Origin of the sequence: Micromonospora sp. DT44 (assembly GCF_049841635.1) — a bacterium.
GTDB lineage: Bacteria > Actinomycetota > Actinomycetes > Mycobacteriales > Micromonosporaceae > Micromonospora.
Genome location: NZ_JBNCKS010000057.1, coordinates 1 through 40,646, shown reverse-complemented (window position 1 = coordinate 40,646; position 40,646 = coordinate 1). Strand labels below are relative to the sequence as shown.

The following is a 40,646-nucleotide window of genomic DNA, read 5'->3' as shown; positions in this document are numbered from 1 at the left end:
CCTGGTCGCCCACAACTGGAACAGCTAAGAACCACCGATGGCCGGCACCCCGACAACGGGTGCCGGCCATCGCCGTATCCGCGGATCGCGTCAGTGGTGGTGATTGCGGACGATGTCGATCAACGCCGCCACCAGCGCGAGCGCGATGATGCCCGTGGCGAGCAGCAGCGACTTCTCGAAAGCTCCTGTCCAGTCGCCGTGACTGTCGGCCAGCGAGGAGAAGAACATCGAGCCGACCGCGGCGATGCCGGCGGCGGCGCCGATCCGCTGACCGGTCTGGAGCATTCCCGCTCCGCTGCCCGCCTGGGGGACGGGCACCTGGGCGAGGGTGAGCGTCTGGTTGGGGGCGATGACGAGGCCGCTGCCGATGCCGGCGACGAGCAGCGGACCGGCGGTGACCCAGGGCGCCGGGGAGTGCGGCGCGAGGTGCAGGGCGAGCACGGTGGCAGCCAGCCCGATCACCACGGCGAGCAGGCCGATGGCGACCAGGGGTCGGCCGAACCGGTTGACAATGCGTCCTCCGAGAGCGGACGCGGCGGCGGACCCGAGCGCGAACGGCGTGATGGCGAGACCGGCGACGAGCGCGCTGTAGCCGAGCCCGTTCTGCAGGAACAGCGTGAAGATGAAGAAGATCGCGGTGAAGCCGCCGAAGTAGATGAGCGCGATGAGCGACCCGAGTGTGTACGACTGGAAAGTGAACAGGCGCAAATCGAACAGCGGTTCGCGGTGTCGCGCGTACCACCGTTCCCACAGGCCGAAGGCGACCAGCACCGCGAGGCCGGCCGGGATGAGTGCCCACTTCCACGGCGTACGCCACTGCTGCTCCTGCACGAGGGGCAGCAGGACCAGCACCACGCCGACGCCGAGCAGCAGCACACCGACCGGGTCGAGTCGACGGCGGCCGGGTTGCCCGTCGGGCCGACCGGGTAGCAGCCGCCAACCCAGGATCACCGCGACGATGCCGACCGGCACGTTGACGAAGAAGACCCACCGCCATCCGTGCTCCTCACCGCCGAGGGCGATGAGCAGGCCGCCGAGCAGTGGCCCGATGGCGGTGGAGATGCCGATGGTCGCGCCGAGCAGCCCGAACGGGCGGGCCCGCTCCGGCCCCCGGAACAACTGTTGGATCAGCCCGATCACCTGTGGGTTGATGATGCCGGCGGCGGCGCCCTGGAGCAGTCGGGCGGCGACCAGCCAGGTGGGTGAGGTCGCCAGGCCGGCGAGCGCGCTGGTCAGGGTGAACAACGCGATCCCGAAGACGAACGCGTTACGCCGACCTCGGAAGTCTCCGAAGCGGCCGGCCGGTACGAGCACCAGACCGAAGGTGAGCGCGTACCCGGAGAGGACCCACTGCAGGTCGCTCGGGGAGGCGTTCAGCGCGCGGTCGATGGACGGCACCGCGACGTTGACGATGCTCACGTCGAGCAGCGTCATGAACGCGGCGACCAGTCCGACGCCGACGGCCTGCCAGCGTCGGCGGTTCTCGGCCGCGTCGACCGGCTGCGGCTCGCGCGCCGCGTTCATCGTGCCCCCCGTTGACGGTCGATCATGCATTCCTGACCGCTACCCCGACCAGCGGGGGCGAACCGTCCAGGGTCACGCCATCTGACGGGCGCAGAACCGGGGGCCGAAGTCGAGGCCGGCCATCGGCGAGTCCTCGCGGTGCAGCAGACCCTTTTCGGTGAGCTGGTGCAGCGGAGTGTGCACCTGCTCCTCGGTCAGCCCGGATCCTTCGGCGATCAGATCCGGATAGGGCACCTGGCCGCGTGCTTCGAGCGTGGTGACCGCCTCGTACACCCGCTGCTCGACCTCTGACAGCTCCATCCGCTGCATGATTTCCTCCTTCGACCACCCGCCGGACGCGGACGGTTGCGCAGCATCGGTTACCCCCTGCCCGACCGAAGATGCCCACCCGTTCGGGCGGTGCAGGGCGGGCACGCCCTACGCTGCGATGGTGATCGTCTGGGATCTGGTCGTCGTCGGCGCGGGCCCCGCCGGGCTCTCCGCGGCACACGCCGCGGCCCGCGCGGGCGTTCGTACCCTGGTTGTCGAGCGGGCCACGCACCCGCGCTACAAGACCTGCGGGGGCGGCCTCATCGGCACCTCCCTGGCCGCCGTGCGGGAACGGATCGAGGTGCCGGCGCACGACCGGGTCGACCGGGTGACGTTCACCCGCGACGGCCGGCGGGAGTTCACCCGCCGCAACGGCAGCCCGGTGGTGACCATGGTGCGCCGGGAGGAGTTCGACGACCGCCTGCGCGCGGCGGCGGTCGCCGCCGGCGCGCAGCTGCGTGAGCAGGTCGCGGTCCGCGCCATCGAGCAGGATCCCGAGGGGGTACGCCTGCGACTGGCCGACGGTACGACCCTGGCGGCCCGCACGGTGATCGGCGCGGACGGCTCGTCGGGGGTGACCGCCCGGCACGTGGGGGTGCGCTACCGCCAGGTGGATCTGGGGCTGGAGCTGGAGATCCCGGTGCCGCCCGCCGAGCAGGAGCGTTGGCGTGGGCGACTGTTGCTGGACTGGGGGGCGATGCCGGGCTCGTACGCCTGGGTGTTCCCGAAGGGCGACCGGTTGACGGTCGGCGTGATCGCGGGCCGGGGCGCGGGGGAGGGGACACGTGCGTACCTGCGGCAGTTCGTCGACCGGTTGGGTCTGACCGGGCTGCCGGCGGCGCACGATTCGGGTCACCTGACGCGGTGTCGCGAGGAGGACTCGCCGTTGCGCAACGGACGGGTGCTCGTCGTGGGGGACGCGGCCGGGCTGTTGGAGCCGTGGAGCCGTGAGGGGATCAGCTTCGCCCTGCGCTCCGGCGAGCTGGCCGGGGCGGCGGTTGCCGCCGGGGATCTGGCCGGGTACGAGCGGGCGGTCGCCGAGCGCCTGACGCCCGAGATGCGGGCGGGGTTCCGGTTGCTCGACCTGTTCACCCGTCGCCCGGAGGTGTTCCACGGGCTGTTGGCGACCCCGCCGGGCTGGCGGATGTTCGTGCGCTTCTGTCAGGGGCAGGCGAGCTTCGACGACATGCTGCGCCGCCCACCGATCCGGGCGGCCCTCGCCGTACTGGACCGGCTACCAACCCCGCGCCGCCCGCCCGTCCCTTCGTAAGCGCCGCCCCGCGCCGCCCCCGGCCCGCGCCGATCTTGCGGTTTCTGCGGCGACAATCCACGCGAATCTGAACACCTCGCCAACCGTTAGTGGAAGATCGGCGGGAGCTGCCGGGCTCCGTGGCTCATGGACCAGGATCCTAGGATGCTTTACAGGGTGTGTCGGTGTCCATCCAACGTCGACGAGCTGTCAGCCAACGGACCGATGCGCCGAGGACCGGCCGTTGGACAATGACAAAGGAGTAGGGGGTGCCGATGGTCGAGCAACCGTTCACCGACGACGAGTACGCGTTCCTGCGCCACATCCGGTTCGGGGAGTTGCCACCCCCGGTCCGTCCGGAGGACCAGGTCGCGCTGACCGAGACCGATCCCGGGCGGGACCGGCCGGAGAACGCCGAGGACCCGGTCCGCTGGAACGTGCAGGGCTGAACATACGCGGACGGGCCGCGGGTGTCGTCACCCACGGCCCGCCGTCACGCCACGGTCAGAAGACCGGCACCCCCTCGCGGACGAGACGCCAGTTGGGCTGGAAGAAGTCGTCCGGGTTGATGGTCCCCTTGGCCTGGGCCCAGTCGATGAGCAGCTGGCGGATCTCCTGCTGCGCGTTGTAGACCTGGGTCTTCACGATGCCGGGGAAGTTGCCGCCGCCGCTGCGCCGGTAGTTGTTCACCGCCACCACGAACTGCGCGTCGTCCGCGACCGGGGTGTCGGTGCCGGGCAGCACCAGTCGGGTGACGCGCTGGCCGACCGGCTTGGAGATGTCGATGTCGTAGTCCAGGCCGGAGATCACGTCGTAGTTGTAGTCCGGCACGGCCGGGTCGCTGATCTGCTCCGGGTCGACCGGAGCGCCCGGCGCGAGGGTGCGGAAGAACTTCGCCGAGTACTCCAGGTATGCGCGTACCTCGGCGCCGCTGAGCACGACGGCTTCGAGGGTGTTGTCGTACACGTACAGGCCGGCCACGTCGCGGATCTTGACGTCTCCGGCGGGGAAGACGGCGGTACGGCTGAACGGCGCCGCGATCGACAGTACCGGCAGGTCCGCGTACGCGGTGCCGGTCAGCGCCGCGCCGACCACCTCGGTCTGCACGTGGTTGATGAAGTCGAGGATCGGGGTGTCCTTGTACCGGGACTCCGCCGCCGACAGCTCCACGGTGGACGTGGCGACCACCTGGTTGACGTACGCCACGATCTTGGCGTGCTGGGCCCGGACGGCCGCGAGCACCTTCGGGTCCTCGACGACCGTGTTGGTGTTCAGCATGGTGGCGGCCTTCTTGGTGATGGTCCAACGGCCACGCTCGCGGGTGAGAGTGAAGTCCATCCGGGTGAGCCGCTGGCCCCACTTGGACGGCTCGGAGAGCAGCACCTGCGTGCCGGTCCGCTCGTTGGTGACGAACCGCTCGACGACCTCGTTGTGGGCGTGCCCGAAGAGGATCGCGTCGATCCCGGGCACCTGCTGGGCGATCAGCGCCATCGGGTTCTCGTTGGGCAGCTCGGGGCCGTAGCTGGAGGTGCCGCTGTCGCCGCCGTGGGCGGAGATCAGCACGATGTCCGCGCCGCGGGCCCGCATGATCGGCACCCACTTCGCGGCGGTCGCGATCATGTCGTCGAAGCGCAGCTTGCCCTCGACGTTGCCCCGGTCCCAGATGGCGACGCCCGGGTTGGTCAGGCCGAGGATGCCGACCCGCAGGGTCGGCGCGGCGAAGCCGAGGGAGACCTTCTTGATGACGTACGGCAGGAAGGCCGGCTTGCCCGTCTTCGCGTTGACCGCGTTCGCGGCGAGGGCCGGGAAGCCGAGCTGGCGGATCCACAGGTCCAACAGCGGCAGGCCGTAGTTGAACTCGTGGTTGCCCAGGGTCACGGCGTCGTAGTCGATGACGTTCATCGCCCGGGCCATCGGGTGCTTCTCGCCGGTGGCCGTGATGGGCTCCTGCTTGGCGTAGTACGTCGCCAGGGGAGTGCCCTGGATGGTGTCGCCGGCGTCGAGCACGAGCGTGGCCTTGCCGCGCCGCTCGCGGCGGATCTGGTTGATCAGGGTGGCCAGCTTCGCGACGCCGACGTCGTTGTGCTTGCTGTCGTCGTACTCGGCGTCCCGGTAGTAGTCCCAGTTGTAGACGTTGCCGTGGGTGTCCGACGTGCCCAGCAGCGTGAGGTCCCAGGTGCGCGGCCCGGAGGGGCGGGCCGCCTGGGCGGGGGTGGCGGCGATCAGCGGGGCGGTCGCCGCCGCGGCGGCGACCGCGAGCACCTGGCGACGCGACGGACCGGAACCAGGGGTCATGACATGCCCTTCGATGGGGGTTGACGCGCCTCGTGAGCGCCTCGCGCACCATAACGAGCCCCTGTCACTCCCGCCACGTGAGCCCCGGTTTCCGCAGGACGACGCCGGGTAGGGCGAGATCCTGGGGTCACCGGCGGCCGACCGACGGAGTGACGCCGAGGACCGGGTCTCAACGGGGCCAGGCGGTGAAGCGTCGGCGTACCCGCGCGACGTCATCCGGGCTCAGGCCGTAGCGGCCGAAACGGGTGTCGGACAGCCGGTCGAGGTAGCGTCCGGCGGCGCGGACGTCGTCCGGGTCGAGCGCGGGGTCGACCTGCCGGGCCAGCACCAGCAGTTGCGTCACGTCGTAGTGCTCGAGCGCCGCCGCGACGTCGATGAAGTCGCGGACCTCCCGCCGGTTGACCAGTGCCGCGATCTTGTTGGCGACCAGGTCGCGGACGTCCATCACCGGGCCGAGATCCATCACCACCGGGCTCTGCTGTCGATCGAGTCGGGCCAGGCTGAGCCGGATCTGCCGTCCGTCGCGGCTCACCACGAAGTCCTTCATGTCCCGGCCGTACCCGTCGAACAGGTCGGCCAGGTCGCTGTCCGGGTCGGCGTCGGTGACGGTGAACCCGGCGCGCTCCAGCGCGGCGCGTACCCCGGCGGAGGCCGCGGCGGCGGCGCCCTCCACGTCGGCGAAGAGGTCCACGTCCTCGGTGGGCCGGGCCACCAGGCCGTGCGCGGCCCAGGCCACCCCGCCGCCGAGCACGAACCGGTACGGCCCGGCGGCGGTCAACGCCACCCGGGCCACCTCCCGGTAGAAGTCGTGCAGGTGTGGTGCGATCACGCCGCGCGCAGGCCGCGGTGCCGGCTCTCCCAGGCCAGGCGGACGCCCCGGGGCAGGTTGAGCAGCCGCCACACCCGCCGCAGCGTGCGCCCGTTGATGAGGGTGCGCAGGTCGTCGGCGCTGGCCGTCTCGCGCAGCACGTTCTCGTACATCCAGAGGAGCTGGTCGGGGTCGCCGAGGTCGAAGGTGCGCTCGGCGTTCCACATCAACCGCACCGGCAGTTCGACGACGCCCCGGGTGGGGCCGGCCAGCTCGGTGAGCGTGCGTGCCACGACGGCCGGGCGACCCGGGCGGGCCAGGAAGGCCACGCCGGTCGCGGAGGGCGAGACGGCCTGCATGGTGTCAGGGTAACTCCCGTCGGTGCGGGTGTCGCCAAGGTACGTCCGGACGCGCGGTCGGTGCGGGGTGATGAGTTCTCGTGCCCGGACCCGTCATAGGTGTGCTGGGACACGACGAGACGGGAGCATGACGTGATGGGTACGGACACGCGGAGCGAGGGCGCGGGCGCTCTGGCCGAGGCCGACGAGACCACCTTCGCGGGGTTGGCGCAGCGGCACCGGCGGGAGTTGCATGTGCACTGCTACCGGATGCTCGGGTCGTTCGAGGACGCCGAGGACACCGTGCAGGAGACGTTCCTGCGGGCCTGGCGGCGGCGGGAGACGTTCGAGGGCCGGTCGACGGTGCGGGCCTGGTTGTACCGGATCGCCACGAACGCCTGCCTGGACCTGTTGGCCAGGTGCCGCCCGGAGCCGGCCCGGGGTGGTGAGGTGCGGTGGTTGCAGCCGTACCCGGACCGGCTGCTCGACGAGTTGCCGGCGGGCGACGCGGACGAGCCGGAGGCGGTCGCTGTCGCGCGGGAGACGATCGAGTTGGCGTACGTGGTGGCGGTCCAGCACCTCTCGCCGCGCCCCCGGGCCGTGTTGATCCTGCGGGACGTGCTCGGCTGGCCCGCGAAGGACGTCGCCGAGCTGCTCGGGGATTCGGTCAACTCGGTGAACAGCGCCCTGCAGCGGGCCCGGGCCGGCATGCGCGAGCACCTGCCCGCCGAGCGGCAGGACTGGACCAGCGGTGAGCAGGACGTCGGAACGCGTGAGCTGGTGCGGCACTTCACCGAGGCGAGCGTCGCCACGGACATCGGCCGGCTCACCGCGATGTTGCGCGCGGACGTGCGCTGTTCGATGCCGCCGACGCCGGGTCTGCGGGTGGGCCGGGACGCGGTGGTGAACGACTGGATCGCGGACGGTTTCGACGGGATGACGGGCCTGCGCGGCGTCGCCACCTCGGTGAACCGGCAGCCCGCCGTCGCGTTCTACCACTGGCGGGAGGCGGAGGGCGCGTACCTGCCGTTGACCGTCGACGTCCTGCGCGTCACCGGCGGGGTGATCACCGAGGTCGTCACCTTCGATGACGACCAGTTCGCGCGGCTGGGGTTACCGGATCGCCTGTCGGCGGGCGGTGCGCGGTGAGCGTCTCGGTCCCGACCCATCCCAACCATGGGCTCCTCGGGCTCGCCGGTGTCGGCCTGGCCGCCACCGTCGCGGCGATGGTCACGACCACTCTCGCGGCCGCGCTCGCCGGGGCCGCCGGTGTCGACTTCGAGATCCCCGAGGGTGGCGAGGCGATCCCGTTGGCCGGGTTCTCGGTCGTGACCGGCGTCTTCTCGGTCGTGGGTGTCGTTCTCGCCGTCGTACTCGGTCGGTTCAGCGCGCGTCCCGCCGACCGGTTCCTGTGGACGGCCGTGGCGCTGACCGCGATCTCGCTGGTCCCGCCCTTTGTCTGCGGGGCCGCGTCCGCCACCGCCGCCGCCCTGGTCGTGCTGCACCTCGTCGCCGCGGCGGTGATGGTCCCGGCGCTGACGTGGCGCCTGGGCCGGTTGGACCATTCCCGCGACGGACGGATGCTCGATTAGCGAAGACTCCTCATCTGACCTATGTTCGGGAGGTCGCTCGCTCGCGAGCTCACGGGCAGGGAGGTGTCGGGGATGGGTCTACGGACGTTCATCGAGGGTTGGCCGGTGTATCGCCAGCTCACCGGCACGGACCCGTTGGGTCGGGGCGCCGCGGCGAAGTCGGCGCGGTCGGCCGCTCTGACCGCCCGCACCGAGACCGCTGAGAGTGTGGCGCGGTCGGTGTGTCCGTACTGCGCGGTGGGGTGTGGTCAGCGGGTGTTCGTCGCGGATGGCCAGGTCACGCAGATCGAGGGTGATCCGGACAGTCCGATCTCGCGGGGCCGGTTGTGTCCCAAGGGTGCGGCCAGCAAGAGCCTCGTGACGAGTCCGCTGCGCCAGACGACGGTCCGTTACCGCCGGCCCTACTCGACGCAGTGGGAAGACCTCGACCTCGACACGGCCGTCGACATGATCGCCGATCGGATCCTCGCGGCCCGTGCGGAGACCTGGGAGGACCGCGACGCCGAGGGCCGGCCGCTCAACCGGACGCTGGGGATCTCCAGTCTGGGTGGGGCGACGCTGGACAACGAGGAGAACTACCTCATCAAGAAGTTGTTCACCGCGATGGGGGCGTTGCAGATCGAGAACCAGGCGCGTATTTGACACTCCGCCACCGTCCCCGGTCTGGGGGCCAGCTTCGGTCGTGGCGGTGCGACGGACTTCCAGCAGGACATCGCCAACGCTGACGTCATCGTCATCCAGGGCTCCAACATGGCCGAAGCACATCCGGTCGGGTTCCAGTGGGTGATGGAGGCCAAGCGTCGCGGCGCGAAGGTGTTCCACGTCGACCCGCGGTTCACCCGGACCAGCGCGGTGGCGGACTCGTACCTGCCGATTCGGGCGGGGACGGACATCGCGCTGCTGGGTGGGGTGATCCGCTACATCCTCGACAACGAGCTGGACTTCCGCGAGTACGTCCTCGCCTACACCAACGCGGCGACGATCGTCAGCGACCGGTTCAGCGACACCGAGGACGGCGACGGGTTCTTCTCCGGCTTCGATCCCGAGACCGGCAGCTACGTGCAGGACAGCTGGCAGTACGAGGGGCACGAGGACTCCTCGGGCAGTGGACACACCGCGAAGGAGCGGGACACCGCGGCCGGGTTGGAGCACGAGTCGCACGGCGCGGGGGTGGGTGGGCAGACCCAGCGGGACGAGACGTTGCAGCACCCCCGCTGCGTCTACCAGATCCTCAAGCGGCACTACGCCCGCTACACGCCGGAGATGGTGGAGCGGGTCTGCGGCATCCCGCAGGACAAGTTCCTGGAACTGGCCCGGGAGTGGACCGCGAACTCCGGCCGGGAACGCACCGGGATGCTCATCTACTCGGTGGGCTGGACGCAGCACAGCGTGGGTGTGCAGTACATCCGCGCCGGGGCGATCATCCAGCTCCTGCTGGGCAACATGGGTCGGCCCGGGGGCGGGGTCATGGCGCTGCGCGGGCACGCCAGCATCCAGGGCTCCACGGACATCCCGACCCTGTTCAACCTGCTGCCCGGCTACCTGCCCATGCCCCACCACGCCGACCACCCCACCTTCGAGGAGTGGGTGGACAGCATCCGGCACCCCGGGCAGAAGGGCTTCTGGGGCAATGCCCGGTCGTTCGCGGCCAGCCTGCTCAAGGCGTACTGGGGGGACGCCGCGACGCCGGAGAACGACTTCGGCTACGGCTACCTGCCCCGGATGACCGGGGACCACGGCACCTACCAGCAGGTCCTCAACATGATCGACGGGAAGACCAAGGGGTACTTCCTGCTCGGCCAGAACCCGGCCGTCGGGTCCGCGCACGGCCGGGCGCAGCGGCTCGGCATGGCGAACCTCGACTGGCTCGTCGTGCGGGACCTGTTCATGATCGAGAGCGCGACCTTCTGGAAGAACGGCCCCGAGGTGGCCACCGGCGAGATCGTGCCCGAGGAGTGCCGCACCGAGGTCTTCTTCCTGCCGGCCGCGTCGCACGTGGAGAAGGAGGGCACCTTCACGCAGACCCAGCGCCTGTTGCAGTGGCGGGAAAAGGCCGTCGAGCCGCCGGGCGACGCCCGCTCCGAGCTGTGGTTCTTCTACCACCTGGGCCGCCGGCTGCGGGAGAAGCTGGCCGGTTCGTCGCTGCCGCGCGACCGGGCGCTGCTCGACCTCACCTGGGACTACCCCACCCACGGTCCGCACGCGGAGCCCAGCGCCGAGTCGGTGCTGCGCGAGATCAACGGGTACGACGTGACCACCGGCCAACCGCTGTCCAGTTTCGCCGAGGCCCGCGATGACGGCTCCACGGCCGTCGGCTGCTGGATCTACACGGGCGTGTACGCCGACGGGGTCAATCAGGCCGCCCGCCGCAAGTCCCGACACGAGCAGGACTGGGTGGCCGCCGAGTGGGGCTGGGCGTGGCCGGCGAACCGGCGCATCCTCTACAACCGCGCCTCGGCCGACCCGGACGGCAACCCGTGGAGCGAGCGCAAGCGCTACATCTGGTGGGACCCGGACAAGGCCGAGTGGACCGGCCACGACGTGCCGGACTTCGAGAAGACCAAACCGCCGTCGTACCGGCCGCCGGCCGGCGCGTCCGGTCCGGAGGGGATCGCCGGTGACGACCCGTTCGTCATGCAGGGCGACGGCAAGGGTTGGCTGTACGCGCCCAGCGGCGTCCTGGACGGGCCGCTGCCCACCCACTACGAGCCGGTCGAGTCGCCGGTGCGCAACCCGCTCTACCGCCAGCAGGCCAACCCGACCCGCAAGTCGTACGCGCACCCGGTCAACTCGGTGAACCCGAGCCCGCCGCAGGAGCACAGCCAGGTCTTCCCGTACATCTTCACGGTCAGCCGGCTCACCGAGCACCACACCGCAGGTGGGATGAGCCGGACGGTACGACCCCTCGCCGAGTTGCAGCCGGAGATGTTCGTCGAGGTGTCGCCGGAGTTGGCCGCCGAGATCGGATTGGCGCACCTCGGGTGGGCGCACCTGGTCAGCGGTCGGGCGGTGATCGAGGCGAAGGTGCTGGTCACCGACCGGCTCACTCCGTTGCGGGTGGACGGTCGGGTCATCCACCAGGTGTGGCTGCCGTACCACTTCGGGTTCGAGGGTCTGGTGACCGGCGACTCGGCCAACGACCTGTTCGGCATCACCCTCGACCCCAACGTCCTCATCCAGGAGAGCAAGGTCGGTACCTGCGACGTACGGCCCGGCCGGCGGCCCACCGGGCCTGCCCTGCTCGACCTGGTCGCCGACTACCAGCGGCGGGCCGGGATCACCCCGGGTGGGCACCCGCCGGCCGTCACCACCGACCAGGACGGGAAGGGCAGCGGTGATTCCTGACCCGAACAGCCTCTACGGGCCGCTCGATCCGGCGCCGGACGCGGGGTACGTGGACCCGCCGGAGCGGATGGGGTTCTTCACCGATACGAGTGTGTGTATCGGGTGTAAGGCGTGTGAGGTGGCGTGCAAGGAGTGGAACGACGTCCCCGGAAGTGGTCTGGATCTGCTGGGGATGTCGTATGACAACACGGGTGCGTTGACGGCGAACTCGTGGCGGCACGTGGCGTTCGTGGAGCAGCCGCGCCCGGCGGGACATGGCAGCGCGGCGTTCGCGGGTACGCCCACCGGTACGACGGTCAGCGCGGCGTCGGCGGCGGTCGCCGCCGGCACGGCCGGGCCGACCGGCACCGAACCGGGTCTGCCGCCCGGATCGCCGTCGGCCGCCGCGCGCATGGCCGACGGCGGCGCGCAGCCGCAGTTCCTGGGTATGCCGGGTGCGCAGCCGCCGGGGCGGGGCACGGGCGCGGAGGGCCGGTCGGATTTTCGGTGGTTGATGATGTCGGATGTGTGTAAGCACTGCACGCATGCGGCTTGTTTGGATGTGTGTCCGACGGGGTCGTTGTTCCGGACGGAGTTCGGGTCGGTGGTGGTGCAGGAGGACATCTGCAACGGGTGTGGGTACTGCATTTCGGCGTGTCCGTACGGGGTGATCGATCAGCGTAAGGGTGATGGTCGGGCGTGGAAGTGCACGCTCTGCTACGACCGGTTGGGTGTGGGGATGACGCCGGCGTGTGCGCAGGCGTGTCCGACGGAGTCGATTCAGTACGGGCCCCTCGACCAGTTGCGGGAGCGGGCGGCGGTGCGGGTGGCGACGCTGCACGAGCGGGGCGTCCCCGAGGCCCGGTTGTACGGGCACGACCCGGACGACGGCGTCGGTGGTGACGGGGCGTTCTTCCTGTTGTTGGACGAGCCCGAGGTGTACGGGCTGCCACCGGACCCGGTGGTGACGACCCGGGACCTACCAGCGATGTGGAAGCGCGCCGGTCTTGCCGCGTTGACGATGGCCGCCGTCACGGTCGGCGCGTTCCTGGGTCGGCGACCGTGACTGAAGCGACGCCACCCGTGGGCGACCGGTTCCGCCGGTTCCGCGACCGACTGGCCGCCGCGAGCCTCGACCTACCGGCCCAGCGGCAGGCGGACGACGGCACCGATGTGGCCGTCCCGGCCCACGCCCACGAGGCTCGGACGCCGCAACCCCACGAGGCTCGGACGCCGCAACCCCGGGAGAACGCGGCGCGGCGCTCCCGGCGCGGTCGTCGCGGTGGAGGGGAGGAGCTGCGGGTCCCCGAGGCCGAGTTCACCTCCTACTACGGCCGGCCCGTCCTCAAGGGCCCAGTGTGGAAGTGGGACATCGCCGCGTACCTGTTCACCGGCGGTCTGGCCGCCGGCTCGTCGCTGCTGGCCGCCGGAGGTCAACTCACCCGGCGCCCGGCGCTGCGCCGGGCCGGCCGGGTCACCGCGCTGGGCGCCGTCAGCGCCAGCGCGGGCTTCCTCATCCGGGACCTGGGCCGGCCGGAGCGGTTCCACCACATGCTGCGGGTGGCGAAGCTGACCTCGCCCATGTCGGTGGGCACCTGGATCCTCAGCGCGTTCGGGCCGGCCGCCGGGTTGGCGGCGATCGCCGAGACCGCCGGCTGGCTGCCCCGGCGCGGCCCGCTCGGGTTGGTCGGTCGGGCTCTGCCCCCGGCCGGGCACGCCGCCGGGCTGGTCGCCGCCGTCACCGCGCCCGCCCTGGCGACGTACACCGGGGTCCTGCTCGCCGACACGGCGGTGCCGTCGTGGCATGAGGCGTACCCCGAGTTGCCGGTCATCTTCGCGGGCAGCGCGCTGGCCAGCGGCGCGGGCGTCGGTCTGCTCGCCGCGCCACCGTCGCAGGCCGGGCCGGCCCGCCGGATGGCGGTGGCCGGAGCGGCCCTGGAGTTGTACGGCGCGCACCGCGTGGAGACCCGCCTCGGGCTGCTCAGCGAGCCCTACCGGTCGGGTCGGCCGGGTCGGCTGTTGCGCGCCGGTCGGCTGCTGACCACCGCCGGGGTGGCTGGGGCGCTGCTGGGCCGGCGCAGCCGCGCCGTCGGGGCGTTGTCCGGGGCCGCGCTGCTGGGCGCCTCGGTCGCCACGCGGTTCGGCATCTTCTACGGCGGCGTCGCGTCCGCCCGCGACCCCCGCTACACCGTCGTGCCGCAACGCGAGCGGGTGAACGCCCGGCGGACCGAGGTGGATCCGGCGACTGACTGAGCGGTCGCACCGGCGTTGTGATCGAATGTGCGACGGAGGCGTTCAGGCGGCTGGTGCCCCTCCCGGTCTTCAAAACCGGTGTGGTCCGGGACCCGGGCCAGGCGGGTTCGATTCCCGTCCGTCTCCGCCAACGGCGGCAGGAGTGACGTGATGCGTGACGGCAGCGAGGACCCGCGACGTCGGGTGCCCCGCACCGACACCCTCCTCGCCGATCCGAAGCTGGCGGCGGCCATCGCGACCCTCGGCCGCGAGCGGGTCAAGGCCGCCGTCGTGCAGGCGCAGACGCGGGCCCGCCGTGGTGAGATCGCCCCCGACGAGGTGCGGGACGCCTCCGTCGCCGGGTTGCCCGCGCCGGGTCCCCGCGCGGTGCTCAACGCCACCGGTGTTGTGCTGCACACCAACCTGGGTCGGGCGGCGCTGTCGCCGGCCGCCGTCGCGGCGGTCGTCGGGGCCTCCGGGCACACCGACGTCGAGCTGGACCTGAGCACCGGGCGGCGGGCCCGCCGTGGCCGCGATGCCCTCGACGCGCTCGCCGCCGCCGTGCCCGACGCCGCCGCCGTGCACGTGGTCAACAACGGCGCTGCCGCGCTGGTGCTGGCGGCCACAGCGTTGGCCGCCAGCCGGGAGATCGTGGTCAGCCGCGGCGAACTCGTCGAGATCGGCGACGGCTTCCGCCTACCGGACCTGCTGGAGAGCACCGGCGCGCGACTGCGCGAGGTGGGCACCACCAACCGCACGATGCTCGACGACTACGCCGCCGCCGTCGGCCCGCAGACCGGGTTCGTGCTGAAGGTGCACCCGTCGAACTTCCAGGTCACCGGCTTCACCTCGGCCGTGCCGGTGCGCCAACTGGCCACCCTCGACGTGCCGGTGGTCGCCGACATCGGCTCCGGGCTGCTCGCACCGGATCCGCTGCTGCCCGACGAGCCGGACGCGGCCAGCACCCTGCGCGCCGGCGCGGCCCTGGTCACGGCGAGCGGCGACAAACTGCTCGGCGGCCCGCAGGCCGGCCTGCTGCTCGGCGACGCCGCGCTCGTCGAACGCCTACGCCGCCACCCGCTGGCCCGCGCGCTGCGCGTCGACAAGCTCACCCTCGCGGCGTTGGCCGCCACGCTGCACCGGCCGGACACCCCGACGCGGACCGCGCTGCACGCCGATCCGGCCGTCCTACGCCGCCGGGTGGAGCTGCTGCGCGACCGGCTCGGCGCGGACGGACGCAAGGCGGAGGTCGTGGAGGCGGTCGCAGTGGTCGGCGGTGGCGGCGCTCCCGGTGTCGAGCTGGAATCGTGGGCGCTGAGCCTGCCCGAGCGGTACGCCGTGCCGCTGCGCACCGGAGACCAGCCGGTGCTGGGTCGGGTGGTGCGGGGCCGACTCCTGCTCGACCTGCGGTGCGTCCCCGTCGACGCCGACGACACGGTCCTGGCCGCCGTGCTGCGGGTACCCGGGGACGACTGAGCATGTTCGTCGTCGCCACCGCCGGGCACGTCGACCACGGCAAGTCGACCTTGGTCCGGGCGTTGACCGGGATGGAACCCGACCGGTGGGCCGAGGAACGCCGTCGGGGCATGACCATCGACCTGGGGTTCGCCTGGACGACGTTGCCGTCCGGCGGCACGATCGCCTTCGTCGACGTACCCGGGCACGAGCGGTTCGTGCCGAACATGCTCGCGGGAGTCGGCCCGGTGCCGGCCGCGCTGATCGTGGTCGCCGCCGACGAGGGGTGGATGCCGCAGTCCGCGGAGCACCTGGCCGCGCTCGACGCGCTTGGCGTCGGGTACGGCCTGCTGGTGGTGACCCGCGCGGACCTCGCCGACCCGCGGCCGGCGACGGAGCGCGCCCGGGCCGAGATCGCGGCGAGCAGCCTCGGCCCGGTGGAGACGGTGGCGGTCAGCGGGTTGACCGGTGCCGGGCTGCCGCAGTTGCGGGCCGCGCTGGACCGGCTCGTCGCGCGGCTGCCCGACCCCGTCGCGGACGCACCCGTGCGCCTCTGGGTGGACCGCAGCTTCACCGTGCGGGGCAGCGGCACCGTCGTCACCGGAACGCTTGGCGCCGGCCGGCTGCGGGTCGGGGACACCCTGGAACTGGCCGGCGTCGACGAACCGGTCCGGGTCCGCGGCCTGCACTGCCTGGGCGAGGCCCGACCGGAGGCGTCGGCCGTGGCCCGGGTGGCGGTCAACCTGCGGGGTACGCCCCGCGACCGGCTCGGCCGCGGCGACGCGCTGCTCACCCCGGGGCGGTTCCACCGCACCGACCTCGTCGACGTCCGGCTCACCGGTGACCCGGCCGCCGACCTGCCGGCCACCCTCACCCTGCACGTCGGGTCGGCGGCCGTGCCGGTGCGGGTCCGGCCGCTCGGCGTGGACACCGTCCGGCTCCGGTTGGCCCGCCCGCTGCCGTTGCTGGTCGGCGACCGGGCGCTGCTGCGTGATCCCGGCCGTCATCACGTCGCCGGTGGCGTACGGGTCCTCGACGTCGCGCCGCCGCCACTGTCCCGCCGTGGCGCGGCGGCCGCCCGCGCGGCGGTCCTCGCCGAGCTGGACGGTCGCCCCGACCTGGCCGGCGAGCTGCGCCGCCGTCGCCTGGTCCGGGTCGGCGCGCTGCGGCGCATGGGTGTGCCGGTGCAGGCCACACCGGTGGCCGGTGACTGGCTGGCCGATCCGGGACACTGGCGGCAGCTCGGCGACCAGGTGACCGAGGAGGTCACCCGCTACGCCCGGGAGCACCCGCTGGAGGCGGGCATGCCGGTGGACGCGCTGCGGCAACGCCTCGCCCTGCCCGACCGGGCGCTGGTCGAGGCGCTGGTGCGTCCGCCGCTACGGGTGCACGGTGGCCGGATCGGCACGGCCGCCGTCGACACCCTGCCCGAGCCGGTGGCGCGGGCCGTGCAGCGCGTTCGCGCCGAGTACGCCGACCGGCCGTTTCGCGCCCCGGAGGCGGACCGTCTCGTCGAACTGGGCCTGGGGCCCCGGGAGATCGGCGCGGCGGTGCGCGCCGGCGCGCTGCTGCGGCTGGCCGACACCGTGGTGCTGCTGCCCGACGCGCTCGACGCGGCGGTCACCGTCCTCGCCGGCCTGCCCCAACCGTTCACCCTGTCGGCGGCCCGGCAGGCGCTGGACACCACCCGACGGGTGGCCGTGCCGCTGCTGGAACTGCTGGACCGGCGTGGTGCGACCCGTCGGCTGCCCGACGACGCGCGGGTCGTCGTCACCTGAGCGCGTCACCTGAGCGCGTCACCGCCAGGATCCAGGGGCGGACGGCATTGCGGTGGGCTGCGAGGGTGGATGGATGACCGAGCTGTCCCTGTCCCCGGCGCGGCCCTCTGCTCGGCGTCGCCGTGGTGCCGGGTTAAGGCCCCGGAGCATCGGCGGTCACCTAGGGTGACGCCATGGACCCTTCGGCGGTCTGGCGGGACCGGCAGCACCAGTGGCGGATCGAGGCGTACCGCGCCCCGGACCTGCGGTTCGCCATCTACGCGACGAACGGGCCCACCGAGTCGGTGCCGCTGTGGCTGTTCGGCATGACGGCGCTGGCCCGGTGGTTGATGACGCACTCCATCTCGCTGGACGACCTGGAGGTCGACTGAGCGCCGACAGCCGGAAACCGGGCCCGCGGCCGGCCGCGCTGCGGTTGAGTGACGGAAGGCGGTCGACGGGGGTGCGTGGTGGGCGGTCAGCTGGGGCAGTTGGCGCTGGTCGCCGTCCTGGTGCTGGTCAACGCCGCGCTGTCCGGTAGTGAGATGGCGTTGGTGACGCTGCGCGAGGGGCAGTTGCGACGGTTGGGTCGGCGCAGCCGGGCCGGCGAGCGGCTGGTACGGCTGTCCCGGGACCCGAACCGTTATCTGGCCACCATCCAGCTCGGCATCACCCTGGCCGGATTCCTCGCCTCGGCGGCGGCCGCCGTGTCCCTCGCCCAGCCGCTGGTCGGCCCGTTGGGTTTCCTCGGCGCGGCGGCCCGTCCGGTCGCGGTGCTGCTGGTGACGGTGGCCCTCACCTTCGTCACGCTGGTGGTGGGCGAGTTGGCGCCGAAGCGGCTGGCCATGCAGCGCGCCGAGCGGTGGGCGCTGCTCAGCGCCGGCCCACTGGACCTGCTCGCCCGGGTGTCCCGCCCGGCGGTGTGGTTGCTCAGCTCGACGACCGACGTGGCGGTCCGGCTGGCCGGCGGGAACCCACGGGCCAGCCGTGAGGAGACCACCGAGGAGGAGCTGCGGGAGATGCTGGCCACGCAGCGGGGACTGTCGGCGCAGCAGCGGGAGATCCTGACCGGCGCGTTCGACATCGCCGGTCGGACGCTGCGGGAGATCCTGGTGGCCCGGCGGGAGGTGACCACGTTGCCGGCCGACCTGCCCGCCCACGAGGGAATTCGTCTGCTCGGCGCCGCCGGCCGGTCCCGTGCTCCGGTCACCGGCCCGGGCGGCCTCGACGAGGTGGTCGGCGTGGTGCACATCCGCGACCTGGTCCGGGCCGAGACCGGCACGGTGGGGGAGCGGGCCCGGCCGCCACTACTGCTGCCGGTCACCCTGCCGGTCGCCGACGCGCTGCGCTGCCTACGTCAGGAACACCAGCAGATAGCCCTCGTCGTGGACGAGCACGGCGGCATCGACGGCATCGTCACGCTGGAGGACCTGCTGGCCGAGGTCGTCGGCGAGCTGTACGACGAGACCGACCGCGACGTGCGCGGTGTGGTCCGGGAGTCGGACGGGTCACTGCTGGTGCCCGGTGACTTCCCCCTGCACGATCTGCCCGACGTGGGGGTGCGGCTGAGCTTCCCGCTGTCCCGGGAGTACACGACGATCGCGGGGCTGGTGCTGTCCCGGTTGCGGCACCTGCCGGGGTCTCCCGGCGAGACGGTGCGGCTGCCCGGGTTGACCATCGAGGTGGTGGAGGTCGCCGACCGGGCGGTGCGGCGGGTACGGCTGCGTGGCTTCGTCACCGAGCGATGAGTGGATACCCAAAAGAGGGACAAACTGCGCGAAACGACACCGGGCGGTCGGGGCACGCCTACGGTGCGGTACGTGAAGGACCGAGGGTTACGTACGTTCGTCACCGTCCTCGCCGGCCTCGCGGTGATCTATTTCGGCAGCACCGGCCGCAGCCCCGAGGAGGGCCGTGGCATCTCCGGTGGCGTCATCGTCCTGGCGCTGCTCGCCGCGCTGCTGGTGTGGCACCTGACCCGACCGGGGGACAAGACCGTCAAGTGAGCGGCTCAGCCGGCGGCGACGCGGGCGACCTCACCGGCGGACTCCTCGCCGAGCGCCACCCGTACCAGCGCCGAGGCGAGCCGACCGAACTCCGGTTCGTCGACCAGGGAGGCCAGCCGGTCCGGTGAGCCCGGCAGGCCCAACCGCTTCGCGCCGGCGAGGGCCCGACGGTCGGCGTACGGGCGCACGTCGGACCAGACCGTCTGCGCCTCGCGCAGGTAGATGTCCGCGCCCGTGGGCCCGATGCCGGGGAACTCGGTGAGCCGGCGACGCAGCCCCGCCGGATCGCCCTGGGCGTCGCGGTGCAGCCGACGCAGGTCGCCGTGCCACCGGTCCAGACACAGCCGGGCACCGGTGCCCAGCATGGTGGCGGTGCGTTCGTCGTAGCGGCGGTAGTGACCACGCCCCAGCGCGTCGACCCGCTGCTGCCAGCTCGCCGCCTCCATCGACTGCGGGGTGCGGTAGCCGGCCGCGAACAGCTCCCGCGCCGCGTCCACCGCGACGCAGGCCCGGATCCGGGTGCTCAGCAGGGTGGCCAGCACCAGTAGCTGGTACAGCGGGCCCGGACGGTCGGCCAGCCGGATGCCGGCCTCCTCGGCGTACGTGTCGCCACGCCGGTCCAGCAGGACCCGCACCACCGCTCGATCGTCACCCACACCACCGGGGTACCCGCCGCACGCCCGGCTAGCCCTCCCGACGCCCGCCAGGACCGGAATGTGGCCGGATCCGACGGGTATGCGGCCGGTGGAGGCGGTCGATGCCGGCTGCCGTACCGGGAGGGAGACGCTCGTGGTGAACCCGCAGCAGGAGGAGTTCCGGCGTAACGCCAAGGGAGCGACCAGCCAGGACAGCAAGGGGCCCGGGCCGTCGGGTCATCCGCTCAACCGTGGCTCGTCGCGCGGGGACGCCGGCCGGCCGGTGCCCAAGGGGCAGGTGTCCCCGTACGGCCCGGCGGGTGAGCCGGTCGCCGAGGACGACAGCGACACCCGCGCCTAACGACCGTTACCTGACGGCCGTCGCAACCTGTTCCAGGTGGCGGCGGCCGTCAGCCCGTACGCCACGTGCGGAATGATGTCGGAGATCCAGTCCGAGCGCCGCCAGGTACGGGGATCGCTGATGCCCAGCACCGTGATGGACCCGTCGGTCATCGCCATGACGCCGGCGCCGAGCACACCGGTGGCCATCGGCAACGGCTGCCGTCGGCCCCCGGCGTAGAGGGCGAACGCCATGCCGGCGGCGATGCCCAGCCCGTAACCGATCAGGGGCCCGAGCCCCGAGCGGCGGGTGGCCGCCCGGGGCTCCGGTCCCAGGTCCACGTGCGCGAGGTGGGCCAGCTTGTCGACGGTCTGCTCCGGCGTACTGCTCGCCGGCCGTGCCCGCAGCGCGATGTCGAGGTAGCCGACCACGTTCAGCGCGGTGCTGCCGACCGCGCCGGCGATCGCGCCGTCGGCCAGGTCGACCCCCCTCACTTCGGGTCGCCCGGTTCGCGTTCGCTCTTGGGACCGTACGTGCGCTCACCGCGGACGACGCCCCGTTGGCCGCGATCCTCCTGCAGGATCCGGTTGGCGACCTGGTTGGCCTTGCCGTCGGGTACCCGGCGTCCGGAGTCGTCGATCGCGTTGCGCAGGCGCGCCCGCTGCTTGTCGTACGCGTTGCTGCCCGGCCGTGGTCCTGGCATCTGCTGCCTCCTTCGTCGCCGTTGGCGTACCGCGGCCGTCTACCCGTTGGGCGGCCGACCAACCCCGGGGCGTCAGCGGGGGTCGCGCACCACCTCGACCGGGCAACGGGCGTGGTGCAGCGCCGACTGGCTCACCGACCCCAGCAGCAACCCGGTCACCTCGCCGCGCCCCTGCCCCCCGACGACCAGCAGTTGGGCGTCACCGGACGCCTCGTCGAGCACGGCGCTGGCGCGTCCGCGGGTCGCCCGGTACGTCAGGCGCAACCCCGGATGACGGTCGGTCAGCCCGTGCAGCCAGCCGCCGAGCAGTCGCTCCTGCTCGCCGTGCAACCGCGCCTCGTCGTACGCCAGGGGTTGCATGTCGCCGGGACCGCCGCTGCCGGGGTGCCGGTAGGCGTGCACCGCGCGCAGCGGCACGCCGCGCGCCACCGCGGCCTCGGCGGCGACGTCGGCGGCGAGCAGCGACGCCGGTGAGCCGTCCAGCCCCACCACCACCGGGCCGTCGGGGCGTTGCTCGCCGCGGACGACCAGCACCGGGCAGTCGGCGTACGCGCTGACCTGCACCGCCACCGAGCCGACGACGAGCGCGGAGAAGCCGCCCAGTCCCCGGTCGCCGAGCACGATGAGCGCGGCGGTCGGGGACTCGCCCACCAGCACCGCGGCGGCCTCGCCGTCGATGATCTCCCCGGTGACCGTCAGCCCGGGTGTGGTCGCCTCGGCCTCGGCCACGGCGGCGGCGACCAGCTCCTGTGCCCGCTCGCGTAGCCCGGCGCCCGGCGGCGCGCCGGGCGGAGGCGCCACGGGCACTCGTAGCAGCGGCCAGATGAAACCGTGCACCGCGCGCAGCGGCCGGTGCCGGCGGACCGCCTCGGCGGCGGCCAGGCGCACGGCCCGCAGGGACGGCTGCGAGCCGTCCACGCCGACCACCACCGCCGCGCTGTCCGCCGCGTTCACCGCCCCACCCCCCGCCGGGCCAGTATCGCGGGCGTGGCGGCGCGGCGGAGCAATACCGCCGCTCGGTCACCGGTCAGTACGCTGGCGACGACCCGAGGGGAGGAGCGTCGTCGATGGGTGAACCGGACGAGCCGAGCACCGCTCGCATGATCGACTACTGGCTCGGTGGGGAGCACCACTTCGGCGTCGACGTGGCCGCCGCGACCGCCTTCGAGCAGGCGTACGGGCCGTGCGCGCCGGTCTTCGGGGAGCTGCGGGCGTTTCTCGGCCGGGCGGTGCGGGCGATCGTCGAGCAGGGCGTGGACGGGTTCCTGGTCTTCGGGGCGGGCGTGCCCACGATGGGCAACGTGCACGAGGTCGCTTCCGAGGCCACCGTGCTCTACACCGACGTCGACCCGGTGACCATCCGGCTGGGCCAGCGGATCCTCGCCGGCAGCGACCGGGCGGGCTACGGCTATGGCGACGCCACCGACATCGGTACCATCGACCCGGCCCAGCTGCACCGCTTCGTACCCGGATGGGGGCGACGGCCGGTGGGGGTGGTCTTCCTCGGGCTCGCCGCGTTCCTCGACGACGACACGCTGACGCGCACCCTCGACGAGCTGTACGCGGCGGCGGCGCCGGGCAGCCTGCTGGCCGTGGACTTCGACACCGAGGAGCTGGCCGCCCACCCGCAGGCGTTGGCGATGATGGGGCCGGCGTTCCGGATGCGACCTCCGGCGGCGTTCGCGCCGCTGCTGGGCCGGTGGACGCCGACGTCGGACGGAATCGTCCCGGTCAACCGCTGGCGGCCCGCCGACGTGCCGGTCGATGTGCCGGACGCCTTCCACGGCGTCCTGGCGACGCGCGGCGCCGACTGACCCGCGACGACGGGTCGTCCGGGGGTCTCCGTATGATGCTTGCCCTGTAGCAAGTTTTGGAGGGACGACCAAGCATGGTGGACGCGCCGGACGGGGTGTCGCGCGCGCTGCGCGAAGCCGCGCCCGACCAGTTGGCGGAGGCGGCGGACCGGGCGATCCGGGCGGCGTTGGGCGCGGTGCGCACCGACGTGTTCGTCGCCGACTACCGGATCAGCGGGCTCTGGCCCGTGCTGGACCCGGACCTGCCGGCGGCCGGAGCCCTGGCCCGGCACACCGTGGCGCAGCGCTGCTTCTCCAGCCAGCAGCCGGTGCGCGACGGTCTCGAGGACGGCGCCTGCCGGCTCTACCTGCCCCTGACGGTGTGGGGGGAGCGCCTCGGCGTGCTGCTCATCGAGCTGCCGACCGTGCCCGGCCCGGCGGTCACCGGCCGTGCCACCGACATCGCCGGTGACCTGGCGGTGGCGATGCGGGCCGCGGACCGGGAGACCGACCGGTACCGCCGGGCCCGCCGTCGGGAGCGGCTCAGCATGGCCGCCGAGATGCAGTGGGACCTGCTACCCGGACGCAGCGTGGCACACCGCTCGTTCCACCTGGCCGGGCAGTTGGAACCGGCGTACACCGTCGGCGGAGACCACTTCGACTGGTCGTTGGACGGGGAACGGCTCACGTTGACGGTGCTCAACGGCGAGGGCAACGGCCTGGCCGCGTCGCTGCTGACGGCGGTCACCGTCAACGCCATGCGCAACGCCCGCCGCTCCGACGGCGGCCTCGTGGAGCAGGCGGAGCTGGCCTCGGACACGGTCTACTACCAGCACCGGGGCCGTCGGCACGTGGCCACGTTGCTGCTGGAGCTGGACATCGCCACCGGGCGGGTACGGGCGGTCGACGCCGGTTCGCCGCACCTGTTGCGGATGCGCGGCGGGACCGTCGAGCCGATGACGCTGGATCAGCAGTTGCCGCTGGGCATGTTCGCCGAGACCCGGTACGAGTTGCAGGAGTTCCAGCTCGCGCCGGGTGACCGGGTCTTCGTGGTCAGCGACGGGGTGTGGGCGGCCGAGCCGGCGGGGCGGGAGCCGTACGGGCAGCGAATGATGGCTCGTTCGCTGCGCGCCACTCGGTTGCAGCCGGCGACCGAGGCGGTTGGTACGGTGATGCGCGAACTACACGCCTACCACGCGGATTCCGATTTGCGCGACGACGCCGTCGTCGTCTGCCTCGACTGGCATGGTCCGCGTGGGCGGGATGGCGGATGAGAGTCGCCGCCACCGTCCCGGGCGGGCACCAGCGCGACGACGGCAGGGGACATCGGGTGGAGCGACCGGCGGATCTCGCCGCGGCGATCAACGCGGCCGCAGAGACGCTGATCGCCGTACTCGACTCGGCGGCGTCGCGGCATCAGGTGCCACCGACGCAGTTGCGGGTGCTGATGCTGATCAGTGGCCGCCCGGAGACCAATGTCAACGGGCTGGCGGAGTTGCTGGATGTGGTGCCCTCCTCGGCCAGCCGACTGTGCGACCGGTTGGAGGCGACCGGCCTGTTGCGTCGCGTGGCGGATCCGCGGGACCGGCGGGAGGTGCGGTTGGTGCCCACCGCTGCCGCGTTGACGCTGTTGCGGGAGTTGGCGGAGCGACGCCAGCGCGCGGTGCAGGCCGTGTTGGACAGGATGCCGCCCCGGACGCAGCACGACCTGTTGGTGTCCCTGTTGGCGTTCGGCCGAGCGGCGACGCAGACGGTGCCGGAGCAGCAGACCGACCCGGCAGCGGTCCAGACGGCCTGACGTCTTCCACTAGTGTCCTAGGACGCTCTCGCGGTGCGGTGGTGATCCACACCACACCACCACCGCACCGCAACGACGCCGCACAGCGGCCGATCCGCCGACGAGAGCCCGATATAGTGGCAGCGCACTTAACCGGCCCGCGATCTCGGTGATCGCGGGCCGTATCAGGACAGAGGTCCCGTCCCGGGGCCGCAGGGGAGCCGGTGACCGCCGGCCCGACAGCGCGTACGACCTCCGCCGCGCCCGATCTCGGCCTGGCGTCGGGGCGTGCCGTGAAGGAGGTTCGGTGTCGCGTCGGCCGGCTCAGGCAGAGCACCCGCGGGACACCGGCGAGCAGGCGCCCGGCGACCAGGTGCTCACCCTGCCCAACCTGATCAGCTTCGGGCGGCTGCTGGGCGTACCCCTGTTCCTCTATCTCTTCCTGGTCGCCCGGGCGGACGTCGCGGCGGTCGTGGTGCTGGCCATCGGCGGCACCACCGACTGGGTCGACGGTTGGATCGCCCGCCGACTGCGGCAGGTGAGCCGGCTCGGTGAGCTGCTCGACCCACTCGCCGACCGGCTCTACATCCTCGCCACGCTGCTGGCCTTCACCGCCCGCGAGTTGGTGCCGTGGCAGTTCACGGCGGCGCTGCTGGCCCGGGAGCTGCTGCTACTCGGTTCGCTGGCGGTGCTGCGCCGCTTCGGGTACGGGCCGCCGCCGGTGCACTACGTGGGCAAGACCGCCACGTTCCTGCTGCTCGCGGCGTTCCCGGTGCTGTTGCTGGCCACCGAGTGGAGCGCGGCGGCGACGGCCACGGCCGCGATCGGCTGGGGATTGGCCTGGTGGGGGCTGGTGCTCTACTGGGTGGCCGGCGCGATGTACGTGGTGCAGGCGTCGCGGCTGGTGCGCGGGGCGCGTGGCCGGGACGCGGCCGCGTGAGCGCGACGCCGCCGCCGCGGCCCCGCCCGGATCGGGTGTACGCGCCGGACTTCCTCACCGAGTTGTTCCGCAACCCGCTGGACCCGGGGTACGCGGACGCGGCCGCCGCGCGCCGGCGTGGGTCGTCTCCGGACGCGCCCCGGGGCTGGGCGGCGCGGTCGGTCGGCCTGGTTGTGGTGGTGGTGCTGGGTTTCCTGTTCGCGGTGGCGTACCGCCAGACGATGGCGGACGAGCCGGGGCGCGCCCAGGCGCGTTCGGGGCTGGTGGCGCAGATCAAGGAGCGGGAGAGTCAGACCGACCGGTTGTCGGCGCGGGCGGACCAGCTGCGCGAGGAGGTCAGCCGGCAGCGGGACGCGGCGTTGAGCGGTTCGGCGGCGGCGCGCCTGCGGGACCTGGAGGCGAGCACCGGGCTGGGTCGGGTGCGGGGTGACGGTGTGGTGGTGCGCCTGGCGGACGCTCCGGGGAAAGCGGACGCGGTGACCGGTGCGGGCGCGGGGCCACCGCGGGTGCTCTACAGCGATCTGCAGGGTGTGGCGAACGCGTTGTGGAGCGCCGGCGCGGAGGCGATCTCGATCAACGGGCAGCGGTTGACGTCGACGTCGACGATCCGTTCGGCGGGTGAGGCGATCCTGGTGGATTTCCGGCCGGTGACGGGGCCGTACGAGGTGTCGGCGACGGGCCCGGGGTCGATGCGGCGCAAGTTCGAGGACAGTCGGAACGCGGCGTTGATGCGGGAGGTCGCGCAGAAGACCGGCTTGTCGTTCGGTGTGCGGGACGAGGAGGACCTCACCCTGCCGGCGGCTCCGGAGCCGCAGCTACGCTACGCCAAGCCGTCGGTCAGTTCGAGCCCTTCTGGGGCGGGTGGCCGGTCTGGCAGTCCTGGGTCGTCGGGTTCTCCGGGGGCCGCTAGTCCTTCCGGAGGTGGCGGATGATCGCGGTGCTGGCGTTGCTCGCCGGTGTGGTGCTCGGGGTGTGGCTTGATCCCACGGTGCCTGCGGCGTTGCAGCCGTACCTGCCGATCGCGGTGGTCGCCGCGTTGGACGCGGTGTTCGGTGGGGTGCGGGCGAAGTTGGACCGCATCTTTGACGACAAGCAGTTCGTGGTGTCGTTCATCTCGAACGTGTTGGTGGCTGGTCTGATCGTGTATCTGGGTGACCAGTTGGGTGTGGGCGGGCAGTTGTCCACCGGTGTGGTGGTCGTTCTGGGTGTGCGCATCTTCGGAAATGTGGCGGCGATCCGTCGGCACCTGTTCCGGGCGTAGGTTTGACTGCGATGAGCGACGAGCAGGATGAGACGGGGACGGGCTGGCCGCAGCCGGCGGTGCCGGGGCGGCCCGGCGGGCCGGCGGGTGAGCCGGATCCGCGGCCGGACGCGCCGGATCCGGACGAGTTGAGTCCGTTGGCGCCGCGCGAGCCGGTGTCGGAGCCGCAGCCGGACGGCGCGGAGCCGGAGGTGACGCCGGCCGATGACGGGGCGACGGTGGACCTGCGCGCGGTGTCGCGGGCGGGGGAGCCGGCGGTGTCGTCGGACGAGCCGGACGAGCCGGACGTGCCGCCGCCCGCGCCCGCGGTGACCGGTCGGTCGCGGTGGAGCGCGGCCGGGGTGATGATCGCGGTGTTGTTGGCGTTGCTGGGGTTCACGCTGGTCGTGCAGTTGAAGACGACGTCGACGGATCCGACGTTGGGGGCGACGCGTCAGGAGGACCTGGTGCGGATCCTGTCGGATCTGGACGCGCGCGAGAGTCGCCTGCAGCAGGACATCCGGGCGTTGGAGGACAGTCAGCGGCAGTTGGCCTCGGGTGAGCAGGGTCGGCAGGCGGCGTTGGACGAGGCGACCCGTCGGGCGGACGAGCTGGGGATCCTGGCGGGCACGTTGCCGGCGGTGGGGCCGGGGTTGACGGTGCAGTTCTCCAGCGGTAGCAAGCCGATCACGGCGAACCGGGTGTTGGACGCGGTGCAGGAGTTGCGGGGCGCGGGCGCGGAGGCGATGCAGATCTCCGGCGGTGACCGCGCGACGGTGCGGGTGATCGCGTCGACGTATTTCCTGGATGGGGAGAACGGGTCGTTGATGGTGGAGGGGCGTCGGTTGACGGGTCCGTACACGATCACGGTGATCGGTGATCCGGCGACGATGCGTACGGCGTTGAACATTCCTGGTGGGGTGGTGGCGTCGGTCCGGGGTGACGGCGGTAACGTGACGTTTGGGGAGCGTGAGGTTGCCGAGGTTTCGGCGCTGCACGTGCCGACCAAGTAGGAAACACGCCCGTCCGGTCTCCTGACCGGCGCGGCCGCGCCGGGCCCGGGTGGTCCGGGGCACGATGGATGAGGACGCGTCTGGTGATTCCCGAGGATCTGCGATACACCGCCGAGCATGAGTGGGTGGCGGGTGACGGCACCGGTTCGATCCGGGTCGGCATCACGCACTTCGCGCAGGACGCGCTGGGTGACATCGTGTACGTGCAGTTGCCGGAGGCGGGTGCGGTCGTGGCGGCCGGTGACTCGTTGGGTGAGATCGAGTCGACCAAGAGCGTGTCGGAGATCTACGCGCCGGTCGCGGGTACGGTGGCCGCGCGGAACGAGGCGCTGGGTGACACTCCTGAGCTGATCAACACGGATCCGTACGGTGAGGGTTGGTTGGTGGAGATCACGCCGACTGATCCGACGGCGACCGACGGGTTGCTCACGGCGGGCGCGTATCAGAAGATCACCGAAGGCTGAGTGTGCTTGATCCGGCGTGCGGGATGTCTGCGCGCGTCCGGTTGCCCTGCATTTCGGCGCTGGCTAGGCTCGCCCAGTCGACCGAGAAGAACCCATTAGTTGTGCGTTGCGGAATTGCCTTCCCGGGCACGGGGAGCCAGCCGCCGGGTGTTGGAGTGCCCGGCGGCCAGACCCGCCATTACCCGACGCCGACCGAACAGATCCGTGAGGTGGTCCCATGACGCGCCCAGACGACGAGTTCCCCCCGCTCGACGTCACCTCGACGCTCAATCTCGGCTCGCTCGACGAAGTGCTGGAGGGGCCGGACACCGATGTGGTGCCGAGCCGGATGTCCGGTTCGTTGCCGCCGGGTATGGCGCTGCTGGTGGTTCGTCGCGGCCCGAATGCGGGTGCCCGGTTCTTGTTGGACCACGACGTGACGACCAGTGGCCGGCATCCGGACAGTGACATCTTCCTCGATGACGTGACGGTGTCGCGTCGGCACGCGGAGTTCCACCGTGATGGTGGGACGTTCACGGTGCGGGACGTGGGTAGCCTGAATGGCACGTACGTGAATCGTGAGCGGGTCGAGGCGGCCACGTTGAGCAATGGTGACGAGGTTCAGATCGGTAAGTTCCGGGTGGTGTTCATCGCCGGTCCGCGCCCGGAGGAGGAGGCCGGCCGGGGGTGAACGAGCCTGCGGCCTCCACGCCACCCGGGGCGGCCCGGTCCCAGCCGCTGATGAGCATCGGTGAGGTGCTGGGTCAGTTGCGGGTGGATTTCCCGGACACCACGATTTCGAAGTTGCGCTTCCTCGAGGCCGAAGGGCTGGTTGAGCCGCAGCGGACGGCGTCGGGTTACCGGAAGTACAGCTGGGACGATGTGGCGCGGTTGCGGTTTGTGTTGACCGCGCAGCGGGACAGGTACCTGCCGTTGCGGGTGATCCGTGAGCAGTTGGCCGAGTGGGATTCGTCCGGTGAGCAGCCGGAGCGGTCGCGGCCGGCGTTGGTGGCGGTGGGGCCCGATGGTGCGGTTCCGGGTCGGGAGTCGGCCGAGCCGGCCGAGTCGTCGCAGGTGCGGCTCGGCCGGGCTGAGTTGGTGGCCCGCAGTGGGATCGACGAGTCGACGCTTGTGGAGTTGGAGCGGCTCGGTGTGCTGGTGTCGGACCCGCCGGGCTGGTACGACGCGGATGCGTTGATCATCGCGTCGGCGGTGGCGGGTCTGGCGGCGTACGGGTTGGAGCCGCGGCATCTGCGGGGTTATCGGACTGCGGCCGATCGTGAGGTCGGGTTGTTCGCGCAGTTGGTGGCGCCGTTGGCGCGGCAGAGTGACCCGGCGGCGCGGGCGCGGGCGGCGGAGACGGCGCGGGAGTTGGTGGCGTTGTCGGAGCAGTTGCACGCGGCGTTGGTGCGGGTGGGGTTGCGGTCGACGTTGGGTCGGTGAGGTGCCCGGCAGGTGCGGCGGAGCGGAAAGATCTCTTCGGGGAAGCGTGCCGTAGGCTTGCCGGGGTAACTCCTTTCTGGCGCGGACGTGGTGCTGTAGCGCATGGGACGGCCGTGTTGCGGTCCGTGTACCGTGCAGGGAAGGGCGCGGTGCGTAGGTTGACGACGACACGGAGGCGGCGGTGCGCGAGCTGAGCGTGGTCGGAGTTCGGGTGGAGCTGCCCAGCAACCAGCCGATCGTCCTGCTCAGGGAGGTCGAGGGCGACCGCTATCTGCCGATCTGGATCGGTGCGGTCGAGGCCACGGCTATCGCTTATGAGCAGCAGGGGGTCAAGCCGGCCCGCCCGTTGACGCATGATCTTCTGCGGGATGTGTTGGCGGCGTTGCAGGCGCCGTTGCAGGCGGTGGAGATCACCGAGCTCAAGGAGAACGTGTTCTACGCCGATTTGTTGATCGGTGATGGGGTGCGGGTTTCGGCGCGTCCGAGCGATTCGATCGCGTTGGCGTTGCGGGTTGGCGCCCCGATTCGTTGTGCCGAGCAGGTCCTCAGCGAGGCGGGGATCGTTATCCCTGATGAGCAGGAGGATGAGGTGGAGAAGTTCCGCGAGTTCCTGGAGCAGGTGCGTCCGGAGGACTTCGCGGGCTGAGCGGTTCGGGTGCCCGGCTGGTGTCACGATGGGTGACGCCGGCGCGCGGTTGGTGATCTTTCTCGGTGGCTGCGCGGCGTGTCGCGCCGGTTCCTCCGCGGTAACCCCTGAAGGTGGCGTTAGGGTTGCCGTGTCGAGGGGTGCGCGTCGCAGGAAACGATGCGTCGCCGCACTGACGGGGAGGTTGTCCGCATGCACGAGCCGCAGGATCCCGATCCGGGTATACAGGTGAACGAGCCGGGTGTGACGCCTGAGGGTGACGGCTCGGTGGGCTACCGAGGTGTGACGGCGTGCCACGCGGTGGGCATCAGTTATCGGCAGTTGGATTACTGGGCTCGGACGACGTTGGTGGTGCCGAGCGTCCGGGACGCGTCGGGTTCGGGGACGCAGCGGTTGTACTCGTTCCGCGATCTGGTGGTGTTGAAGGTCGTGAAGCGGTTGTTGGATGCGGGGGTGTCCCTGCAGAACATCCGTAAGGCGATCGAGGCGCTGCGGTCGCGTGGTGTGGAGGATCTGGCGGGCATCACGCTGATCTCTGACGGGACGACGGTGTACGAGTGCCGGTCCCCGGAGGAGGTGGTCGACCTGTTGCAGGGTGGGCAGGGCGTGTTCGGGATCGCGATCGGTGGGGCCTTCAAGGAGATCCAGGGGTCGTTGTCGCATCTGCCGGCCGAGCCGGCGACGAGCGGCCCGGTGGAGCCGGTGGTGGGGTCCTCGTCGGATCCGGTGGGGGACGAGTTGGCGGCGCGGCGGGCGCGGCGGCGCGCGGGCTGAGTAGCGCTGCGCGTCTGTCGGTGTGCGGTCCGTTGGTGTGGGTGACTTTTTTGGGCACGCCCGTCTGGTGACTGTGGGTCAGGGCGGTCGACGTCGGGTGGCTGTTCCCCGGTCGATGAATCCACGGTGGACACTTTCTGTGGCGCTCCGGTTGCGGTGGGTTGATTCTCGGGTCGACTGTGGTGACGGTGTGTGTTCACCAGTTGTCGGGAATCGGATAGGGGGGCCCTGACCGGAGGTTGCGGGCACGCTATGGTCCGTCACGGTCCCCGCCGTGGTGCCCCGTGGCACGCGGGTGTCGCGTCGGTGGCCGTACCCCCTGCGCGTCACCGCGCGCGACCTTTCACCCCCGGAAGGAACGACCGTGACGGTTACGGAAGAGACCGCTGCCGCCTCGCACTACGACCGCATCGGCGGCGCGAGTTCGGTGAAGGCGGCCGTCGAACTGTTCTACGACAAGGTTCTCGCCGATCCCGAGCTGGCGGGCTATTTCGCCACTGTGGACATGCCGACGCAGCGTCGACACCTGGCGTTGATGTTGGCGGTGGTGTTGGACGGCCCGAACGAGTACGCGGGTCGCGGTTTGGCCGAGACGCACCAGCCGCTGGGCATCCCGGCGGAGCACTACGCGAAGGTGGGCGTGCACCTGATCACGACCCTGACGGAGTTGGGTGTGCCGGCCGACGTCCTGGACCACGTGCGCGCGGTGCTGGGGCAGGTGCAGGACCAGGTGGTGTCCACCGGAGAGCGTCCGGGCGCCTGAGCGTGGACGCGGCCCGACTCAAGCAGAGTTGGTCCCTTGTCGCCGCGCACGGCGACGAGGTGCCGCTCTACTTCTATTCGACGTTGTTCCTGGCGCATCCCGAAACGCGGCAGATGTTCCCGACGAACATGGCGGGGCAGCGGGATCGCCTCGTGACCGCGTTGGGGCACATCGTGTCGCATGTGGACCAGGTCGACCGACTGGTGGGTTTCCTGCAGGACCTCGGCGCGGACCACCGGAAGTTCGCGGTGCGCGCGGAGCATTACCCGGCGGTCGGTGAGGCGTTGCTGGCGACGTTGCAGCATTTCCTGGCCGAGCAGTGGACCGACGACCTGGCTCAGGACTGGGCGGCCGCGTACGGGTTGGTCGCGCAGGTGATGACGGAGGCGGCGCAGGCCGCCGAGGCGGTGAACCCACCGTGGTGGGTGGCGGAGATCGTGGCCCACGAGCGGCGGGCGTTCGACGTCGCGGTGGTGACGGTGCGTCCGCAGTACCTGTTGCCGTTCACTCCGGGTCAGTCGATCGGGGTGTCGCATCCGAGGGTGCGGTCGTGGCGGTACTACTCGCCGGCGAACGCGCCGCGCGCGGACGGCACGTTGGAGTTGCATGTGCGGGCCGCTCCGGGTGGCGCGGTGTCGTCGCGGCTGGTGTACGGCTCGGCGGTGGGTGACCGTGTCAATCTGGCCGCGCCGGTGGGGGAGCGGTTGGCGTTGTGGTCGGCGGGTTCCAGTGACCTGTTGTTGTTGACCTCGGGCACGGGTTGGGCGCCGATGAAGGCGTTGGTGGAGCAGATCGCCGCGGAGGGCTCCCGTCGTCGGGTGGACCTGTATGTGGGTGCGCGGTCGCGCAGCGAGTTCTACGACAGCGACGCGATCGACAAGATGGCGTCGTCGTTCCCCTGGTTGACGGTGACGTACGTGGTGGGCGCGGACGTGAACCGGCCGGGTGAGTTCGTGCAGGCGGTGGACCGGGCGTTGGCCGATGGTGACTGGCGTTCGCGGCACGTGTACGTGTGTGGATCCGACGAGATGGTGTCGCACGCGGCGCAGACGTTGGCGCGGGCGGGTTACCACGAGGGTCAGGTGCATCACGAGGGTCTGGGCAAGCAGTGGTACGGCCCGGCGTGGCGTACGGCGGTCCAGCAGTCGAGTTCAGGGGGTGACCAATGAGCGCGAGCCCGATCAGCCGGTACGACGGGATTCAGGTGTCCGGCGGTGTGCAGGTGCGGATGACCTCCGACCGGGTTCGGCGGTGGGAGTTCGGTACGGCGCCGTTCGCGCGCCGGGGCTATGACCACGCGGACGTGGACCGGTTCCGGGTGCAGATCGCCGACGAGTTGGATCTGTTGGCGACGCAGATCGCGCATCTGCGGGCGGAGAACGAGCGGCTGACCGATCGGGTGGAGTTGCACCGCCACGGGGTGATCCCGAGCACGGGGGCGGCGGCGAAGGTGCCGGCGGCCAAGGAGGTGAACCTGCTGTCGGCGGCGCAGCGGGAGGCCGAGCAGATCATCGCGCAGGCGCACGACTACGCGCGGCGGGTCGCCGAGTACGCCCGGGTGCAGTACGAGAGTTACATGCGGGCGGCAGCCGAGGAGGCGAAGCAGGAGGCCGAGCGTGCGGTGGCGGAGTACCGCAGTTCGGCCGGGTCGAGCTTCGACGACTCGGTGGCGACCCGGGAGGCGTTGCGGATCTTCGGCGAGATGATGGTGTCGCACATGCAGGCGGCGGCGCGGCACCTGGACGACGGCAGTGAGCAGTTGGTGCGCACGATGGACCGGATCGCGAAGGAGACGCCGGGGGCGCCTTTCGTGGGTGGCGCGGCCGGGCAGACGGCGTTGCCGCGTCACCACCAGCGCTGAACGCCGGGGGGTGGGGGCGAAACCCGAAAGCCCCCCCCCCCCCCGGGGGGGGGGGGGGGGGCCCCCCCCCCCCCCCCCACCCCCCGGTTGCGGTTCAGGTGGTGGCGGCGTGGATCGCGTCGGCGATCGGGGTGGGTCCGTCGACGAGTTCCAGGGTCGCCCCGGCGGTGCGGGGTTCGTTCAGGAGCGCGGCGAGGACGAGGGCGACGTCGGCGCGGCTGATGGCGCCCCGACCGGCATGTGGGGTGAGGGTGACGTGCCCGGTGGGTGCGTCGTCGGTGAGGCGGCCGGGGCGCAGGACCGTCCAGGCCAGGTCGCGGGCGCGCAGGTCGTCCTCGGCGGCGCGTTTGGCGCGCAGGTAGGCGGCCCACACGTCGTCGGTGCCGGCCGCGGGTGGCCGGTCCACGCCCATCGAGGAGACCAGCAGGTAGCGGTGGACTCCGGTGCGGGTGGCGGCGTCGGCGAGCAGCGCGGCGGCGGCCCGGTCGACGGTGTCCTTGCGGGCGGCGCCGCTGTCGGGGCCTGCGCCAGCGGCGAAGATGACCGCGTCGGCGTCGTGCAGGTGCGCGGCGACCTCCTCGACGTCGACGTGTTCCAGGTCGCAGAGGACCGCAGTGGCGCCCGCGGCGCGCAGGTCGTCGACGTGGTCGGGGTTGCGGATCAGACCGACGGCGGTGTCACCGCGTTCGGCGAGGTGCCGCTCCACGAGCAGGGCGATCTTGCCGTGGCCTCCGGCGATGACGACGCGCATGTGCCCAACCTACCGGCGGCCCCGACGTGGTCGCGGTGTGGCTCGCCCCTGCTGGACCGACGGCCGAGTCGGGGGGCGTGTGCCACTTGCCTCCTTTGGAGCTGACTCGTCTACGACATCGTCAGCCCTACCGGCTGTGCCGCTTGCCACCATCCGGGGAGAACAGACCGGGGAGAACGGACCGGGGAGAACGGACCGGGGAGAACGGACCGGGGAGAACAGACCGGGGAGAACGGACCGGGGAGAACGGACCGGGGAGAACGGACCGGGGCGACCGGGGGGTACGGACCGAGGGACAGCAGCGCGGCATCGTGTCCCCCCGCCCCCCGAGGTCGGGCGTGACCGTCCGAATCGTTGACGACATCAGCTCCAAAGGACCCGCGCACCACCCCCGCCACCCCCCCGCCGCCGGCCGTCAGCGTCGTCGACGCGCCGTCGGACCGCGCCGCCGCCGGCGGGTGGCCCTCCGACGGGTGGTCGGCATCGGGGGGTGCGCTGAGGCAGCATGAAGGGGTGACGACGAGTGTGCAGGAGCTGGCCGCGCTGGTGGCCGGCGGTCAGGTCGTCGTGCTCAGCGGGGCGGGCCTGTCCACCGAGTCGGGTATCCCGGACTATCGGGGGCCCAGCGGGGTGGCCCGCCGGCACACCCCGATGACGTTCCAGGCGTTCACCCGCGACGCGGTGGCGCGGCGGCGGTACTGGGCGCGTAGCCACCTGGGGTGGCGGTTGATCGCGCGGGCGGCGCCGAACGCGGGGCACCGGGCGGTGGCGCGGTTGCAGGACGCCGGCCTGGTCGACGCGGTGATCACGCAGAACGTGGACGGGTTGCACGGCGCGGCGGGCAGCGACCGGGTGGTGGAGCTGCACGGGCGCCTGGACGAGGTGATCTGCCTGGACTGCGGCAACCTGACCTCCCGCGAGGAGATGGACCGGCGGCTGCGCGAGGCGAACCCGGACTTCGTGGCCCAGGTCGCCGAGGTCAACCCCGACGGTGATGTTGATCTCCCTGACGAGCAGGTGGCGGGGTTTCGGCCGGTGGACTGCGGGATCTGCGGGACGGGGATGCTGAAACCGGACGTGGTGTTCTTCGGCGAGACGGTGCCGCCGCAGCGGGTGGAGCGGTGTTTCGCGCTGGTGGAGCAGGCCCGGGCGGTGGTGGTGCTGGGGTCGTCGTTGACGGTCATGTCGGGTCGCCGGTTCGTGATCCGGGCCGCGAAGCAGGGCATTCCGGTAGCGATCGTCAACCAGGGGCCGACCCGGGGTGACGGGTACGCCACGGTGCGCGTCGACGCGCCGCTGGGGGATGTGCTGCCGGAGCTCGCCGAGCGGGTGACCGGCGCGTCGGCGGTGCCGGTGTGACAGCAGCCGCGGGGTAGGACATCTGCTGGAAACACCGGCGCTGGTAGCGTTGACCACGCCGGTACCACCCACGTGGGAGAGACCGCCTCGACAGCAGGGGCGGCGCCGAAGGGGCAAATCCTCCCCGGAACCTCTCAGGCAAAAGGACCTCGTGGGCAGGCACTGTGGAGCGCTCCGGTGGGGTGTGACAGAGGGGGAGGCCGACCCGTCGACCTCGCCCGGGAGCGCCCCTGATGTCCGTAGAGCAGTTCGCCACCCGTCACATCGGCCCCGGCCCCGACGACGAGCGCCGCATGTTGGAGGTCGTCGGGCACGACTCCATCGACGAGTTGATGGACGCCGCGATCCCCGAGGTGATCCGCTGGCACGGCACCCTCGATCTTCCGGACGCGGCCACCGAGGCCGAGGCCATCGCCGAGCTGCGGGCCCTGGCGGCCCGCAACACCGTCGCCGTGTCCATGATCGGCCTGGGCTACCACGGCACGCACACCCCGGCGGTGATCCGCCGTAACGTCCTGGAGGACCCGGCCTGGTACACGGCGTACACGCCGTACCAGCCGGAGATCAGCCAGGGCCGGCTCGAGGCGCTGCTGAACTTCCAGACGATGGTCACCGACCTGACCGGCCTGGCCACCGCGAACGCCTCCATGCTCGACGAGGGCACCGCCGCCGCGGAGGCGATGACCCTCGCGCGCCGCGCGTCCAAGAGCAAGAGCGGGGTGTACGTCGTCGACGCCGACGCCCTGCCGCAGACCATCGCGGTGATCACCAGCCGGGCGGTGCCCCTGGGCATCGACGTGCGGGTCCTCGACGTCGAGCACGACGAGCTGCCGGCGGAGTTCTTCGGCCTGCACCTGCAGTACCCGGGCGCGTCCGGGGCGGTGCGTGACCACGCGCGCCTGGTCGAGGCGGCGCACGCCGTCGGCGCCCTCGTGACCGTCGCGGCGGACCTGTTGGCGTTGACGCTGCTGCGGGCCCCGGGGCAGATCGGCGCGGACATCGCCGCCGGCGCCACCCAGCGCTTCGGCGTACCGATGGGCTTCGGTGGGCCGCACGCCGGTTACCTGGCGGTGCGCGCGGGGCTGGAGCGGATGCTGCCCGGGCGCCTGGTCGGGGTGTCGCGCGACGCGGACGGCAACCCGGCGTACCGGTTGGCGTTGCAGACCCGCGAGCAGCACATCCGGCGGGAGAAGGCCACCAGCAACATCTGCACCGCGCAGGTGCTCCTCGCGGTGATGGCCGGCATGTACGCCGTCTACCACGGCCCGGACGGGCTGCGGGACATCGCGGCGCGTACCCACGCCATGGCGGCGCGGCTCGCGGCCGGGCTGCGCGCCGGCGGCGTGGACGTCGCGGACGTCGCGTTCTTCGACACCGTCACCGCGACCGTGCCCGGCGGCGCGGCGCGGGTCGTCGCGGCCGCCGCCGAGCGGGGCGTGAACCTGCGCCTCGTTGACGCCGACCGGGTCGGGATGTCCTGCGACGAGACGACCACCGACGCGCACCTGCGGCAGGTGTGGGAGGCGTTCGGCGTTCCCGCGTTCGACGGCGAGGGCGACGCGGCCCTGCCGGGCGACCTGGCCCGGACGACCGACTTCCTGACCCACCCGGTGTTCCGCAGCCACCACTCCGAGACGGCGATGCTGCGCTACCTGCGGCGGCTGTCGGACTTCGACTACGCCCTGGACCGGGGCATGATCCCGCTCGGGTCGTGCACGATGAAGCTGAACGCGACCACCGAGATGGAGCCGGTGAGCTGGGCGGAGTTCGCGCACATCCACCCGTTCGCGCCGGACGACCAGACCGTCGGGTACCGGGAGATGATCGGCCAGTTGGAGTCGTGGCTGGCCGAGGTGACCGGCTACGACGCGGTGAGCGTGCAGCCCAACGCAGGCTCACAGGGTGAGCTGGCCGGGCTGCTGGCCATCCGCTCGTACCACGCGTCGCGCGGCGAGACGCACCGCGACGTGTGCCTGATCCCGTCGTCGGCGCACGGCACCAACGCCGCCAGCGCCGTGATGGCCGGCATGCGGGTCGTCGTGGTGGCCTGCGACGACGACGGCAACGTCGACCTCGTCGACCTCGACGCGAAGATCGACAAGCACCGGGACGCCCTCGCCGCGATCATGGTGACGTACCCGTCGACCCACGGCGTGTACGAGACGGGCATCGCGTCGCTGTGCGCGAAGGTCCACGACGCCGGCGGGCAGGTGTACGTCGACGGGGCGAACCTCAACGCCCTCGTCGGGTACGCCAAGCCCGGCCGGTTCGGCGCGGACGTGTCGCACCTCAACCTGCACAAGACGTTCTGCATCCCGCACGGCGGCGGTGGCCCCGGGGTGGGCCCGGTCGCGGTCCGCGCGCACCTCGCGCCGTTCCTGCCCGGCGACCCGCTGGGCGCGCACGTCGACGCCACGCCGGCGATCTCGGCGGCGAAGTACGGGTCGGCGGGGATCCTGCCGATCCCGTGGGCGTACCTGCGGATGATGGGCGCCGAAGGGCTGACCCGGGCCACCGGCGTGGCGGTCCTCGCCGCGAACTACGTGGCCGCGCGGCTGCGCGAGCACTACCCGGTGCTGTACGCCGGCAACAAGGGCCTGGTCGCGCACGAGTGCATCCTCGACCTGCGGCCGTTGACGAAGGCGACCGGCGTGAGCGTGGACGACGTGGCGAAGCGGCTCATCGACTACGGCTTCCACGCGCCGACGATGTCGTTCCCGGTGGCCGGGACTCTGATGGTGGAGCCGACCGAGAGTGAGGACCTGGCCGAGCTGGACCGGTTCTGCGACGCGATGATCGCGATCCGCGCCGAGATCGAGCAGGTCGGCTCGGGGCAGTGGCCGGCGGGGGACAACCCACTGGCGAACGCGCCGCACACCGCGGCGATGGTCAGCGGTGACGAGTGGCCGCACCCGTACCCCCGGTCGGTGGGCGCGTACCCGGGCGGGGTGGACCGGGCCGGGAAGTACTGGCCGCCGGTACGGCGAATCGACGGCGCGTACGGCGACCGGAACCTGGTCTGCTCATGCCCGTCGCCGGAGGCGTTCGAGGACTGACGGCGGGCACGCCGGGGCGGGCGGTATCGGCCCGTCCCGGCAGCCGCTGCGCGGTTGGCCAGCGACTCGGTGTGGTGACGCTGGGTGGTCGTTCAGGCCACGAGGGCGTGGCGGGCGGGGCCGCGGTGGGGTGCGATGCTGCTGCCGTCGGGGAGCAACTCACCGGTGTCCTCGAAGACGATCACGCCGTTGCAGAGCAGGCTCCAGCCCTGCTCAGGGAAGCAGGCGAGGACCCGGGCGGCTTCCCGATCGGTGGCTTCAGCTAAGGGGCAGGTCGGTTGGTGCTGGCACATCGGGTTCTCCGGACTGTGGGGGCACTGTGTCATGGTTCACATGACCAGTGACGCACAGTACCAAGCGAAAGTGTCCAGCATCGAGCAGGTGTCGCCTTGCCGTACCAGAAATCCACTGAACGGATGAGGAAGATCGGACCATACGGCGTGGAAACGCTCCCACAGGTGCTGGTCGATGCGCCCGCGGCACCACCCGCATGCCGCGACAGCCTCGTCGAACGCGCCCGACTCCAGTGGCACCGCGCCGACGGCGGCGACCCCGCCGTACTCGCCGAGGAGTTCCTGGCCGCACACGGCCTGGACCTACGCGACCTGAACCGACCCGCCGCACACGGCCCGGACGTCTGCGGCGCCGCCCTCTACCTGTCCGCCGCCGCCGCCGGAGCGCAACTGGCCGGCGCACCCACCACCGCACCCGAACCCGCACCCACCCTGCCCGACCTCGCCGTCGTCGTCTACGACCACGGACCCACCCGAGCACCCGCCGCCCCCGACGACACACCCTGGTGGCTCGGCCCGTGGACCGAGAGCTGGACACCCGCGCAACACGCCGCCGCCGTCGACACCGTCCGCGCCGCCATCGGCCGCGGCGACATCTACCAGACCAACCTCGTCGGACACGCCGCCGCCCCCTACAGCGGCGACCCACTGCCCGCCCTACGCCGCCTCGGCGCCCTTCCCGGCGCCCGCTACGGCGGCGTCCTCACCGGCGACGGCTGGGCCATCGGCTGCGCCTCCCCGGAAACCCTCGTCGAGGTCCACCACGGCCAGATCATCACCCGACCCATCAAAGGCACCCGCCCCGCCACCGCCACCGGCCGTGCCGAACTGCTCACCAGCGCCAAGGAACGCGCCGAACACATCATGATCGTCGACCTGGAACGCAACGACCTCGCCCGCATCGCCCGCACCGGCACCGTCACCGTCGACGAACTGTTCGCCGTACGCCGCTGGTGCGACCTGTGGCAGGCCGAATCCACCGTCCGCGCGCACGCCGCCCACGGCCTCGGCCTCGCCGACCTGCTCCGCGCCACCTGCCCCGGCGGCTCCGTCACCGGCGCCCCGAAACTCGCCGCCCTCACCCACATCGCCACCGCCGAACCCGTCGGCCGAGGCGCCAGCATGGGCGCCCTCGGCTGGGTCGCCCCCGGCCGCATCGACCTCGGCCTGACCATCCGCACCGCCGCCGCCGACGGCCACGCCCTGCACACCTGGGCCGGCGGCGGCATCACCTGGGACAGCGACCCCACCGCCGAGGTCGCCGAAGCCGCCGCCAAGACCGCGCCCGTACGCGCCACCCTGGCCGGACGCTGACACCACCACCGATACGCTGACCCCCATGACCATGCGGCCCATCCGGATCATCGGCGACCCCGTCCTGCGCACCGAAGCCGAGCCGGTCACCACCTTCGACGCCGAACTACGCGCCCTGGTCACCGACCTGATGGACACCCTGCTCGGCGAACCCGGCCGCGCCGGCGTCGCCGCACCCCAGATCGGCGTCAGCGCCCAGGTCTTCGTCTACGGCGCCGACGGCCACCGAGGCCACCTCATCAACCCCACCCTCGAGCTGTCCGACGAACCCCAGGGCGACGACGAAGGCTGCCTGTCCATCCCCGGGCTCTACTTCCCGACCGTGCGCGCCCTGCACGCCACCGCCCACGGCGTCGACCAGCGCGGCGAACCGCTGACCATCACCGGCAGCGGATTCCTCGCCCGCGCCCTGCAACACGAGACCGACCACCTGCGCGGCACCCTCTACGTCGACACCCTGCGCGGCGACATCCGCCGCCGGGCCCTGCGCGAGATCCGCGCCGGCCGCTTCGACTCACCCAGCCGCCGCAGCTAGCACCAACGCCGTTCAGTTAGGCGGTGGGTGTGGTCGTCAAGGGTCCGGGCTGATGATGTTGATACTGGTGGTGGCCTG

Annotated in this window: 42 protein-coding genes, 1 tRNA gene, 1 pseudogene and 1 riboswitch; of the genes and pseudogenes, 33 read left to right on the top strand and 11 right to left on the bottom strand. The window is 72.0% G+C overall.

Translation table 11 applies throughout. From position 1 onward, the window contains the following. Window positions 1-90: 90 nt before the first annotated feature. Window positions 91-1,554 carry an MFS transporter gene (locus tag ACLQ25_RS26740; protein WP_425733540.1) on the bottom strand — a complete coding sequence of 488 codons (1,464 nt, stop codon included), beginning with the start codon at window positions 1,552-1,554 and terminating at the stop codon, window positions 91-93. A 42-nt stretch (window positions 1,555-1,596) separates the two neighbouring features. Then, window positions 1,597-1,833, bottom strand: coding sequence for a hypothetical protein (locus ACLQ25_RS26735; RefSeq protein WP_425733539.1), 237 nt, complete (start codon window positions 1,831-1,833; stop codon window positions 1,597-1,599). A gap of 121 nt (window positions 1,834-1,954) precedes the next feature. Between ACLQ25_RS26735 and ACLQ25_RS26730 the strand changes: the two genes are divergently transcribed. Both ACLQ25_RS26730 and ACLQ25_RS26725 read left to right on the top strand, forming a co-directional pair. After that, entirely contained in the window at window positions 1,955-3,103 is a 1,149-nt protein-coding gene (locus ACLQ25_RS26730; protein WP_425733538.1) for a geranylgeranyl reductase family protein, read from the top strand. A 248-nt stretch (window positions 3,104-3,351) separates the two neighbouring features. Continuing rightward, the gene (locus tag ACLQ25_RS26725) at window positions 3,352-3,531 is read left to right on the top strand and encodes a hypothetical protein (protein ID WP_425733543.1); all 180 of its coding nucleotides are present in this window, start codon (window positions 3,352-3,354) and stop codon (window positions 3,529-3,531) included. Window positions 3,532-3,586: 55 nt separating this feature from the next. Here the strand turns inward: ACLQ25_RS26725 and ACLQ25_RS26720 are convergent, their stop codons facing one another. From ACLQ25_RS26720 to ACLQ25_RS26710, 3 genes are all read right to left on the bottom strand, one after another. Beyond that, window positions 3,587-5,377 carry a bifunctional metallophosphatase/5'-nucleotidase gene (locus tag ACLQ25_RS26720; protein WP_425733537.1) on the bottom strand — a complete coding sequence of 597 codons (1,791 nt, stop codon included), beginning with the start codon at window positions 5,375-5,377 and terminating at the stop codon, window positions 3,587-3,589. A gap of 169 nt (window positions 5,378-5,546) precedes the next feature. After that, window positions 5,547-6,206: a nucleotidyl transferase AbiEii/AbiGii toxin family protein gene (locus ACLQ25_RS26715; RefSeq protein WP_425733536.1), complete on the bottom strand. Its 660-nt coding sequence runs from the start codon at window positions 6,204-6,206 to the stop codon at window positions 5,547-5,549. Beyond that, window positions 6,203-6,544, bottom strand: coding sequence for a hypothetical protein (locus ACLQ25_RS26710; protein ID WP_425733535.1), 342 nt, complete (start codon window positions 6,542-6,544; stop codon window positions 6,203-6,205). Before ACLQ25_RS26710 ends, ACLQ25_RS26715 begins: the two co-directional genes overlap by 4 nt. Window positions 6,545-6,679: 135 nt before the next feature. Between ACLQ25_RS26710 and ACLQ25_RS26705 the strand changes: the two genes are divergently transcribed. From ACLQ25_RS26705 to ACLQ25_RS26655, 11 genes are all read left to right on the top strand, one after another. Beyond that, entirely contained in the window at window positions 6,680-7,672 is a 993-nt protein-coding gene (locus tag ACLQ25_RS26705) for an RNA polymerase subunit sigma-70 (protein ID WP_425733534.1), read from the top strand. Beyond that, window positions 7,669-8,115 (top strand): DUF6069 family protein, encoded by a 447-nt coding sequence (locus ACLQ25_RS26700; protein ID WP_425733533.1) that lies wholly within the window; start codon window positions 7,669-7,671, stop codon window positions 8,113-8,115. Before ACLQ25_RS26705 ends, ACLQ25_RS26700 begins: the two co-directional genes overlap by 4 nt. Window positions 8,116-8,187: 72 nt before the next feature. Next, window positions 8,188-11,460 (top strand): formate dehydrogenase, encoded by a 3,273-nt coding sequence (fdh, locus tag ACLQ25_RS26695; RefSeq protein ID WP_425733532.1) that lies wholly within the window; start codon window positions 8,188-8,190, stop codon window positions 11,458-11,460. Next, window positions 11,453-12,505, top strand: a complete 1,053-nt coding sequence (locus ACLQ25_RS26690) for a 4Fe-4S dicluster domain-containing protein (protein WP_425733542.1) — start codon at window positions 11,453-11,455, stop codon at window positions 12,503-12,505. The genes fdh and ACLQ25_RS26690 overlap by 8 nt, the downstream gene beginning before the upstream one ends. Then, on the top strand, window positions 12,502-13,692 hold the full coding sequence (gene nrfD / locus ACLQ25_RS26685) for an NrfD/PsrC family molybdoenzyme membrane anchor subunit (RefSeq protein WP_425733531.1): 1,191 nt from the start codon (window positions 12,502-12,504) through the stop codon (window positions 13,690-13,692). The genes ACLQ25_RS26690 and nrfD overlap by 4 nt, the downstream gene beginning before the upstream one ends. A gap of 34 nt (window positions 13,693-13,726) precedes the next feature. Then, window positions 13,727-13,822, top strand: a tRNA-Sec gene (locus tag ACLQ25_RS26680). A 20-nt stretch (window positions 13,823-13,842) separates the two neighbouring features. Then, window positions 13,843-15,147, top strand: coding sequence for an L-seryl-tRNA(Sec) selenium transferase (selA, locus tag ACLQ25_RS26675; RefSeq protein WP_425733530.1), 1,305 nt, complete (start codon window positions 13,843-13,845; stop codon window positions 15,145-15,147). Window positions 15,148-15,149: 2 nt separating this feature from the next. Beyond that, complete coding sequence (gene selB / locus ACLQ25_RS26670; RefSeq protein WP_425733529.1) at window positions 15,150-16,904, top strand: selenocysteine-specific translation elongation factor; 1,755 nt, start codon at window positions 15,150-15,152, stop codon at window positions 16,902-16,904. Between the two features lie 173 nt (window positions 16,905-17,077). Continuing rightward, complete coding sequence (locus ACLQ25_RS26665) at window positions 17,078-17,275, top strand: hypothetical protein (protein ID WP_145781709.1); 198 nt, start codon at window positions 17,078-17,080, stop codon at window positions 17,273-17,275. A 78-nt stretch (window positions 17,276-17,353) separates the two neighbouring features. Continuing rightward, the gene (locus ACLQ25_RS26660) at window positions 17,354-18,631 is read left to right on the top strand and encodes a hemolysin family protein (RefSeq protein WP_425733528.1); all 1,278 of its coding nucleotides are present in this window, start codon (window positions 17,354-17,356) and stop codon (window positions 18,629-18,631) included. Between the two features lie 72 nt (window positions 18,632-18,703). Continuing rightward, window positions 18,704-18,889, top strand: a complete 186-nt coding sequence (locus ACLQ25_RS26655; RefSeq protein WP_355244916.1) for a hypothetical protein — start codon at window positions 18,704-18,706, stop codon at window positions 18,887-18,889. Window positions 18,890-18,894: 5 nt separating this feature from the next. Here ACLQ25_RS26655 and ACLQ25_RS26650 read toward each other — a convergent pair whose 3' ends face one another. Beyond that, a complete protein-coding gene (locus tag ACLQ25_RS26650; RefSeq protein ID WP_425733527.1) occupies window positions 18,895-19,545 on the bottom strand; it encodes a hypothetical protein in 651 nt (216 codons plus the stop codon). A gap of 133 nt (window positions 19,546-19,678) precedes the next feature. Here ACLQ25_RS26650 and ACLQ25_RS26645 point away from each other — a divergent pair, with 133 nt between their 5' ends. Beyond that, the gene (locus ACLQ25_RS26645) at window positions 19,679-19,885 is read left to right on the top strand and encodes a hypothetical protein (RefSeq protein ID WP_363660364.1); all 207 of its coding nucleotides are present in this window, start codon (window positions 19,679-19,681) and stop codon (window positions 19,883-19,885) included. Here ACLQ25_RS26645 and ACLQ25_RS26640 read toward each other — a convergent pair. The 3 genes from ACLQ25_RS26640 to ACLQ25_RS26630 form a co-directional block, all read right to left on the bottom strand. After that, window positions 19,882-20,358, bottom strand: a complete 477-nt coding sequence (locus ACLQ25_RS26640; RefSeq protein WP_396798055.1) for a hypothetical protein — start codon at window positions 20,356-20,358, stop codon at window positions 19,882-19,884. The genes ACLQ25_RS26645 and ACLQ25_RS26640 overlap by 4 nt on opposite strands. After that, on the bottom strand, window positions 20,355-20,567 hold the full coding sequence (locus ACLQ25_RS26635) for a phosphatidylethanolamine-binding protein (RefSeq protein WP_088948250.1): 213 nt from the start codon (window positions 20,565-20,567) through the stop codon (window positions 20,355-20,357). The genes ACLQ25_RS26640 and ACLQ25_RS26635 overlap by 4 nt, the downstream gene beginning before the upstream one ends. A 72-nt stretch (window positions 20,568-20,639) precedes the next feature. After that, a complete protein-coding gene (locus ACLQ25_RS26630; protein ID WP_425733526.1) occupies window positions 20,640-21,521 on the bottom strand; it encodes a universal stress protein in 882 nt (293 codons plus the stop codon). A 113-nt stretch (window positions 21,522-21,634) separates the two neighbouring features. Here ACLQ25_RS26630 and ACLQ25_RS26625 point away from each other — a divergent pair, with 113 nt between their 5' ends. From ACLQ25_RS26625 to ACLQ25_RS26555, 15 genes and pseudogenes are all read left to right on the top strand, one after another. Then, complete coding sequence (locus ACLQ25_RS26625) at window positions 21,635-22,381, top strand: SAM-dependent methyltransferase (RefSeq protein ID WP_425733525.1); 747 nt, start codon at window positions 21,635-21,637, stop codon at window positions 22,379-22,381. Window positions 22,382-22,455: 74 nt separating this feature from the next. Next, entirely contained in the window at window positions 22,456-23,634 is a 1,179-nt protein-coding gene (locus tag ACLQ25_RS26620; protein ID WP_425733524.1) for a PP2C family protein-serine/threonine phosphatase, read from the top strand. 56 nt (window positions 23,635-23,690) lie between these two features. Then, entirely contained in the window at window positions 23,691-24,158 is a 468-nt protein-coding gene (locus ACLQ25_RS26615; RefSeq protein WP_425733541.1) for a MarR family winged helix-turn-helix transcriptional regulator, read from the top strand. 286 nt (window positions 24,159-24,444) lie between these two features. Then, entirely contained in the window at window positions 24,445-25,077 is a 633-nt protein-coding gene (locus ACLQ25_RS26610) for a CDP-alcohol phosphatidyltransferase family protein (protein ID WP_425733523.1), read from the top strand. Beyond that, window positions 25,074-26,009: a DUF881 domain-containing protein gene (locus ACLQ25_RS26605; protein ID WP_425733522.1), complete on the top strand. Its 936-nt coding sequence runs from the start codon at window positions 25,074-25,076 to the stop codon at window positions 26,007-26,009. The genes ACLQ25_RS26610 and ACLQ25_RS26605 overlap by 4 nt, the downstream gene beginning before the upstream one ends. Beyond that, window positions 26,006-26,338, top strand: a complete 333-nt coding sequence (locus ACLQ25_RS26600; RefSeq protein WP_007460356.1) for a small basic family protein — start codon at window positions 26,006-26,008, stop codon at window positions 26,336-26,338. The genes ACLQ25_RS26605 and ACLQ25_RS26600 overlap by 4 nt, the downstream gene beginning before the upstream one ends. 11 nt (window positions 26,339-26,349) lie before the next feature. Next, a pseudogene (locus ACLQ25_RS26595) lies at window positions 26,350-27,355 on the top strand (DUF881 domain-containing protein). 58 nt (window positions 27,356-27,413) lie between these two features. Next, window positions 27,414-27,794, top strand: a complete 381-nt coding sequence (gcvH, locus tag ACLQ25_RS26590; protein ID WP_355051255.1) for a glycine cleavage system protein GcvH — start codon at window positions 27,414-27,416, stop codon at window positions 27,792-27,794. A gap of 217 nt (window positions 27,795-28,011) precedes the next feature. Then, on the top strand, window positions 28,012-28,464 hold the full coding sequence (odhI, locus tag ACLQ25_RS26585) for an oxoglutarate dehydrogenase inhibitor Odhl (protein WP_007071101.1): 453 nt from the start codon (window positions 28,012-28,014) through the stop codon (window positions 28,462-28,464). 50 nt (window positions 28,465-28,514) lie between these two features. Further along, complete coding sequence (locus tag ACLQ25_RS26580; protein WP_355051256.1) at window positions 28,515-29,216, top strand: MerR family transcriptional regulator; 702 nt, start codon at window positions 28,515-28,517, stop codon at window positions 29,214-29,216. Window positions 29,217-29,397: 181 nt separating this feature from the next. Then, window positions 29,398-29,862 carry a bifunctional nuclease family protein gene (locus ACLQ25_RS26575; protein ID WP_007460347.1) on the top strand — a complete coding sequence of 155 codons (465 nt, stop codon included), beginning with the start codon at window positions 29,398-29,400 and terminating at the stop codon, window positions 29,860-29,862. Window positions 29,863-30,054: 192 nt separating this feature from the next. Beyond that, window positions 30,055-30,636 (top strand): MerR family transcriptional regulator, encoded by a 582-nt coding sequence (locus tag ACLQ25_RS26570; protein ID WP_425733521.1) that lies wholly within the window; start codon window positions 30,055-30,057, stop codon window positions 30,634-30,636. A gap of 364 nt (window positions 30,637-31,000) precedes the next feature. After that, on the top strand, window positions 31,001-31,399 hold the full coding sequence (locus tag ACLQ25_RS26565) for a group I truncated hemoglobin (protein WP_425733520.1): 399 nt from the start codon (window positions 31,001-31,003) through the stop codon (window positions 31,397-31,399). A gap of 2 nt (window positions 31,400-31,401) precedes the next feature. Beyond that, window positions 31,402-32,568: a globin domain-containing protein gene (locus ACLQ25_RS26560; protein ID WP_425733519.1), complete on the top strand. Its 1,167-nt coding sequence runs from the start codon at window positions 31,402-31,404 to the stop codon at window positions 32,566-32,568. Beyond that, window positions 32,565-33,260, top strand: coding sequence for a DivIVA domain-containing protein (locus tag ACLQ25_RS26555; RefSeq protein ID WP_425733518.1), 696 nt, complete (start codon window positions 32,565-32,567; stop codon window positions 33,258-33,260). The genes ACLQ25_RS26560 and ACLQ25_RS26555 overlap by 4 nt, the downstream gene beginning before the upstream one ends. Window positions 33,261-33,354: 94 nt before the next feature. Here the strand turns inward: ACLQ25_RS26555 and ACLQ25_RS26550 are convergent, their stop codons facing one another. Beyond that, entirely contained in the window at window positions 33,355-34,011 is a 657-nt protein-coding gene (locus tag ACLQ25_RS26550; protein WP_425733517.1) for an SDR family oxidoreductase, read from the bottom strand. A 513-nt stretch (window positions 34,012-34,524) separates the two neighbouring features. On the opposite strand from ACLQ25_RS26550, the gene ACLQ25_RS26545 reads away from it, so the two are divergent. Continuing rightward, complete coding sequence (locus ACLQ25_RS26545; protein ID WP_425733516.1) at window positions 34,525-35,370, top strand: NAD-dependent protein deacetylase; 846 nt, start codon at window positions 34,525-34,527, stop codon at window positions 35,368-35,370. 63 nt (window positions 35,371-35,433) lie between these two features. Then, window positions 35,434-35,530, top strand: a riboswitch (glycine riboswitch). 73 nt (window positions 35,531-35,603) lie between these two features. After that, window positions 35,604-38,426, top strand: coding sequence for an aminomethyl-transferring glycine dehydrogenase (gcvP, locus tag ACLQ25_RS26540; RefSeq protein WP_425733515.1), 2,823 nt, complete (start codon window positions 35,604-35,606; stop codon window positions 38,424-38,426). Between the two features lie 92 nt (window positions 38,427-38,518). On the opposite strand, the gene ACLQ25_RS26535 is transcribed toward gcvP, so the two are convergent. After that, window positions 38,519-38,719 carry a DUF5999 family protein gene (locus ACLQ25_RS26535; RefSeq protein WP_234586185.1) on the bottom strand — a complete coding sequence of 67 codons (201 nt, stop codon included), beginning with the start codon at window positions 38,717-38,719 and terminating at the stop codon, window positions 38,519-38,521. A 96-nt stretch (window positions 38,720-38,815) separates the two neighbouring features. On the opposite strand from ACLQ25_RS26535, the gene ACLQ25_RS26530 reads away from it, so the two are divergent. Both ACLQ25_RS26530 and ACLQ25_RS26525 read left to right on the top strand, forming a co-directional pair. Continuing rightward, window positions 38,816-40,033: a chorismate-binding protein gene (locus tag ACLQ25_RS26530; protein ID WP_425733514.1), complete on the top strand. Its 1,218-nt coding sequence runs from the start codon at window positions 38,816-38,818 to the stop codon at window positions 40,031-40,033. A 25-nt stretch (window positions 40,034-40,058) separates the two neighbouring features. Further along, the gene (locus ACLQ25_RS26525) at window positions 40,059-40,568 is read left to right on the top strand and encodes a peptide deformylase (RefSeq protein ID WP_425733513.1); all 510 of its coding nucleotides are present in this window, start codon (window positions 40,059-40,061) and stop codon (window positions 40,566-40,568) included. Window positions 40,569-40,646 lie beyond the last annotated feature (78 nt).

Bases quoted from the DNA above. Each gene is read 5' to 3' on its own strand.
- ACLQ25_RS26580 (WP_355051256.1), top strand. From the start codon at position 28,515: ATGAGCATCGGTGAGGTGCTGGGTCAGTTGCGGGTGGATTTCCCGGAC.
- ACLQ25_RS26600 (WP_007460356.1), top strand. From the start codon at position 26,006: ATGATCGCGGTGCTGGCGTTGCTCGCCGGTGTGGTGCTCGGGGTGTGG.
- gcvP (WP_425733515.1), top strand. From the start codon at position 35,604: ATGTCCGTAGAGCAGTTCGCCACCCGTCACATCGGCCCCGGCCCCGAC.
- ACLQ25_RS26740 (WP_425733540.1), bottom strand. From the start codon at position 1,554: ATGCATGATCGACCGTCAACGGGGGGCACGATGAACGCGGCGCGCGAG.
- ACLQ25_RS26625 (WP_425733525.1), top strand. From the start codon at position 21,635: ATGGGTGAACCGGACGAGCCGAGCACCGCTCGCATGATCGACTACTGG.
- ACLQ25_RS26665 (WP_145781709.1), top strand. From the start codon at position 17,078: ATGGACCCTTCGGCGGTCTGGCGGGACCGGCAGCACCAGTGGCGGATC.
- odhI (WP_007071101.1), top strand. From the start codon at position 28,012: ATGACGCGCCCAGACGACGAGTTCCCCCCGCTCGACGTCACCTCGACG.
- ACLQ25_RS26635 (WP_088948250.1), bottom strand. From the start codon at position 20,567: ATGCCAGGACCACGGCCGGGCAGCAACGCGTACGACAAGCAGCGGGCG.
- ACLQ25_RS26735 (WP_425733539.1), bottom strand. From the start codon at position 1,833: ATGCAGCGGATGGAGCTGTCAGAGGTCGAGCAGCGGGTGTACGAGGCG.
- ACLQ25_RS26550 (WP_425733517.1), bottom strand. From the start codon at position 34,011: ATGCGCGTCGTCATCGCCGGAGGCCACGGCAAGATCGCCCTGCTCGTG.
- ACLQ25_RS26710 (WP_425733535.1), bottom strand. From the start codon at position 6,544: ATGCAGGCCGTCTCGCCCTCCGCGACCGGCGTGGCCTTCCTGGCCCGC.
- selA (WP_425733530.1), top strand. From the start codon at position 13,843: ATGCGTGACGGCAGCGAGGACCCGCGACGTCGGGTGCCCCGCACCGAC.
- ACLQ25_RS26525 (WP_425733513.1), top strand. From the start codon at position 40,059: ATGACCATGCGGCCCATCCGGATCATCGGCGACCCCGTCCTGCGCACC.
- selB (WP_425733529.1), top strand. From the start codon at position 15,150: ATGTTCGTCGTCGCCACCGCCGGGCACGTCGACCACGGCAAGTCGACC.
- ACLQ25_RS26720 (WP_425733537.1), bottom strand. From the start codon at position 5,377: ATGACCCCTGGTTCCGGTCCGTCGCGTCGCCAGGTGCTCGCGGTCGCC.
- ACLQ25_RS26705 (WP_425733534.1), top strand. From the start codon at position 6,680: ATGGGTACGGACACGCGGAGCGAGGGCGCGGGCGCTCTGGCCGAGGCC.
- ACLQ25_RS26570 (WP_425733521.1), top strand. From the start codon at position 30,055: ATGCACGAGCCGCAGGATCCCGATCCGGGTATACAGGTGAACGAGCCG.
- ACLQ25_RS26555 (WP_425733518.1), top strand. From the start codon at position 32,565: ATGAGCGCGAGCCCGATCAGCCGGTACGACGGGATTCAGGTGTCCGGC.
- ACLQ25_RS26620 (WP_425733524.1), top strand. From the start codon at position 22,456: ATGGTGGACGCGCCGGACGGGGTGTCGCGCGCGCTGCGCGAAGCCGCG.
- ACLQ25_RS26535 (WP_234586185.1), bottom strand. From the start codon at position 38,719: ATGTGCCAGCACCAACCGACCTGCCCCTTAGCTGAAGCCACCGATCGG.